This window comes from Flavobacterium aquidurense (assembly GCF_031458035.1).
Lineage (GTDB): Bacteria > Bacteroidota > Bacteroidia > Flavobacteriales > Flavobacteriaceae > Flavobacterium > Flavobacterium aquidurense_C.
On record NZ_JAVDXR010000005.1, the window covers coordinates 230,685 to 288,355 of the forward strand.

General features: G+C 34.3%; 41 protein-coding genes (2 of these 41 cut by a window edge). 20 read left to right on the top strand and 21 right to left on the bottom strand.

The genetic code is table 11. The features are described 5' to 3' along the window. From J2X17_RS10290 to J2X17_RS10300, 3 genes are all read left to right on the top strand, one after another. On the top strand, positions 1-983 hold the 3' portion of the coding sequence (locus J2X17_RS10290) for an efflux RND transporter periplasmic adaptor subunit (protein ID WP_310297285.1). Its footprint begins 100 nt before the window's first position; only the last 983 of its 1,083 coding nucleotides appear in the window; the start codon falls outside the window, past its left edge; it ends in the stop codon at positions 981-983. Positions 984-1,091: 108 nt separating this feature from the next. Then, positions 1,092-4,259, top strand: coding sequence for an efflux RND transporter permease subunit (locus J2X17_RS10295; protein ID WP_310297289.1), 3,168 nt, complete (start codon positions 1,092-1,094; stop codon positions 4,257-4,259). Continuing rightward, the gene (locus J2X17_RS10300; protein WP_310297292.1) at positions 4,252-5,691 is read left to right on the top strand and encodes a TolC family protein; all 1,440 of its coding nucleotides are present in this window, start codon (positions 4,252-4,254) and stop codon (positions 5,689-5,691) included. The genes J2X17_RS10295 and J2X17_RS10300 overlap by 8 nt, the downstream gene beginning before the upstream one ends. 430 nt (positions 5,692-6,121) lie before the next feature. Here the strand turns inward: J2X17_RS10300 and J2X17_RS10305 are convergent, their stop codons facing one another. The 18 genes from J2X17_RS10305 to J2X17_RS10390 form a co-directional block, all read right to left on the bottom strand. Continuing rightward, complete coding sequence (locus tag J2X17_RS10305) at positions 6,122-6,973, bottom strand: hypothetical protein (RefSeq protein WP_310297294.1); 852 nt, start codon at positions 6,971-6,973, stop codon at positions 6,122-6,124. Between the two features lie 9 nt (positions 6,974-6,982). Then, the gene (locus J2X17_RS10310; protein WP_310297296.1) at positions 6,983-8,233 is read right to left on the bottom strand and encodes a hypothetical protein; all 1,251 of its coding nucleotides are present in this window, start codon (positions 8,231-8,233) and stop codon (positions 6,983-6,985) included. A 109-nt stretch (positions 8,234-8,342) separates the two neighbouring features. After that, positions 8,343-9,134 (bottom strand): hypothetical protein, encoded by a 792-nt coding sequence (locus J2X17_RS10315; RefSeq protein ID WP_310297298.1) that lies wholly within the window; start codon positions 9,132-9,134, stop codon positions 8,343-8,345. Positions 9,135-9,298: 164 nt separating this feature from the next. Next, positions 9,299-10,168, bottom strand: coding sequence for a hypothetical protein (locus J2X17_RS10320; protein WP_310297301.1), 870 nt, complete (start codon positions 10,166-10,168; stop codon positions 9,299-9,301). Positions 10,169-10,172: 4 nt separating this feature from the next. Then, positions 10,173-12,233, bottom strand: coding sequence for a glycoside hydrolase family 24 protein (locus tag J2X17_RS10325; RefSeq protein WP_310297304.1), 2,061 nt, complete (start codon positions 12,231-12,233; stop codon positions 10,173-10,175). An 11-nt stretch (positions 12,234-12,244) separates the two neighbouring features. After that, a complete protein-coding gene (locus tag J2X17_RS10330) occupies positions 12,245-12,727 on the bottom strand; it encodes a DUF4280 domain-containing protein (protein WP_310297307.1) in 483 nt (160 codons plus the stop codon). A gap of 34 nt (positions 12,728-12,761) precedes the next feature. Next, positions 12,762-13,829: a LysM peptidoglycan-binding domain-containing protein gene (locus tag J2X17_RS10335; protein ID WP_310297310.1), complete on the bottom strand. Its 1,068-nt coding sequence runs from the start codon at positions 13,827-13,829 to the stop codon at positions 12,762-12,764. A 6-nt stretch (positions 13,830-13,835) separates the two neighbouring features. Continuing rightward, the gene (locus J2X17_RS10340) at positions 13,836-14,837 is read right to left on the bottom strand and encodes a TssN family type VI secretion system protein (protein ID WP_310297313.1); all 1,002 of its coding nucleotides are present in this window, start codon (positions 14,835-14,837) and stop codon (positions 13,836-13,838) included. Between the two features lie 194 nt (positions 14,838-15,031). Continuing rightward, a complete protein-coding gene (locus J2X17_RS10345) occupies positions 15,032-15,196 on the bottom strand; it encodes a hypothetical protein (RefSeq protein ID WP_310297315.1) in 165 nt (54 codons plus the stop codon). A 34-nt stretch (positions 15,197-15,230) separates the two neighbouring features. Next, entirely contained in the window at positions 15,231-16,583 is a 1,353-nt protein-coding gene (locus J2X17_RS10350; protein ID WP_310297318.1) for a GH1 family beta-glucosidase, read from the bottom strand. 202 nt (positions 16,584-16,785) lie between these two features. Further along, positions 16,786-16,995, bottom strand: coding sequence for a hypothetical protein (locus J2X17_RS10355; protein WP_310297321.1), 210 nt, complete (start codon positions 16,993-16,995; stop codon positions 16,786-16,788). Positions 16,996-17,023: 28 nt separating this feature from the next. Beyond that, positions 17,024-17,434: a hypothetical protein gene (locus tag J2X17_RS10360; RefSeq protein WP_310297324.1), complete on the bottom strand. Its 411-nt coding sequence runs from the start codon at positions 17,432-17,434 to the stop codon at positions 17,024-17,026. Between the two features lie 85 nt (positions 17,435-17,519). Next, positions 17,520-18,575, bottom strand: coding sequence for a type I restriction endonuclease (locus J2X17_RS10365; RefSeq protein ID WP_310297327.1), 1,056 nt, complete (start codon positions 18,573-18,575; stop codon positions 17,520-17,522). 187 nt (positions 18,576-18,762) lie between these two features. Next, a complete protein-coding gene (locus tag J2X17_RS10370; RefSeq protein ID WP_310297330.1) occupies positions 18,763-19,845 on the bottom strand; it encodes a hypothetical protein in 1,083 nt (360 codons plus the stop codon). A 2-nt stretch (positions 19,846-19,847) separates the two neighbouring features. Continuing rightward, entirely contained in the window at positions 19,848-21,071 is a 1,224-nt protein-coding gene (locus J2X17_RS10375) for a hypothetical protein (RefSeq protein ID WP_310297333.1), read from the bottom strand. Positions 21,072-21,213: 142 nt separating this feature from the next. Then, the gene (locus J2X17_RS10380; protein ID WP_310297336.1) at positions 21,214-21,882 is read right to left on the bottom strand and encodes a response regulator; all 669 of its coding nucleotides are present in this window, start codon (positions 21,880-21,882) and stop codon (positions 21,214-21,216) included. A 7-nt stretch (positions 21,883-21,889) separates the two neighbouring features. Next, on the bottom strand, positions 21,890-23,593 hold the full coding sequence (locus tag J2X17_RS10385) for a tetratricopeptide repeat-containing sensor histidine kinase (RefSeq protein ID WP_310297339.1): 1,704 nt from the start codon (positions 23,591-23,593) through the stop codon (positions 21,890-21,892). Between the two features lie 55 nt (positions 23,594-23,648). After that, positions 23,649-23,843, bottom strand: coding sequence for a hypothetical protein (locus J2X17_RS10390; protein WP_310297341.1), 195 nt, complete (start codon positions 23,841-23,843; stop codon positions 23,649-23,651). Positions 23,844-24,144: 301 nt separating this feature from the next. Between J2X17_RS10390 and J2X17_RS10395 the strand changes: the two genes are divergently transcribed. Further along, positions 24,145-25,065 (top strand): hypothetical protein, encoded by a 921-nt coding sequence (locus J2X17_RS10395; RefSeq protein WP_310297343.1) that lies wholly within the window; start codon positions 24,145-24,147, stop codon positions 25,063-25,065. 80 nt (positions 25,066-25,145) lie between these two features. Here the strand turns inward: J2X17_RS10395 and J2X17_RS10400 are convergent, their stop codons facing one another. After that, positions 25,146-26,771, bottom strand: coding sequence for a L,D-transpeptidase family protein (locus J2X17_RS10400; protein ID WP_310297348.1), 1,626 nt, complete (start codon positions 26,769-26,771; stop codon positions 25,146-25,148). 278 nt (positions 26,772-27,049) lie between these two features. Between J2X17_RS10400 and J2X17_RS10405 the strand changes: the two genes are divergently transcribed. Next, entirely contained in the window at positions 27,050-27,835 is a 786-nt protein-coding gene (locus J2X17_RS10405) for a bestrophin-like domain (protein ID WP_310297350.1), read from the top strand. A 9-nt stretch (positions 27,836-27,844) separates the two neighbouring features. On the opposite strand, the gene J2X17_RS10410 is transcribed toward J2X17_RS10405, so the two are convergent. Then, complete coding sequence (locus J2X17_RS10410) at positions 27,845-30,469, bottom strand: glycoside hydrolase family 3 C-terminal domain-containing protein (RefSeq protein ID WP_310297352.1); 2,625 nt, start codon at positions 30,467-30,469, stop codon at positions 27,845-27,847. A 257-nt stretch (positions 30,470-30,726) separates the two neighbouring features. Here J2X17_RS10410 and J2X17_RS10415 point away from each other — a divergent pair, with 257 nt between their 5' ends. From J2X17_RS10415 to J2X17_RS10485, 15 genes are all read left to right on the top strand, one after another. After that, a complete protein-coding gene (locus J2X17_RS10415) occupies positions 30,727-31,776 on the top strand; it encodes a LacI family DNA-binding transcriptional regulator (RefSeq protein WP_310297355.1) in 1,050 nt (349 codons plus the stop codon). A 312-nt stretch (positions 31,777-32,088) separates the two neighbouring features. Further along, positions 32,089-34,251 (top strand): alpha-glucuronidase family glycosyl hydrolase, encoded by a 2,163-nt coding sequence (locus tag J2X17_RS10420; RefSeq protein ID WP_310297357.1) that lies wholly within the window; start codon positions 32,089-32,091, stop codon positions 34,249-34,251. A gap of 18 nt (positions 34,252-34,269) precedes the next feature. Continuing rightward, on the top strand, positions 34,270-35,007 hold the full coding sequence (locus J2X17_RS10425; protein ID WP_310297360.1) for an SDR family NAD(P)-dependent oxidoreductase: 738 nt from the start codon (positions 34,270-34,272) through the stop codon (positions 35,005-35,007). Between the two features lie 406 nt (positions 35,008-35,413). Beyond that, a complete protein-coding gene (gene uxuA, locus J2X17_RS10430) occupies positions 35,414-36,577 on the top strand; it encodes a mannonate dehydratase (protein ID WP_310297602.1) in 1,164 nt (387 codons plus the stop codon). Positions 36,578-36,734: 157 nt separating this feature from the next. After that, positions 36,735-39,608 carry a glycosyl hydrolase 115 family protein gene (locus J2X17_RS10435; RefSeq protein ID WP_310297363.1) on the top strand — a complete coding sequence of 958 codons (2,874 nt, stop codon included), beginning with the start codon at positions 36,735-36,737 and terminating at the stop codon, positions 39,606-39,608. 85 nt (positions 39,609-39,693) lie between these two features. Next, positions 39,694-40,803 carry an endo-1,4-beta-xylanase gene (locus J2X17_RS10440; RefSeq protein WP_310297366.1) on the top strand — a complete coding sequence of 370 codons (1,110 nt, stop codon included), beginning with the start codon at positions 39,694-39,696 and terminating at the stop codon, positions 40,801-40,803. 220 nt (positions 40,804-41,023) lie between these two features. Further along, the gene (locus J2X17_RS10445; protein WP_310297369.1) at positions 41,024-42,457 is read left to right on the top strand and encodes an MFS transporter; all 1,434 of its coding nucleotides are present in this window, start codon (positions 41,024-41,026) and stop codon (positions 42,455-42,457) included. A 32-nt stretch (positions 42,458-42,489) separates the two neighbouring features. After that, positions 42,490-43,518 carry a glycoside hydrolase family 43 protein gene (locus J2X17_RS10450; protein WP_310297372.1) on the top strand — a complete coding sequence of 343 codons (1,029 nt, stop codon included), beginning with the start codon at positions 42,490-42,492 and terminating at the stop codon, positions 43,516-43,518. A gap of 574 nt (positions 43,519-44,092) precedes the next feature. Further along, positions 44,093-45,103: a GntR family transcriptional regulator gene (locus J2X17_RS10455; protein ID WP_310297375.1), complete on the top strand. Its 1,011-nt coding sequence runs from the start codon at positions 44,093-44,095 to the stop codon at positions 45,101-45,103. A 3-nt stretch (positions 45,104-45,106) separates the two neighbouring features. Continuing rightward, the gene (locus J2X17_RS10460; RefSeq protein ID WP_310297378.1) at positions 45,107-46,591 is read left to right on the top strand and encodes a xylulokinase; all 1,485 of its coding nucleotides are present in this window, start codon (positions 45,107-45,109) and stop codon (positions 46,589-46,591) included. 8 nt (positions 46,592-46,599) lie between these two features. Beyond that, the gene (xylA, locus tag J2X17_RS10465; protein ID WP_310297381.1) at positions 46,600-47,925 is read left to right on the top strand and encodes a xylose isomerase; all 1,326 of its coding nucleotides are present in this window, start codon (positions 46,600-46,602) and stop codon (positions 47,923-47,925) included. A gap of 338 nt (positions 47,926-48,263) precedes the next feature. Next, on the top strand, positions 48,264-48,920 hold the full coding sequence (gene fsa, locus J2X17_RS10470; RefSeq protein WP_310297386.1) for a fructose-6-phosphate aldolase: 657 nt from the start codon (positions 48,264-48,266) through the stop codon (positions 48,918-48,920). Positions 48,921-49,600: 680 nt separating this feature from the next. Next, on the top strand, positions 49,601-52,627 hold the full coding sequence (locus J2X17_RS10475; RefSeq protein ID WP_310297388.1) for a SusC/RagA family TonB-linked outer membrane protein: 3,027 nt from the start codon (positions 49,601-49,603) through the stop codon (positions 52,625-52,627). 12 nt (positions 52,628-52,639) lie between these two features. Next, positions 52,640-54,559, top strand: coding sequence for a RagB/SusD family nutrient uptake outer membrane protein (locus J2X17_RS10480; RefSeq protein ID WP_310297391.1), 1,920 nt, complete (start codon positions 52,640-52,642; stop codon positions 54,557-54,559). A 380-nt stretch (positions 54,560-54,939) separates the two neighbouring features. Beyond that, the gene (locus tag J2X17_RS10485) at positions 54,940-56,862 is read left to right on the top strand and encodes a sialate O-acetylesterase (protein ID WP_310297394.1); all 1,923 of its coding nucleotides are present in this window, start codon (positions 54,940-54,942) and stop codon (positions 56,860-56,862) included. A 105-nt stretch (positions 56,863-56,967) separates the two neighbouring features. On the opposite strand, the gene J2X17_RS10490 is transcribed toward J2X17_RS10485, so the two are convergent. Continuing rightward, on the bottom strand, positions 56,968-57,671 hold the end of the coding sequence (locus J2X17_RS10490) for a PAS domain S-box protein (protein WP_310297397.1). Its footprint extends 2,920 nt past the window's final position; the window shows 704 of its 3,624 coding nt (coding positions 2,921-3,624); the start codon falls outside the window, past its right edge; the stop codon is at positions 56,968-56,970.

Sequence of the window (57,671 nt, forward strand, 5' to 3'; positions counted from 1 at the left end):
TGACAAACCCTGTAAAAATTGACACTTCATTTACCAAAGAGTATGTTTCGCAGATTAAGTCTGTGCGAAATATCGAAATCCGTGCCCAGGAAAAAGGGTTTTTACAAAATATTTATGTTGATGAAGGCCAGTTTGTAAAAAAAGGCCAGTTGTTGTTTAGAATTATGCCAAACATGTATCAGGCAGAATTATTAAAAGCTCAGGCAGAACAAAAATCGGCTGAAATTGAATTGCAAAATGCTAAAATGCTGGCAGATAAAAACATCGTTTCTAAAAACGAACAATTTGTCGCGCAATCAAAACTACAATCAGCAAAAGCTGAGGTTGCATTGGCAAAACTTCACTTGTCATTTACTGAAATCAGAGCTCCGTTTGACGGAACAATCGACCGTATTCCATTAAAATTAGGAAGTCTTATTGATGAAGGAGAATTGTTGACAAGCCTTTCAGACAATAGCCAGATGTTTGCTTATTTTAATGTTTCTGAGCCAGAATATCTTCAGTATCAGACTGATGTAAAGGATCGTGCAGAGAATAAAGTTAATTTGCTTTTAGCTAACGGAGAATCTTTTAAATACAAAGGAAATGTTGAAGTTATCGAAAGTGAATTTGACAATGAAACAGGAAATATCGCTTTTAGAGCAAGGTTCCCTAACTCAGAAAAATTGCTTAGAAATGGAGAAACCGGAAAAATTCAAATGCTTGTTCCGTTGAAGAATGCTATTGTGATTCCGCAAAAAGCAACGTATGAAATTCAGGATAAAAAATATGTTTTTGTTGTAGATAAAAACAATAAAGTGAGTTCTAAAGAAATCACTATTACAGGTGAAATTCCAGATTTATACGTGATAAAAACAGGACTTACTGAAAACGATAAAATCTTACTTGAAGGAGTTCAGAAAGTAAAAGAGAATGACAAAATTAAATATGAATTCCAAGCTCCTCAAACAGTAATTAATCATTTGAGAGTAAAAGCGGAATAAAAGTTTTGTTTCAGGTTTCAGGTTTCAAGTTTCAGGTTCAATGCGAAACTTGAAACCTGAAACTAGGAAAACTTTTTGCATGGTTTAATCATTAAAAAAAATAAATAAATGTTTAATAAATTTATACAAAGACCTGTATTGTCGATAGTGATATCGCTTATAATTGTCTTTTTAGGAGTATTGTCGGTACTGAATTTACCAATTACGCAGTTTCCTTCGATTTCTCCTCCTATGGTAAACGTTACGGCGGATTACCCTGGATCAAATGGTGAATTGATGATCAAATCAGTTGTTATTCCGTTAGAGAGAGCCTTAAATGGGGTTCCTGGAATGAAATATATGACTTCTGATGCGGGAAATGATGGTGAAGCAAGTATTCAGGTTGTATTTAACTTAGGCACAGATCCGAATCAGGCTGCAATTAATGTTCAGAATCGTGTTGCTTCGGTGACAAATAAATTACCTCCATTAGTGGTAAGAGAGGGAGTGAAGATTACGCGTGAAGTTCCGAGTATGTTGATGTATGTGAATCTTTACAGCACGGATAAAAATACCGATATGAAGTTCTTATACAATTATGCAGATATCAATGTACTGTCAGAATTGAAAAGGGTAAATGGTGTTGGATCCGGAGATATTTTAGGAACACGTGAATATGCAATGCGTATTTGGTTAAAACCAGATCGTATGCTGGCTTATAAAATATCTGCTGATGAAGTAATGGAAGCATTATCCAGCCAGAGTTTAGAGGCTTCACCTGGTAAAACAGGAGAAAGTTCTGGTAAACGTTCTCAGGCATTTGAGTATGTATTAAAATATTCAGGGCGTTTTACAACCAAAGAACAATACGAGAATATTGTTGTAAGATCAAGCAGTAACGGAGAGCTTTTACGTTTGAAAGATATTGCCAAAGTGGAGTTTGGAAGTTCGATGTATGATATTTATTCAAACTTGAATGGGCGACCATCTGCAGCTATTGTATTAAAACAATCTTTTGGTAGTAATGCCAATCAGGTTATTGAAGACGTAAAAGCGAAACTAGAAAAAATCAAGCAAAAATTCCCAAAAGGAATGGATTATGAAATCTCTTATGACGTTTCTAAGTTCCTTGATGCTTCTATTGAGAAAGTAATTCACACTTTGATTGAAGCGTTTATTTTGGTTGGTTTGGTTGTATTCCTTTTCTTAGGAGACTGGCGTTCTACGGTTATTCCGGCGATTGCGGTACCGGTTTCGTTGGTTGGAACTTTTGTCTTCATGACATTCTTTGATATTTCATTGAACTTAATTACGTTGTTTGCCTTAGTATTGGCAATTGGGGTCGTCGTCGATGATGCGATTGTGGTTATTGAAGCCGTCCACGCCAAGATGGAAGAAGAACATCTTTCTCCATTAAAAGCAACTAAAAAAGCGATGCACGAAATTGCAGGAGCTATTGTGGCGATTACGTTCCTGATGGCTGCGGTATTTATTCCGGTTGCGTTTATGTCTGGTCCGGTTGGGGTTTTCTACAGACAGTTCTCGATTACAATGGCAACAGCGATTATACTTTCAGGTATTGTTGCATTGACTTTGACGCCTGCACTTTGTGCGATGATGTTAAAAAACAACCACAGTACACCTAAAAAGAAAACTCCTGTAAATAGATTTATAGATGGTTTTAATAACAAGTTTAACCTGGCTCAGGGTAAATATCAAAATGTATTAGCGACAATTGTAAACAGAAGAGCAGTTACAATTATCGCACTTCTTGGTTTTTGTGCCGGAACATGGTTGATTAGTAGTACAGTTCCTTCCGGATTTATTCCGAATGAGGATCAGGGTATGTTTTATGCGATTATTCAAACGCCTCCGGGTTCATCATTAGAAAGAACAAATAATATTGCCGAGCAATTGCAAAAAATTGCCGAAACTGTAGATGGAGTAAAATCGGTTTCTTCATTGGCAGGTTATGAAATTTTGACTGAGGGTACAGGATCGAATGCAGGTACATGTTTGATCAACTTAAAGGACTGGAACGATCGTAAACAATCGGTGCAGGAGATTATGACGGAACTGGAAGAAAAGTCGAAAGATATTCCCGGTGCAAATATCGAATTTTTCCAACCACCAGCCGTACCAGGATATGGAGCTGCGGGAGGATTTGAACTTCGTTTACTGGATAAAACAGGTTCTAGTGATTTCAAAAAATTAGAAGCTGTCAATAAAGATTTTGTTGAAGAATTAAATAAGCGTCCGGAATTGTCGAATGTCTTTAGTTTTTTTAGTGCGAGTTTCCCTCAGTACATGATGAAAGTCGATAATGATTTGGCACAACAAAAAGGGGTTTCTATCGAAAATGCGATGAACACTTTGTCAACGCTTGTGGGTAGTAACTACGAAATCAGTTTTATCAAATACGGAATTAACTATAAAGTAATCGTTCAGGCAGCTCCGGAATACCGCGCGCAGCCCGATGATATTTTGAAGCTGTATGTGAAAAATGATCGTGATGAAATGGTACCGTTTTCTGCTTTTATGAAACTGGAAAAAGTGTACGGTCTTTCAGAAATTACAAGACACAATATGTATACTTCTACTGAAATTAGTGGTGGTCCGGCACCGGGTTATAGTTCAGGTACGGCTATTAAAGTAATTCAGGAAGTTGCCGAGAAAAAATTACCTCGTGGATATGATATTGACTGGGCAGGTATTTCTGCAGATGAGGTGGCACAAGGGAATCAGGCGATTTGGGTATTCTTAATTTGTTTAGGATTTGTGTATTTGGTATTAGCAGCTCAATATGAGAGCTTTATTCTGCCATTATCAGTAATTCTTTCTTTACCTGCGGGTATTTTTGGAGCATTCCTTTTATTAAAAATAACAGGATTAGAGAACAACATTTATGCTCAGGTGGCGATGGTAATGCTTATTGGTTTACTGGGTAAAAATGCCGTATTGATTGTGGAGTTTGCGATTCAAAGGCATGCTGCAGGAAAATCTGTTCTTGAAGCTGCTATGGAAGGTGCAAAAGCAAGGTTCCGTCCTATTTTGATGACTTCATTTGCTTTTATTGCGGGATTATTGCCTTTGGCTTTTGCTACCGGACCTGGTCGAATTGGTAACAGAACAATTGGTACTGCAGCCGCTGGAGGTATGCTTATCGGAACCATTTGTGGTGTATTTGTAATTCCTGGATTGTATTACATTTTTGGAAGAATTGCAGAGAAACACAAACTGATCAAAAATGAAGAAGAAAATCCATTAACTGAAGAAATTGATAACAATCATGTCTAAATTCAAATTATATCAATATAGTGCTGCATTAGGTTTATGTCTTGCTGTAGTGGGCTGTAAAGCTCCGGCTGCAGAAACCGCAACAACCAGTGCACCAGTTCCTGAATCATTTGGTGCTGCAAAAGCTCAGGATACAACGAATACATCAACGGTAAAATGGAATGATTTCTTTAAGGATCAAAACCTTGTCGATTTGATTGATGTGGCCCTGAAAAATAATCAGGAGTTAAACATGACGCTGCAGGAAATCGAAATCGCAAAGAATGATGTGAGAGTTCGTAAAGGACTTTTACTGCCATCTGTTGGGATTCGTGCCGGAGCGGGAGTAGAAAAAGTAGGAAGGTACACCAGTCAAGGGGCTGGTGATGCCACTACTGAGATTAAACCGGGCGTTGAAACACCTGATCCGCTTGGTGATTTTACCATTGCGGCTTATGCAAACTGGGAAGTAGATATCTGGAAAAAACTGCGTAACTCTAAAAAAGCGGCCGTAAACAGATATTTGGCTACAGTGGAAGGAAAAAACTTTGTGGTTACAAATCTTATTGCTGAAATAGCCGATTCTTATTATGAATTACTGGCTTTAGACAGTCAGTTGGATATTGTAAAACAGACCATTACTTTGCAGTCAAACGCTTTGGAAATTGTAAAAATTCAAAAGCAAGCGGCGAGAGCAACTGAACTTGGAGTGAAGAAATTTGAAGCTGAGGTTTTAACTTCAAAAAGTCTGGAGTTCGATATTTTACAGCAAATCAAAGAAAATGAGAATAAAATTAATTTCCTTTTAGGCCGTTATCCGCAGGAAATTAAAAGAACAAACAGCAATTTCCTAGCATTATTGCCAGCTTCTGTAAGTTCTGGAATTCCATCTCAATTGTTGATGAATCGCCCGGATGTGAAACAGGCAGAATTAGAATTGGTAGCTGCTAAATTAGATGTAAAAGTAGCTCGTGCGGAGTTTTATCCGTCACTTGATATTTCTGCAGCTTTTGGAGTTCAGGCGTTTAAACCTTCTTATTTGTTTACATTCCCTGAATCGATTTTGTATTCATTAGCCGGAGATTTGGCCGCGCCATTAATCAACAGAAATGCTATTAAAGCGGAGTTTTCGAGCGCAAATGCAAGACAGCTTCAGGCTTTATATAATTATGATAAAACTGTTTTAAACGCTTATTTAGAAGTATCTAATCAGCTTTCTAAAATTGATAACCTGCAAAAAAGTTATGATTTAAAATCACAACAAGTTGGTGCATTAAATACTTCAATTGATATCTCTAATGATTTATTTAAATCGGCCAGAGTTGATTATTTTGAAGTTTTGATGACGCAGCGTGACGCATTAGAATCGAAATTAGAATTGATCGATACTAAAAAAGAACAACTCAATGCCGCAGTTCATGTTTACAGGGACTTAGGCGGGGGTTGGAAGTAGAATACAATTTTAATTAGTTATTAGTAGAGGCCTCCCGGAAGTGAAATTCCGGGAGGTTTTTTTGTGTTTTGTAAGATTTAAGAAGAAAGAGGAAAGATGAAAGAATTTAGAAAATAGAGTGAATAAAAAGTTCAGAAGATTGTTTGTCTCTCTGGAATAAGTCCTAAAATATGGGATCATCAATAAAGTTGGCTTATAAACCAGATAGCACTGATTTGCAATCCGTGCCCATTCCAATTGTCAATTTACATTTCCTTCAAAACAATTGAATGAACAACTATCTCCAAAATTTATCTGTCCCCTCCCTTTGCAGGCACGGATTGCAAATCCGCGGTATCGATGCGCTGACATATCCGCGCGAGCGGGTTGCAAATACGTGATATCTTGGCTCTTCTTCTTCTTCTTCTTCTTCTTCTTCAATTCTAATTTTTTATTTTACTTTTTTTATTTCATAGGGAGTACTACTAAAACCCGCCCCCTGTGTTATTAAAGGGCATGTAACATAATAATTATCGCCATCTTTTATTAATGATAAAAAAGGAGAAATACTTGTTATAGCACTCTTTTCATTTTTATCATTTTTTGAAATATCACCTTGAATTGTCTTTTCATCGAAAAACTCTCCTGAAATAATGTATTTATGATTATTTGAACTAAATTCTATGTTTTTTAAATCTTTAAATACAATTCTATATTTGTCAATTGTTTCTTTATTATCACCATGAGTTGATGAAAGTTCAAGATAATATTCTCCTATCCAATTTGATATTTCATTATTCTCATCACAATTTTCTTTTTCTAGATTTGCTGTTTTCAGTTTTACTTCTTCTATCGTGTAAAAAGAAAAGTTGCTATCAATTTTTTTATCTTTTTTTAATAAATTTTTCCAATAATAAATCCCTAAATTCCTATCAATTAAAATTACATCGTAATAAAATAGTTGACCTTTTAAATAAATTTTAAAGCGGTCGTTAGACTCTTCTATTTTTTCAACATCATATTTAGTAGGTTCAACAATTTCAATAAATAAAGAGTTAGATTTTAAATTTACCTTGTTAGATTTTTCTGAACAACTTAATTTAAATTCATTGCCTATTTTTACTATTTCTAATAAGTTTTTATTCAAAAAAGGAATACTTAATGAATTGTTAATATTTTGTGATTCCTTTTCTGAATTCTGTTCTTTTATAATTGATACTCCATTTTTTTTAATTTCATTTTTGCATGAAATAGTTAATAATAAGAAAAGAAAAATTTTTACTATTTTGAATGTTTCTTTCATTGGTTTTTACTAATTATTTCTTCTAACTTGAGCTACTTGATATAATTTTGATGAACTATATGCAGTTTTACCTTCAATTCTATTATTTAAAATATATAATTTATTATCATCACTAGCCCCTGATTTTTTATATTGCGTTCCAACTTCATAAAAGATATAAAAGGCACCAGTATCATCACAATCTCTTCCAACAATTACTACGAAATGATCAGTAGTATTATCATTATTTTTTTCACCATGATAATTTAAATCATGATTTACACCAACCAAAATAGGGTTGCTTTTTTCTAATTGTTCATCTATGTAATTGATACCTTCTTTTAAACCGACAGATAAATATTCAATCTTAGTGTGATTGTCTACTTCCTTTGCCATTTGAATTGCTCCAACTGAATATCCAGCTGTTGAACCTAATCCAGAATTAGTAAGTATTTGTTGTGAAGCTTTCCAACAAGCTATGTTTTGAGCCTTTTTATCACCCCATTGCGAATCGAACTGAGAATGCCATTTAACAGTAGGTCTTAAATCGATATGTGTTTTAGTACATTTGCATTTTGAAGGGGTTTTATTCTCAGCACTAAATTCGCATGTAAAAGTTTTTATTTTGTTAGGCAATCCTTGTGTAAATACGGATTGTATCGCTAAGTCCACTTCCCAAACAAAAGTGTGACCATTGACCTTTGGATGTCTACTAATGATTTTTCCTTTCTTATTTCTAGTTACTTCATCTTCTTCTTGAAAAAACAAAGGATTATTTCTATATGCTTTATCTTTTAATACTATATAATCTTTTTCTCCTCCATGACCACAAGCATCAGGATATAGTACTGCTAGATATAGATCAACTAAAGTTTTATATTTATCTTTTTTACCAATTAAAAAATTTTGTACATAATCCATTTGCTCAATAAATGTCATTTTCACTAGTTTTTCTTGAGTAGTTTTAATATCGTGTGCAGCACTTTTACCAAATTGAACTAATCCAACATATCCAATTCCATTATCTATTGATGGACTAAAAGTTTTGGCTGTTTCTAAAGCTATAACAGTCATTAACCAATTTGGATTAACTCCCAAAGCTTTTGAAACTTCAATTACTTTTTTTCTTTCATTACATCCAATTTTATTTCCCCAAACCAAATTATGATCTTTACAAACGCAAGTTTCTTTTTTCTCCCACCATTTATCGCCTCCAACATTAACTGTCATCAAACTATTAATCTTTTCCCAAACGGGATTTGTAGAAATCTCATTTTTCACAGCAACTTTCTGTTCATGGTAATCATGAACTTTTTGGTCTGATTTTGCTATTCCTTTTTCTTGTTTTTTAGAAGGCGTTTCTTGTTCTGCAGGAATTAAACCATTTCAGTTAATCAGCATAATAAACAATACTTCTTAGAACATTATTCGCTTTTTTTTCAATAATTATCTCAGTAACTCCTCCATCATAATTAAATGATATTTCAATTTTGTCATTTATAATCTTATAATCAATATTCATTAATCCATTTTTATTGATCTCAATAATTTTATTGTTTTTGGGTATTGAATTTAGAAGATACTTACTACAATCGACCTCTTCATTTTCAATAATATGCATATAAACATTTTCAATCGTAGTGTTTTTTAAAATACACTCTTCACCTTTTCCCATCTCAACGATAATGGTTTTGCAATTTATTTTTTCTTCTTTATCATTTTCATCGAAATAATAACTACGATCATTATCAAATGAACATTCAATTATTTTATTCCAAAGTTTATGATCAAAAGTTAACTTTAGAGGTCTTTCAATATCATCTGTTATGTCTAAAAGTCTCATGTTTTCAGCATCAAAAATTATCCATCCAATAGTATTTTGTGATTTATCATTAGCATCAAATAGGCGTAATTTCATATTAACACTATTTTTATCTTCAATTTCTATTTTTAGATTATCTCTAAACGGATTTTTAATATTCGAACTTTTGATTAAATTAATAATGATTTGAGAGCAATTTAATTCAGTATTTTTAGTTTTTTTGACATTTGATCTACTTGAACCAACATTCTCTTTAGAAATAATTCCCTCTCTTATTATTTTTTTAAAATCAGGATCATCTGCTTTTTTACAGGATAAATTGACAAGAAGTAGTACTAATAACATTCCTTTTTTTATCATATTTATTTTTATTTAAATGTTCTTATTATTCGAGGTATTATACCTTTTAATGATTCTCTGTATTTTTCTTGTGCAATCTCATCTGTTTTAAAAGCATTTGCTCTTCTTTATGTTCACGAGCGAGACGCTCGCGCCAGCAGGGGAAAGTAAATCTTTAAACCATTTTAATTATTGCATTTTATCAATGTTATTGATTCTGTTTCAACTCTATTTGTAAATGGATTTTCTAAATGCACTCTCTTTTTTGTTTTAGTATTATAAAACCCATACCAAATAAGTTTTAGTTTGCTATTTAAATGATTTGCTTTTGCAATTGGGATAATTTCTGAAAGATACTCAGCATCATTAAAACCTTTATTGATAGGATTCATTAAAGGTTTAGAAAAATAAATGTTAAACTCGGTATCATTTATTTTTTCTAATTTAGTATTCATGGATAATTTGGAAGTAACAAATTGTCCACCAACAAAAAAATAAACATAATTTTTAGAATTACAATCAAGCGAAAATTGTAAACCTTTTACATGATTAATTGTATTAAAAATTATATCTTTTTTTTCTGAAATGCTGTCACTAATTTCTTGGTTATCTTGGCAGTCTTTAATTCGGCGTATTTTTTTACTGTATATACTGTCTATGAATATTTCGTTGTTAATTTTCAAATAAGAATTATCATCTTTTATCTTTTGTATTTGAATTTCATCGTTTTTATTTATGTTTAAATTGAATCCATACAGAGTATAAATGTTTGCATTTTGTTTAATAAATATTTTTTTTAGAATATCAAATTCTTGCCCCCAATTGTGATATAAGGAATCCTTGTAAAATTTGTAATTTTCAATTGATGCATCACATGGTTGTAATAATACTTTTCCTGAATCTGTTTCTGTAACTTTAAAAAAAGTATGCCCTTCTAAATTTAGTTCATTCTTAGGTATTTTTTTATTTTCTAGATTCTTTTGTTTTTTTTCATTCTGGCAAGAAGCCATATTGATAATTAGTAGAATTATTGAAAGTAATTTAAATTGTTTCATGGGGTTAATTATTTCTTCTTATTTCAGTTATTGTATAATTATGAGTTCCTCCGTTGCTTTTTCCTTGAATTAATAAATTATCTTTTATCATTAATTTATTAGATGAATCGGTGCCTTTTTCCCTAGTCTTAGATCCAACATCAAAAAAGTTATAAAATCTTGTGTCATCCTCACAGCCAGAACCCACAATGACGAAAAAGTGGTCAGTTGCTTTATTAACATTATAAGTTGTTTCTCTTAGATTATCATCAAGTCCAACCACAACAGGATTACCTATTTTTAATTGAGAATCGATATAATCGATTCCAATTTGAGCATCTATGGGGGTTAAGACTTTGTCTTTTTGATTTGCAATTACTATGCAATTAGCTCTTTTGCCACCTTCAATACCGTAGTTTTTAAGTATTTTTACACTTGCGGCCCAGCATTCGCCAGGCTCTTGATGTACCCAATTTTCTGGTTTTGCATTATTGTAATGTGTTTTCCCGCATGAGCAAGCATTATTATCTTTTTCATTATCGCAGCAATTATAACCAAACTCTTTTAAGAATCCGTTTTTGATGTGTAAATTCCAAGTTTGTTTATTTGAAAGTTCTTCCTTTAAAAATGTTTCATAATTTTTTAAGCAATCTGCCATTGGAGTGGCGGGTTGTTGTTTTCCTTTATATTTGTATTTACTATTATTTTCTATATGTGGCAAACTTGCCCATTCTAAACTTGCAATATTTCTAATTGCTTTTTCAATTTGATTAGATATTATTAAATCAAGTAAGCCTTTCCTCTTATGCTTCATAATGATGAGGCAAACTTTATCTTGAGATTCTTGAGTGTAATCTGGAATTTTATATTTTTTAATATAATCATGCTTTTCAATATAAATACCTGTTTTTAGATTGTTTTCATCTAATTCTTCGCCATTTAACCACCACCAGGTATATCTCATTATTTGATAAGCTCCAGCAGCTGTTGAGCCTCCGTAATTTTTTTGAGGATGGGAACTTAAATCAGTAATCTTATTGTTGTCAAATGCAGTTGTGTAACCGAATTCTCCATCTGTTCCTTCACCAACACGTAACATTCTCATAAATGCTTTAACTCTGGCTTCATATTCACAGATTTTAGGTTTCTTTTCTTCTTTCTTCTCCCACCATTTATCACCGCCAACATTAACCGTCATCAAACTATTAATCTTTTCCCAAACAGGATTTGTAGAAATCTCATTTTTCACAGCAACTTTCTGTTCATGGTAATCATGTACTTTTTGGTCTGATTTTGCTATTCCTTTTTCTTGTTTTTTAGAAAGACCTTTTTGTTCTGCGGGAGTTGGCTGTTTCGGTTTCTCTAGTTTATAATCAGGATTAGGCACATTGGCATTTTTGCTGGGTACTCGTTTTGATACTTTTTCGAATATTTCAGCCGTTACATAATATTCATGAAACTCGCCTTCGTTTTTGTCTCCTTTTGCCAGTCTGGCATTTGCCAGCCATTTATGCGCAGGGTCTAGTCTAAATTTTACATCAGCTATACCGCCAATTACCGCTCCTTTCTTAGCATCTATTTTTATGTTCGCTGTATTTTGCTGGTTTTTTTCTCCATCATCTTCCCATAAAGTTACCATTAAAGGAAATCTTTCCATATCTACACAATATACACGGGCAACGATCCAGTCGTTATAAGCAAAAGGTCTTGTAGGTTTCTTCAAATTGTCATCGAGCAAATCGACATGCAAAATTTTACCCTGCGAAGCTTTTTCTGGTTTAATCGCAATCATGGCTTTTTCTCCATAAGCATGAACAATCATTCGCATTTCTTTCCACCTAAGGCTATTTTGGGTAAAGTTATAATCTACAGTTGTACCTCTTTTTTCATTTCCTTTAGAAAGACGCCAATTTCCGTTGTCCAAAACATATATGAACCATTTTATTTCCTGGTCAAAAGGTGTTGGTTCTGTATGATGTCCTGCACCAGAATGTGGCAGGGGCATATCATGAACCTGTTCTACAGTATATGTTTCAATAACTCCGACTTCTGGAGTGAGGTTTCCTTTTATTTTTATCTCAGGCATAATTATTATATTTATAGATAATCAGAGTCTTCTTCTCTTAAGCTTTTAAGGTTTAGCAATGGATTTATTTGCTTCAATACATCACGATCAGCTTTTTGCATCTGCTGTTTTCCTACTTCAGCTTTCTGTCCGTGTTTGGTAATCTCAATACAGTCTGGTCCTCCAATGGGGCATTCTGCCTTGCTGTCTTCAATCAATATTTTGCCCTGATTACTCAGTGTTACTTTTTCATAAAATCCGCTCCATTTTGTTATTACGGCCTGGCAAGGTTTATAACTGCTTCCTGTAGGCTGTAATTTGCAGTTGCCAAAAGTGTTTTTCTTTAAAGTCTGCCCTGTTTCTTTGCTTGTAGCAATGAGTTTTTTATCGGCTTCTTTATCATTTGCAAAATGCTTTTTTTGCGATTTTACCTCTAAAACATCAGTTGCTTTAGTGTCTTCACTAAACTTACATTTACAGGTCGCTCCGTGTACTACAACATGTTTCTCGCTCATACGGTTTTGTTTTAAATTCTTAAAAAGTTTCTCTTTATGCCAAAAGTGATATTGAATGAAACTGAACTTTATTTTGATCTAAATTTTTTACTTCTACTTTAATTTTTTGATTCAGCTCTATAAGGCTGCATTCCAATTCTAAACTTTCAATGTTATAATGGTTCGGATTCAGTAAATATTTTGCATTATAATATTCCTCTAAACATTCATTTTCTGATACTCCTTTTTGTGTGACTTCAATCAGGTTTGAATCATTTAAATAAGGATTGACTTTTTGTGTTATCAAAAATTCTATCTCTTCCTCTTCTGCAAGCACTGGAAAATATAGTTCTTTTTGAATTTCAAAATTTCGGGTATATGCCATATGTATTCCGTTAAAAAAGGCCTTTAAAAACCAATTGCCAGTTATGTGATTTATTAAGGAATTATCATCTGTTATTACACCCTCAATATTTTCAGCTATTTTTTGATAGACTTCTCCATCATAAGCATCCCTGATTTCTTCTTTTTGTTTTTCCCAGCGTTCTTTGAGTTTGTCATAACTGTTCAGGTCATACCATTTGCCGTATTTGTCTACAACAATGCGCAGTGGAAATAATAGCTGTGCAGTTTTTTCGGCCACACTATAGGCTTTTATCTCAATAGGTTTTCCATCAATTAATAATTCTGAGATTTTGTCGATCTGTATAAAATGATAATCATTTTGGTCTGAGTCTGGCTGTAACCGCCTTAACTTATAATTTTGCTGTAAAGTCTGAATTGTATCTCCTTTTTCGATAGTATACAAAACCGAATATTGATGGTGAAGATTAAAAGGCATGAATGGCAATATAAAATCGTAGCTGATAAATCGTACCGCAACTGGTTTATTTTGCCCGCTTATTTCTTGTTGTTCTTCTTTTTTGTTGCTGATTTTTATATGTTTCAAATGGCGAGGCAGCCAGCCTGCAAGACAGTCTTCGAGTTTGCTCCATTTGTTGTGAAATTGGCGCAGCTCATCAAAATCGATCCCTAATTTTATGGCAATGCTTTCGAGAGTATCGCCTTTATTTATTTCATAAAGGGAATATTCGTTTTCATGATTATATGTTGAATCACTCATTTTAAACTATTTTACTTTTTTTTCAACTGTAATTTTTTCTACAGAATCTATTTGTTTTTTCTCAGCTCCTTTGTTTAATTCATCAATGCTTATGACTTTTTGATCTGGCTTTTTCTTTTTCACTGGGGCAGTGTTTTTTTCCGTCTCTCTTTGGCATATCACTACAGAGTTCTCGGTAATTCCGTTTAGTCCTACGTAATAACCGGCGTCAACATACTTGGTTTTTTCATTCCACTTAGGCTGCAAATAAAAAAACCAATTGTAAAATTGTCCGTTTGGCTGAGTCAGCTCTATTTGATCATTTTGGTTAAATCGGTTGTAACCATCAAGGGTGAGATAAAACAGCCGTCCAAAATCGACTTTTAAAGGTGCCTGGGTTCTAATGGATGCATATTCTTCATCACTTTCCTCTTTTCTTATCAAGAGTGTTATAAGCAAAATATCCTCCATTTCTTTTCCTTCTATTTCCGCGTAAGGGAGCTTTGGTTCCCAAGTAATAAATTTGCGTGGCGGTATAGCTACCATAAATTCGAACACGGAATAAATTGCAGTTGGTACAAGGAACATTAAAAAATGTCCGCACATTAAAAATGTATAATTGATTCCGCTAAATGCGGTATAGATTACACTAAACAAAATGCTTGAATAAAGCATTACCAATACGACGAAAAGTATTTCCAAACTAAGATTTTTGGCACCAAACTCCTTAAAATAGTTACGGTATAGCCAGACGTGCAGTATACCAAATGTCAGGGAAGCTAGTTGATAAAATAACAATTCAGCTGATAGTTCGCTGAAAAGCTTATTGTAACCCAAAAAAGCGATTACGGCATAAATAAGTACGAAAGAAAAAATATAGATATAAAATTCCTTTTTATAGATTTTTGAAAAATCTTTTACTTTATCGCATAATAATAATAATGTAAGTATCCCGCAAAGGGCGATAATAATTACTAAAAATACGATGAGTTTAATATCAATTAGGTCTGCTAAATGTGTTTTTATCATTTTTTTTAAATTAGAAACTGTCAAATCTTACATTAAGATTTTATTGAAGCTAATATAAAACTATTCTTTCAAAAAATAAATATAATTGTAGGTTTTTTCCGTTAATTGTTTTTCAGACAAAAAATAACCGTTTAGAAGAACTCCAAACGGTTATTTATAATTTTAATAAAATAAAGAGGAACTTCTCTTAAATATTACAAATTAAGGTCGTTATTAATTTCTACTTCTTCTGATTCTTCAGAGTAGTTCAATTCTTCTTCGATTTTTTTGCGGTCTATTTTGTTTTGCCTGATTAGAAAATAAACTAGTAAGGCAACGCCAACAACTATTGCGGATAGTATAAGCCAATTGATTTCCATAATAATCTTATTTAAGTTCTAAATCTTATTTGATTTAGGATAAAAAATCTCTAAACCACAAACCCGAATTTTTGATGGTTCTTTTTTGAGTGTCAAAATCAACATGAATAAGTCCGAATCTGGCGTTGTAACCTTCGGCCCATTCAAAGTTATCGGTCAAACTCCAGACAAAGTAACCATCGACATTCAGACCTTCTTCCTTGGCTCTCAGAATTTGCTCTAAGTGATCCTGAATAAAATGGGTACGCTTGATGTCGTACACTTTTCCGTTCGAAACCGTATCAGGAAAAGCCGCTCCGTTTTCGGTGATAATAATTTTTCGTATTGTTTTGTAATCATTAAATCTTTTCAGAACGTGATAGAGGGCAGGGGGGTAAACTTCCCAACCCATTTCGGTCGAAATCACATTTCTTTTTTCGGCGCTAATCAGTTCGGCACCAATGTATGGAGTTAATAATGACGCTTTTACAACCTCTCTGGTGTAACATTGAAGGCCGATAAAATCAAAATCGAAAGCTAGATTATTTAAATCGTCTTCTAAAATATAGTTATTGAGTTTTTTAAGTACTGCTAAATCTTCCTGTGGGTAACCGAGTCCTAAAATAGGTTCTATAAAAGTTCTGTTGAGCAGGGTGTCAACACGTTTTGCGGCTTCAACATCTTTTATATTCTGAGAAAAAGGTTCAATATGCGTACACGAGAAGGTTGTTCCGATATTAGCATCAGCGACTTTTTCGCGAAGTATTTTTGCTCCGGCAACAGTAGCTAACGTTACATGGTGCATGGCTTTCAGGTAATTTGTAATGCCTTTTTTTCCTGGCGCATGAATGCCTAAAAAATAACCTGCTCCGGTAAATACAGAAGGTTCATTGATGACCATCCAGTTTTTGACGCGATCGCCAAAATGCTGGGCACAAACTGCTACATATTCTGAAAACCACTTAACGGATTCGCGATTGGTCCATCCTCCGTTTACTTCAAGTGCATGAGGCAGATCCCAATGATATAGTGTAACCCACGGTTCTATGCCGCGCTCTAGTAAAGAATCGATGATTTTATTATAGTAATCGATACCTGCCTGATTGATGGGGTGAATTCCCGTTGGCATAATACGCGTCCAGCTAATTGAAAACCTGAAATTAGGAATATTTAACTCGCTTATTAAACTGATATCATTTTGGTACGAATTGTAAAAATCGCAGGCAGTTACGGCATGATGACCGTTTTTTATTTTCCCTTTTTGAGATGTAAAAACATCCCAAATCGAAGAACCTTTTCCGTCGGCATCATGTGCTCCTTCAATTTGGAAAGCGGCGGTAGAAACACCCCACAAGAAATCTTCTCCAAATTGGTTTTTGTGTAAAAATGAGTTCTCAACTTTATTCATTCAATTGACTTTCCTGTTTTTAACTAATAACTTACTAGTGAAGAAAAGTAGAATGCATTGCTCTTAAAAAAAGCCATTCTTTGAACGAAACCCAAAAATTTAGACTGAATAATTTCATAATATTTAGTTTTACTCAAATTACGAAAATTAATATGAATTGATTGTAATGCTAAGATTATGAAAATGTTAAGAGTTTTTAGAATCAGTCTTCCCAGCCGCAAAGTGTTAGCCCGTATCCTTGCGCCTGCGAAAGTGTAACTTTTGTCAATACATGTTTGCAAGCAGTAAGTCCGCGGCAGTTTTCAGTATAATGATATTTTTTTGCTCCGGTTGTTCCGCATATATACACTTTCTTTTCTGGAGGATGAAAGAAAGTAAGAAAAATGAATAGTGGTATTATTAGGTGTTTCATTTTGATTCTATTTTACGACTTGGTTCAATTAATCAACGATTAAAAAATACTCATTTCCATTTTTATCTGTAGCTTTTAGTTTTCCATATTCGATCCATTCGGTTTTAATTTCGAGATCATTGATGGTGTCGAACAAAAGGATTCCGGCACCATATTTCCCTTCAATATTAATATTTCCAAAAACGGAATCTCCTTTGGCATTAACACCTTTTACATCATAATTATATTCAAAATGACCCGATTTCCCGGTTCTGTATTCGTATTTGTTTTTCGTGTCAACATGATAGGTTTTGGCTTCTTCTGGCGTAATAGTTTTGCGGTCATCAGCTGTAATCACCTCCTTATAAAATGTGTTTATTTTTTGAGGAGGTGGAGCGTCTGCCTTTTTGCAGGAAACTATAGTTAATAGGAAAAATGAAATGAGATAGTTTTTTAGCATTGGCGGTCTATAATGAGTTGCATCCCCGATAAAAGTAGTTGGAAAGGTTTTGTTTGAAAAGAGTATTTATACGGGATTAATTAATTTATTCAGTTTCGTATAATGTGACAGTTTCTAATAATTCTTTTTCAAATTGATAAATGTCGTCAATACCTGAAATTGCTAATTTTGTTTCATTCTTGTTATCGTTAAAAAGACTTATGTATTTTTTACTGCCATTTAAATGAAGTCTACATAAAGGTTTACGATTGTTGTCGTCTAATAAGACTCCAAAATAAGATTGTGTATCACGATGAACAATTCTATTTGTTGGCAATTTTCTTCGTAAAATGGCAACTACAATACGATAGGCATCTAATTCTTCTTCGGTAGTATTAACTTTATTATCTTCTGCTACGATTGTAATATCTTCATCCTGTTGTTTAATGGTTTCTTTGGTGAGCGCAGCATTTAATCGGTCATTTATTTTGTCGTTTATATACTGACTAACTGACTTTTGAACTAAATCCTTAAATTCATCTACTACTTTTTCAGTAAGTCTTCCGCTATAAACCTTATTCGCAAAAAGTTTGGTGAAATCATTGGATGGATTTTCCAGTTCGGCATTGATTTGTTTTTTAATTTCCTTAATATATTTAAGAGAACTGGCATTGTTTACAATATTATCAACATTGAAATTTGTTTTATGAAACTTCGCAATTTCATTGATAGTGTTTTCTTTGAGATTAGTAATATCAAATTCCAAAAATGGCTTTTCATCCATTTTATTCTGAGCATCTAAATCAGTAAAAAACTGATATGTAATTCCATTTGTTAATAATGCAAACCGGGTTTTAGTAACATGGAAATATCGAAAAAGTTGTGAATTATGGATCGTTAATTTTTCTTTCCAACTTTTACATTCAACTATAATAATTGGCTCTCCGTTTTGAAAAATTGCATAATCGACTTTTTCGCCTTTTTTAAGGCCCAAATCAGCTGTAAATTCAGGAACAACTTCTAAAGGATTAAAAGCATCGTATCCTAAAATATGTATAAATGGCAAGACAAAAGCATGTTTGGTAGACTCTTCGGTCTCAATCTTACTTTTTAATTGATTGATTTTATCTGCCAGTGATTTAAGTTGAATATTGATTTCCATGGGTTTTTAGTTTAGATTATTACCCAAACTTAAACCTATTTAAAACCAGTATTTTACGGAAATCCGTAATGTGTAAAAGTTTAATTTATTTTCTTATTTACCATAAGAGTATTTGAAAAAAAGAGAGCCTATTCCAAAAAATAGACTCTGAAAATTTAAAGAAATTTATAATTATTGATTTTTTACTTTATTGTAAAATGAATTTTTTTATACGATCCGCTGTTAATTCATTTGCTTGCTCTCTTTGAATAAAGTTTATTTTTTTTACGTTCATTCTTTTAAACCAGTCTTCCCAATAAGTTTGTAATACATCAAAGTCGTAACCTTTTCCAGATTTTCGTTCGTTTACTTCACAAATTAATATTTCTGCATTGGATAAATTAATATTAACTTTTGGAATATTTAGTCCATTTGATGTTATAAAATTTAATATACTCCCACTTAAGACTGCTTTATGAAGAGGAACTTCATAGCCGCTAATTTTTGTATCTGCTGGAGCATTTTCCGGTTCTAAGTAGCCATCAGTTATAATGACTATTTTATTTATATAATTATCGAACAGTGTAGATTTTTTTAAATGATTTTTTAAATATCGACGTAAATAAAATCTATAATCAGCACCTAGCGGTTTTTGTTTTGCCAACTTATACATTTCGACAATACTTTTATTAAATTGGGTAGTTTTTTCATCAGTAAAAAATAGAAGATTACTTTTTCCTGTGTGGTTTGAAAGATCAAACTGTAAATCATTAGCGACGTTATCAAATTGCCCTCTGGCTTGATCAATGTCCGTAACATCGATAATTAATCTATCTTTTGTATTTTGTTTTAATTTAGAATAATTTACAAAAGATTTCCAGATTGTTTGTAAGACATACAGATCATTCTTAGTTTGATTGGGGTTATTTATTGTGTCTATAATTCTCCTTGATAGATCTGGAATAACAATCAAATTGATGCTTTTTGGCGCAACTGGAAGCCAAGATATGCATTGCTCTTCTTCTTTCTCAGTTAAGTTAAAACTTGCTAATTTAGTTCTGATCGCAAATAAAAAATCTTCATCCTGATATAAATCACTTTTATATTTATACCAGACCATTTCCACATCTTTTCTATTAAAACTTATATCAAGATCTTTTAGAGCCTTACTCTGATTCGAAGGTCTTGTAATTAAATAAATAAAAACTCCAAAAAAGATAACAACGCCTGCCAAAATAAATAACGGTTTTTTATCTTTTTTTTTCTTTTGTCGCGGATAAATTGATTCCATATTTAATTTTCTGAATTAAATTGTTTTAGTTTATTGTTTAGCCATAAACTTTGAACTTTAATAGCTTCGTTATTTAGTCTTAAAGCATCATCATTATAAAAATTACCATGTGTATAATTTTGCCAACCTCCCATAAATTCTCCAATTGAACCTTTTAAAGATGAAATATTAATTGGGATTACGCCGTTTTCATAACCGATTATATCTTTTTCTTTATCTTGTATTTTACTTTCTGATGTTATTATGTCGCTTTCAAATTTGTGAATTTTAGAAATTATATCCGATAATTCTTTTCGTTTTTCTATAATCTTATTATTAATATTTTCAATCATTAATTTTATTTTTTCACTTTCAGTCTTTAAATAAGGATGGCTTAAAATATAATTTAATAAGAATCCCCAAATAATATAAACCACGAAGCCAAGAATTAGTACCAGATAAAAAGTGATATCTGAATAAATCATATTAAATTTCCAGATCTTATTTGTTAATCCAGCATTGAATTCATTTGTGTGAACTCCCTCTGATATTTTGTAACCAATAAAAGCATCAGCTATTAAGGTGCTAATAAGTAAGAAGAGTATGATTCCATACTTTGATGGTTTGTTTTCTAAATTTAATTTTTTATTATTTTCAATAGCAATGTGGATGTAAAAACCCATTGCTAGGAATATGAAAGGGAATAGTATAATTAATGCAATAACGCCACCTCCTTTATTAATGGCATCAGAAAAAATATTTGGATTAATAAAGCCAATGCTCCCATTTTTTATTCCGTAAAATGCAGAATAACCAGATGAAGAATAAAACACGAACAAATACATAGTTAAAAGTAAAGCAATAAAAGATCCAATTATAAATGAGGAATTGTCTCCAATTTCACCTTCTCCATTTCGAATGTCAATTTTTTCTAATTCTAATTCCTCAATTTGTTTTTCTTTATTTTCTTTATGAATTTTATTCGAAGCTATATCAGCAGTTAGATCATTTTTTTTAGATCTTTCTTGTTGAAGTTCGGCTTTAAGTTTTGAAATTCTGTCCTTAAGACCTTGTTCGTCTAGTTTTTGCTCCTCTAGAAATTTATCATAAACATTATCTAGATATCCGTCAATTCCTTCAGGAATTGATTGAGATTTTTGTGCAGATCTAAACCCATACTGAGTATAAGTAATTTTGCTTTTATCATCCTTTATTTTGCTGTGCGTATTTAAAATATTCTCTGACATATTATTTTCGGTTTAAGATGTTATGCCAAATTTAGAGTTAAAGAGAACCAGTATTTTACGGAAATCCATAATCTTTAAATTATTAATTTCAAGAAATAAAAAAGCCCCCGAAGGAGCTTTGAAAATTATATTGTAGTTGAGGTTAAATAATCCCCATATCTTTTGCAATAAAAACCAGTTGCACAGTATTATTTGCCTTGAAAAAATCCTTTAGTTTAGAAATCCTTTTTTCCATAGCGCTTTTGCTGTTGGGTTTTAAACCTGAGCTCTTAAAGATTTCTACAATTTTGTCTTGTGGAGTTCCGGATGATAAATGTTTTAAAATTTGAACATCTAAATCATCTATTTCAAAATTGTTCTTTTCCTGGAGCGCAGAAGCAACTTCGGGCGAAATAAATTTTTGATCTGAAGTTGAGGTAATATGAATTGCTTTTTTTAATTCCTCAATGCTATTCAGACCTTTTAATACAAAAGCATCAATTTCGGCATTATCAAAAAGTGATTTAATTCTGTAATTTTTATCTTCAACAGAGTAGGTGATGATTTTGATGTCAGGTTGTAACTCCCGAACTTTCTGAACCAGTTCGTCACCATTAGCAATTGTTACTTCAAGATGATTTGTCTTGAAGGAAAGATCGCTGATTAATAAATCATACGGTTCATTTTTCTGAATAGCCGCGCGTATTTTCAGAAAAGCATCATCGCAATATTTTGAATGTTGAAAATCTGTAATATCTAAATCTTTTAAGACTTGCTCGATTCCTAAACTGATAGCATCCAGATCTTCGGCTATAATTACTTTTTTAAACATAAGGCATTTATTTAGGCATGGATATTTTTACTTTGAATCCTTTTTCTGGTTCAGAATCAAAAGTAATAGTTCCTTTTATCGCCTGAATACGGTTTTCCATATTTTGTAAGCCATTTTTGATAATTTTATCTTTTGGGCAGCCTTTTCCGTTATCTGTATAATTGATTTCGATTGTATTTGCAGTACTTTCAAACTTTAAAACTACTAACGAAGCGTCGCTGTGTTTTTTCATATTTACCATTAATTCCTGTAGTACTCTATGAATGGTAATTTTTTTAATATCATCAATTATCTCCCAATTTACTTTTTCAATGCTATTTATAATAATATTTGTGCTGTCACTATTATAAGTCGAAAGCATTTCTTTTAAATGAATGGAATAATTTGTTCCGGTTTCAATAGTATTGTTTTCTCTGGAGATACCACGAACACGAGTATAAATGTGATTGAGTTTTTGTAGTAAGGTTTCTTTTATATCTTCTTTTGTCAAAGATTGTGTTTGTGCAAAAGTGATTGCGTAGAAAACATCATTGGCCAGTTCATCGTGAATATTCTTTGCAATTCGGGTTTCAGTATCGTAGGATGTTTTTATTTTTTCAATTCTGCTTTGGTTTCTATAATATCTTATCAGAATGACGATTACAATAATCAAAAAGATAATCCCAATTCCAGCTACTATCTTTTGATATTTTGCTTTTTGTAAGGATAGCAAATTTTCGGCTTTTTCTAAGCGAAGTTGCTGGTTTTCGTCTTTTTCTTTTTTGGAGTCGTACTTAATTTTGGCAAATTTATTTTTGAAGTTGTTTCTGATTTTAATAATACTGTCGTTTAAGTGAACATATTTTTGAGCATATATTGTATTATTAATAGAATTGTTTGTCATTAAAAATGATAAGGCTTCTAATCGTTCATCAATACTATTTAGATTTGTGGCATTTTGATAAGCCAATTGTGCATATTGATTCGATTTTGTGGCATCGTTTTCTGCATAATATTCAGCAAAATGCAAGTAGCTTTCAATACTTCCGTAAGAATCCTCAAGTTTATTTCTCAATTCAAGACCTTGATTCATCAGTAAAAGGCCTTTTTCATATAAACCTTTTTTGTAATAAGTGAAGCCTAGATTATCAAGAACCCGGGCTTTACTTTTCTGGGATCTGTTTTCGGATGTTTTTTTATCTAAGATAGATTTAAAGAGAACAATGGCTTGGTCATATTTTTTTTGTTGCCTGTAAATAACAGCCATATTATTTATAGGAGCCTGCTTTGCCACCGGATTCTTAGAACTTTTGATAGCCTCATTATAATATGAAATAGCATCATCATATAGGGAAAGCTCTTTATCAGCAATGCCAAAAAAATTATATGCAGCTACAAGATAAATATCATCATGGTTGATATACGGTAAAGATTCTGTAAGCGTTTCCTTACTTCCGTAATAATCCCCATTTATTTGTTGAATATTACACATTTGAAGTAAAGAGAAAGCAACATTACTGCTGTCTTTTAATTTTTCGAATGCTATTTTTGATTTATTAAAATAATAAAAAGAACTATCGTAACTGTTTTTTTGAAAACAGGAAATTGCTTTTGCTTGTAAAAAAGAAGCTTCTTTTTTGTTTGGATTTGGTTGAATTGAATTAGTCTTTTTTTCTTTACAAGAAAATAAAAGAAGAAGAATAATTAAAACAAATATAGGGGATCGTAGCATAAAAGTTACTTTCCCCGAAATTACTAATTAATTATAGATTATGATTTTTAATTAATCATTTTTTAGGCGGATCGATAATGACAGGATCATCTCCAGGGCCTTCTTCACTAGCATATGATGGAGATGTAGGTGTAATTTCCTTTTTTACCTCCGTTGCAGACTTGTTATCTGATGTTTCATCATCATTTGTACAAGAAAAAATTGTAAGACTCAATAGCGCGCACGCTCCCAATGTAAATAATGTTTTCATTTTTTTATGATTTAAAATTTAGATAAAGGGCATTGCCGTTCAGAATGGTTCTGAATTTTGTTATGGCAACACCAAATTGTTTGGGAAGTGAAGTATGTAGAACAGTAAGATTTTATCTATACTTCCCGGATAAACTCCGTCTTACGGTTTTCCATACTTTTTAAGTGAACTAGTTTTGTACATTTGTTCTTATCGCGAATAGAACAGCAACTAATTTCTGATACAAAGGAAGTACGTTTATAGGCCTGCATTGCTAAGTAATTCCGGTATTTCCGATATTTCCAATAATTCCGTATTGCATATGAATAACTTTACTATTGAAGATTATAAAATAGCCATTAGAGCTAAGTATAAAATAGCGATTGAAGAAGATGTGTCTGGTATTTTATCTGACCCAACACCCGCGCAATTAAGAGATTTTTATCTTAGACTTTTGGAAAAAGGTTTAAGTAAAATTGATGAAGAGATTATCAAAATGTTTTTAATGGCTAATGAGAGTTCTTCATTAAAAAAAACAATTGAAAATTGTAATATTGATAGATTCAAACCTATAATTTCTTTTTTGCAAGGTGGCAATACAGAAAATAGACAGAGAATTGAAATGGCAGCCATTTTAGTTAATTTTCCATTTCGACCTTTTAGGAAATTTCAAGAAGAGGAAGATAATTTTGAAGATGATAACTCAATTAAAGATTCGAATAAATCAGAATCAATTATTATTGAAAATGAGAGTGGAATGGAAGAAAATGAAAACAAAAACGAAGCTAATTTTGAAAATATTCAAACAGCTAAAAAAATTTCTGTTTATAAATTTCCAAATCGATTTAATAAAAAATTAAAGTTGACTGCAGCTGGTATTTTAATTGTCTTTTGTTTAGGATTTGGAATCAGTTATTATATTTTTCCAAAAAAACAATGTATGCAATGGTCCAATGACCATTTCGAAAAAGTAGATTGTGATCTAAAAGCAGCTGGTTTTATACCGTTGAGAAAAGTAGAACCATATGATGAAAATAAGTTTGGACTTAAAAAAATAAAAGTTTGCGATACGACAACCTGCTTCATAAACGGTGAAGCAATTGTTTGGTATGCGAAAGTCAGCAGTGATAAAGTAGATTTCTTTAATACGCACGGTAGGCACCCCGAAAATGATAAGCCATTAAGACCAGTAACTAATTATATTATAAAAAAATACGGAGAAAATAGCGTTTCCAAAAAATAAAAAAACCTCCAGAAATACAATTCCAGGAGGTCTATTCTCTATATTCTTTCTTCTTTCTTCTTTCTTCTTGACTCTCTTCTCTAATTATTCGCCGTCTTATACCCCGTATCCAGCGGAAAAAGCAAGCTGTTAAGCTTAACATCACGCTCATAAACATCAGGAAAGAAACCAATGTCACCTTCTTTACTAACCCAGGCAGTGAAATAGCCGATATAGATTGGGATTTTTTTAGTTAGTTTGAATGGTGTTTCTTTTTCACCACTCATAGCTGTATTAATCTTATCAATTGTCCACTCCGGATAATCTTTCATCATGGCAACGGCAAGCTCTTTTGCTTTTTCGACATTGATACAGCCGTGACTGAAAATGCGTTTTTCAAAACCAAATAAGGTTTTAGAAGGTGAGTCGTGCATATAAATATCGTTTGGATTCGGGAACATAAATTTCACAAGTCCCAAAGCATTTTCCGGACCGGGCTTTTGTCTTACGTTTCCGCCATTCCATTCCATATTATGCTCAGCAAGATAATTTTTATCTTCTGCTATTTTAAGTTTTAATTCGTTTTGTATAATACTGCTAGGCACATACCAATAAGGGCTAAAAACTATCCGGTCAATTTGACCACTAAAGATGACTGTTTTCGTTAATGGAGTACCGATAAAAACTTTAGACACAACATCGTAATTTCCATTTCGGACAAAATACAGCCTAAACGACGGAATGTTAACCATTACATATTCTTCCTGGTTTTCTAATGTAGGCGGAATCCATCTACAGCGCTCCATGTTTAGCATCAAAGTTTTGATACGATCACTTAGCGGCTCATTCATCTGATTGATATGCTCTTTGTTAATAATATAATTTGGAGTCAGCACGTGGCGTAGTTTATATTTCATTACACCATCCATTAATTCCTGATCATAAAAATTACTTTTAGAATCCTGTGCCAAATCACCAATCACAAAAAGTCGTGTTCTGATGTCCTGAATCGTAACTCCCGTATCATCAGGTCTTAAGTCTTTGTATGGATTGGGCATTGTTATGGTTTTCCAGGTGTTGTTTTTTTCAATTTCCCTGTATTTTTTTAAAACATTCTGAAGTTTGTAATACTGACTAAAAAGAACATGATTATTTTCATCCAATAAATTGGGATTGGTAACAATAGAATCTAATAAAGTCTCATAAGAAAGTTTTTTCTTGGGTAAATACCATTCAATTTTATTTTGTGCAGCTGCATCCATTCCCTGAAAAACATGTTTTGCATAAAGGATATACATGGAGCTCAATAAAAGTTCAGTATCGGAGTCTGGAATCTTTTTAGTTGATTCTTCATTAAAAACTTCGTCTATTTTATCTTTATACGGAATTCTGACCTGAATACCTTCTTCGTAAGTAGAGTTCAGTTTTTCATACATCAAATGTCCAAATTCGTTGATGTCATTCCCCTCGTACCAGATTGATTTATATGATCTGTCTTTGTAAAGTGTTGAAACATCATTTTGATATTCTTTTAATTGCGAATACTTTTTAAAAAAGGCCAGCAACGTTGCATCGTCAATAATGGGTGCCGCATAAGTATAAAGAGAAGGGTCAGGAATAAAAAAAGCAGCTATATTATTTTCAGAAAGAGTTTTATTCTTTGAAAATCCAAAGGACGAAACAGTAAAGCAGGAAATTAAAAAGATTGTCAGAGTAAAATTTTTCATTTTTTTTCATTTTACGTTACTACTATTTACCAAAAGGTTAATGCAGGTCGAGGCGATAAAAAAATGATTTGGGGAAATCGTATTACATGTAAATCTACAATCAAATTTAGAAAAAAAATCTTATTATTTTTCCTTTTTCTTTGAGAATAATGTTTTATTTAATTTTAAATAGAAAGGAAAAAAACTAATTATAATATTTTGAAAGTCAATTGGTTTATGATTGTTGAATAAAGATTATATTTGGTTAGTCAGATTTATTATCTAAATACGAAAGAACAATGATAAATGTAAGTCTTTTTGAGATTTTAGGAATGTTTATGATTCCTTTCCTGAGTATTTTAATTCCTATTATTGCAGGTCAGTATTATGGTTTGTTTGTAAAGAATAAATCCGGAAAAATAAACGATTCTCCTGTAGGTTCAGTGGTTGGAGCGGCACTTGGGCTTTTGGCTTTTATGCTGGCGTTTACTTTTCAGATTGTAGACAATCGTTACAATAATAGAAAGGAACTTTTACTTGAAGAAGTGACTACTATCAGAACTGCCTACTTACAATCCGGATTGATACCGGAACCGTATCGTGCTTCTTCCCGAAACCTTTTAAAAGAATATACAGATTTACGTGTTAGCCTGTTTAAAGATCTGTCCGTCAAAAAAATAGAAAATCTAAAGGAAAAATCACAAAGTATTCTTGATTCACTTTGGAATTATTCTGAAGCTTTAGCAGCGCAAGATCGCAGTTCTGAGGCTTATTCACTTTACACAGGCTCAATAAACGAACTCGTTAGCACTTATAACAAACGCGTAACTTTCACATTTGAATACCGTATACCTGTCACAATTTTATGGGTACTTTTTATAATAACTTTATTTACAATGCTAATTCTTGGATACCAATTCGGAATTTCAGGTAAGAAGAATCATGTTTTGGCCGTTTTTATTTCCATTATTTTTTCGTCGGTAATGTTTCTGATTTTAGCTTTAGATCGTCCTGAAACAGGCATAATGCAATTAAATCAGGCTCCCATGGAAACGCTTTATAAGCAGCTGCATAGTAGAAAATAGCTTTGTTTTTTATTGAATTAAAAGACTTTTTGTCAAAATGTTACCACTTGATTTATTTGGTTCGTCAGGCTGATGACCGCCAATTGCGATTTTTACTTCGCCATTATATTGTAGAGAAACACCTTCATCGCTTACATGAGACAAATCTTCAGGAGAAAGGGTGAAAGTAATTATTTTGCTTTCGCCCGATTTAAGGCTGATTCTTTCAAATCCTTTCAAGGTTTTCAAAGGTGCTTTTATAGCCGTATTTTGATTGATGACATATAGTTGTGCTACTTCTTCACCAGCCAATTTTCCCGTATTTGTAATTCGGACAGAGATGGAAACATTTTTTCCTTTCGTAATGTTCGCTGGCATTTTTAACTGATCGTATTTGAAAGAAGTATAACTCAAACCATATCCAAAACCATACTGCGGCGTTCCTTTAAAATAACGGTACGTTCTGTTGTCCATTTTATAATTAACAAATTCCGGTAAATCTGAATCGCCTTTGTAAAAAGTAATCGGCAATCTTCCCCCCGGATTATAATCTCCAAAAAGAATATCCGCCACAGCAGTTCCCGCTGCTTGTCCGCCATACCATGCATTTACGATAGCCGGAACATTTTCAGCTTCCCACGGAATCGCAATTGCACTTCCGGTCATCATTACAAAAACAACTGGTTTTCCACTCGTTTTAAGTGCTTTCATCAAATCAGTCTGAATAGTCGGTAATAAAATAGAAGTACGATCTCCGCCTTTAAAACCCGGAAAATTAACCTTCATTTCTTCACCTTCCAATTGTGGAGAAATTCCACCCACAAAAACAAACGCATCAGCATCTTTTAAACGATTCACAAGCGCATTAAAATCAGTTCTTTTATAATTTCCGGTATTTAAGGCAACATTTCCTTTTCCTTCTCCCTGCCAATATTCAACAACCAGATTATAATCCGTATTTTTTGTGGTTTTTAATTGAAAAGTTTGTCCGCCCCAACGATTTTTCGTCCAGGCATTTAAAACTTCTTTTCCGTTTACAATGAAGCGATATCCATCATCAGCCGTAAGTTCAAAAGTCATCGTTCCATCTTCAGTAGCTGTAAAATTCGTGGTATATCGCGCAGAAAAATTATTGCCTTTGATGTTTTTAACCACCGCTTCGCCTTCCTGCCAAAAATGATTTAAATCTGTTTCGGTTTGAATGGCTTCCGGTGTCCCCGAAAGATTTTTGTTGTTATAATACTCCGCTTTGAAACCTTGTTTTCCGTCAAAATTATATTGTTTTTTGACATCAGAATAAACTAATAAAGTATCATTTGTAAAGTTGATGGCTTTCTCATAAACAACTTCGGTATTTGAACCTAATTTGTCTTTAATACCTTGAAGAACAGTTGTTAATTTGGATGGAGTTCCGTTGTAATTCCCTAAAATGGAAATCGAATTATCCGCGTTCGGACCCAAAACCGCTATCTTTTTAATTTTTTTGTTCAGAGGTAAAGTATTGTTTTGATTTTTAAGCAAAACGATAGATTGTCTTGCCATTTTCAAAGCATGTTCCTGATGCTCCGGACTTTCTAAAACAGAAGCCGGAGTTTGCGCATATTTTACCATTTCGACAGGATCAAACATTCCCAATCTAAAACGGATCATATAAAGACGTTTTACAGAAATATCAATTTGCTTTTCGGTGATTTTCCCATCTTTAACTGCTTGAACCAAAGCTTTGTAAGCGTCAGTGCCACAGTCAATATCTGTTCCGTGAAATACCGCATCCGCGGAAGCAGATTCAGCGTCCGGATGTGTTTTATGATTTTTGAAGAAATCGTCAATCGCCCAGCAATCTGAAGTTACATAACCCTCAAATTTCCATTGATTGCGCAAAATATCAGTCATTAAAAGATCGCTGGCACAACAAGGCTGCGTTCTAAAAGCATTGTACGCACACATTACGCCCGCAACTTTAGACTCGGTAACTAATTTTCTAAAAGCAGGTAAATACGTATCCCAAAGTTCATAAGGGGTTACATCAACATCAAAAGTGTGTCGCAAAGGTTCAGGACCGCTGTGAACCGCATAATGTTTTGCACAGGCCGCCGCTTTTAGATATTTTGGATCATCGCCCTGAAGTCCTTTAACAAAAAAATCTCCTAAAGTGGCAGTCAAAAATGGGTCTTCACCGTAGGTTTCCTGTCCGCGTCCCCAACGTGGATCTCGAAAAATATTGATGTTGGGTGTCCAGTATGTCAGACCAAGATAACGTTCGTTAGTTCGACCTGATTCCACCGCTTTATTGTAAATCGCCCGACCTTCCAAAGCCGAATAATCAGCCATTTTATAAAGGGAATTTTTATCGAAAGTGGCCGCCATTGCTATCGCCTGCGGATAAACAGTTGTTTTAAAAGGAGTTCTGGCAACGCCATGTAAAGTTTCATTCCACCAATCGTAAGCAGGAATTCCTAATCTCGGAATGGCGGGGGAAGAATTCAGCATCTGCGAAACTTTTTCTTCCAAAGTCAAATGACTTACCAAATCATTAACTCTTTCTTCAAAACTTAAATTAGAATTCTGAAAAACATATTTTTCTTTCGTCTGTGCGTTGCAATGAATCGAAAGAAATGAAATTATAATAGTTAGGGAAACAGTTATTTTTTTCATGAGATATGTTTTAAAAGATTAATACTATTTATTGCTAATTCAATTGATTGAAAAAATAATCGAAATTTATTTTGCAACCGATTGTGTAAAGAAAGAAAAATAATTTAATTTTATCGCAAAATTAGTGCATAAATTTACGGGGAAATTTTTGAAATAAAACCGTTAGAAAAACTTAAGTTCTAAATTTAAAATCATTTTTATGACTTCTGACAAAGTACGAAAAGATGTATTTACCAATTATCTAGTTTAAAATTTTTATGGAAGAGAGTAGAGACGTTACCATTTATGATATTGCAAAGCAAATGAATCTTGCGACGTCAACGATTTCCAGGGCTTTGAAAGATCATCCTACCATAAGCGATAAAACCATAAAAAAAGTAAAAAAAGTAGCAGAAGAAATGGGCTTTCGTCCTAATATTTTAGCTGCTGGCTTACGCGGAAATTCAACCAAAATTATCGGCGTCTTAGTTTCCCGAATAAACAGACCTTTCATTTCATCACTAATTAGCGGAATTGAAGAAGTGGCTCAAAAAGCAGGTTACAGCGTTATGATTACCCAAAGCCATGATTCTTATGAAGATGAGGTTGATTTATCAAAAGCACTTTATGATAGCCGTGTTTGTGGAATCATCTGTTCACTGGCGATGGATACACGTGATACATCTCATTTTCAGAAATTTATCGATAAAAATATCCCTTTGGTTTTTGTAGACAGGGTTCCGAAAGATTTTAACACTTATCGTGTGATGATCGATAATTATTCTGCTGGTTATAAAGCTACTAAACATTTAATTGAACAAGGTTGTACCCGAATTGCACATATTACAGGTTCGCAATACAGAAATACCTACAGCGAACGAAAAAGAGGTTATGTTGATGCTTTGTTAGAAGCGAATCTAACTGTTGATGAGCAGCTTATCGTCGAAACCTCTTTAAGTTATGAAGATGGCGAAGCAGCCAGCACAACCTTATTTGATTTGCCAAATCCGCCAGATGGAATTTTTGTTGTGAATGATACGGCTGCTGTTGGCGCTATTCAGGTAGCAAAAAAACGAGGATTGAAAATCCCTGAAGATGTTGCTATTATTGGCTTTAATGACGATCCAATTGCTTCTATTATTGATCCGGGATTAACTACTATTTCGCATCCGGCGGTGAAGATGGGGCAGACTTCTGCAAAGAAAATATTGAACCATTTAAAGTCTGTTAAAAAGAGTCCGGACAATCCAAAAAAAGACAATATCACGGAGGTTACTTTCTTAAATACAGAAGTTTTAGTTCGTGCATCTTCCAATAGAATTAAGTGATTCTACCGCTACTTTATTTTATTTCGCTTTAGCTTCTGAGAGAATATTAACCACAAATTACACAAATTTTAACAAATTAGAGGAGAGTGATTTACTGCGTCAACTCTCTATCGCTCGTTGGTAATTTTTGTGCAAATTTGTGCAATTTGTGGTTAATTAATACTATAGACTAAAAGTCCCTTGCTGTTATTTTTAACAAAACAATTTGTGTAGTGTGAAAAATTTTGCAGTAAAATTTTTTTCTTAAAACACAATACTATATTTTTACACAACCGATTGCAATTTTTAATCTAAACTTAAATAAAAAGCCTGATGCATTATCAAAAGAAACATTTATTTATAATTTCAATTATGCTGTTTTTGTTTTCATTTAAAACGATGGCGCAAAAAGATTATAAATTATGGCTTCAATACGATAAGAAAACAAATGCTGAATTGGTTTCAAAATACTTTAAGGATGTTCAGGGAATTGTTTCTTTAGGGAATACAGAAACTTCAAAAATTGCTTCAAATGAATTGCAGCTTGGATTGCAAAACATGTTAGGAAAGGATATTCAGGTTAATTCAAAAATTGAAGGAGATAAAAATATCATCATTGGTTCTAAAGCATTCTTAAGCCTAGAAATTCAAAAGGAAATTGGGAATTTTGAGGTAATAAATGACGAAGGTTTTATCATCAAATCGATTTCAATTAAAAATAAAAATTACATCGTCATTACAGCAAAAAAAGATGTCGGCGTTTTATACGGCGTTTATAATTTTCTGAGATTGATTCAAACTGACAAATCCATCAAAAACTTAAATATTGCTGATGCTCCAAAAACGAATATCAGAATATTAAATCACTGGGATAATTTAGACAGAACTGTCGAACGTGGTTACGCTGGTTTTTCGTTGTGGAACTGGCAAAAACTGCCTGGCTTTATCGATCAGCGCTATATCGATTATGCAAGAGCAAATGCTTCTGTCGGAATCAACGGAACGGTTTTGACGAATGTAAACGCAAATGCTTTAATCTTAACGCCACAATATTTAGAGAAAGTTGAAGCTCTGGCAAATGTATTTCGACCGTACGGAATCAAAGTGTATTTAACCGCAAGATTTTCGGCACCAATCGAAATTGGAGGTTTAAAAACTGCCGATCCAAAAGATGCTGACGTAGCCAATTGGTGGAAAAATAAAGCCGCAGAAATTTATAAAAGAATCCCGGATTTTGGTGGATTTTTAGTGAAAGCAAATTCAGAAGGACAACCTGGCCCTCAAAATTATGGACGAGATCACGTTGACGGAGCGAATATGCTTGCCGATGCCGTTGCGCCTTTTGGAGGTGTCATTATGTGGCGTGCTTTCGTGTATTCAGAACATGATGCCAACGATCGTGCGAAACAGGCTTACGCCGAATTTGTTCCGTATGACGGAAAATTTAAAGATAATGTAATCGTTCAGGTAAAAAATGGAGCGATCGATTTTCAGCCGCGTGAACCTTTTCATCCAATGTTCGGGGCGATGCCAAAAACACCTTTGATGATGGAGTTTCAAATTACTCAGGAATATTTAGGTTTTAGTACGCATTTGGTTTTTCTGCCGAAATTATTTCAGGAAGTTTTAGCATCAGATACTTATCAAAAAGGAAAAGGTACAACGGTTGCTAAAGTGATTGATGGTTCATTAACAAAAACAAAACTGACCGGAATTGCTGGGGTTTCAAACATCGGGAACGACTTAAACTGGACGGGTCATCCTTTTGCGCAGGCGAATTGGTACGGCTTTGGAAGACTGGCATGGAACCCCGAATTAGATTCGGAAGTCATTGCTGATGAATGGTTGAGATGTACTTTTTCAAACGAGGAAAATTTCATTAAACCAGTTAAAGACATGATGATTGAATCGCGTGAAGCCGTTGTAAATTATATGACACCGCTTGGTTTGCATCATATTATGGACACAGGACATCACTACGGTCCGGGTCCGTGGGTTTCAAACTTATCACGCCCGGAATGGAATCCTACCTATTATCATAAAGCAGATAAAAACGGAATCGGTTTCGACCGTTCTAAAACCGGAACAAACGCGACAAGTCAATATGCGCCGGAAGTCGAAAAGATTTTTGACAATTTAGAAACCTGTCCAGAGCAGGATTTATTGTGGTTTCATCATGTTTCCTGGGATTATAAATTAAAAAACGGACAAACACTTTGGAATGGCCTTGCGCTGAAATATCAGGAAGGTGTAAATCAGGTAAAAGACATGCAAAACACTTGGAATAAAACGGAAAAATATGTTGATGCTGACCGTTTTAAAGAAGTACAAATGTTATTAGAAATTCAGTATAAAGAAGCGAAATGGTGGCGGGATGCGTGTTTGTTATATTTTCAGCAATACTCAGGTAAAGATTTGCCGGCAGGCGTTGAAAAACCAACACAATCTCTGGAGTATTTTAAGTCATTGAAATTTCCTTTCGCACCAGGTAATTAATATTCAAATTAAAAAGAAATGAGCACTAAAACGGCAATTGTGACCGGAGGAAATTCTGGTTTGGGTTTTGCAACAGCAAAGAAATTATGTGATAACGGAATCAAAACCTATATAATTGGAAGAACAAAAGACAAAACGGAGGATGCCTGCAAGGAAATTGGTCCAAATGCAATTCCGGTTTTATATGATTTAAATGATGTGGACGGAATTTCGGCAATGATCGAAAATCTGACCAAAGAAAATCCGATTGACATTTTGGTAAACAACGCCGGAATCAATCTGAAAAAAGAGTTTTTAGACGTAACCAATGAAGATTTTTTATCGATCATTCATACCAATCTTTTAAGTGTTTTCGCAATAAGCAAAGCCGTTGTAAAAAACATGAAAGAGAATAATGGCGGAAGTATTATCAATATTAGTTCGATGGCGTCGCAATATGGTATTCCGAAAGTGATTGCTTATTCAGCCAGTAAAGGCGCGATTGAATCGATGACGAGAGCAATGGCGGTAGAATTGGCGCCGTTTGGAGTTCGTGTGAATTGCGTCGCTCCGGGATTTATCAAAACTAAAATGTCGGCGAAAGCTTTAGACAGTGACCCGGAAAGAAAAAATAAAGTATTGGGCAGAACGCCAATGGGAATTTTAGGAGAACCATCGGACATTGCTGATGCGGTATATTATTTTGCAACCAGCGAATCGAAATTTACAACCGGAACTATTTTGCCTGTTGATGGCGGGAATAGTATTGGTTTTTAAAAATATATTTAACACATAGAAACATAGATATTGTAAGCTTAAAAAAGGCGTTTCACTTGTTTAAAAAAACATAGCTATGTGTGAAAATCTAGATTTTTTAAAAATATCTTTTCTGAAAATTTAAAACCTATGTTTCTATGTGTTAAAAAAAATTATCGTCAAAGAAAATTAAACACATAGAAACATAGATATTTTAAGCGTAAAAAGGCGTTTCACTTATTTGAAAAAAACATAGGCTATGTGTAAAACTAGTCCGGCAAAGAAGTAACATATAGATTTATTTCATGATAGCTGGCTATGAGTTTTTTATTAAAATGAAATGCCTTTTTTCAACATACAGTTAAGCTATGTCTCTATGTGTTTAAAAATTAAATGTGCTTATAAATAAGTTATTATTATGATAAAAATGCAGCAAACCATGCGTTGGTTTGGCCCTCAGGATAACGTTACTTTAAGAGATATAAAACAAGCTGGAGCAACCGGAATTGTTACTGCTTTGCACCAAATTCCGGTTGGCGAAATCTGGACTGTCGAAGACATAAAAGAAAGACAGCAAATTATTGCAGAAGCTGGCTTAGAATGGTCAGTGGTAGAAAGTTTACCGGTTCACGAAGAAATAAAACGTGCGACCGGAAATTATTTGCAATACATTGAAAATTACAAAATCAGCTTAAAAAATTTGGCGGAATGTGGGATAAAAATCATCACGTATAATTTCATGCCGATTCTGGATTGGGTTCGTACAAATCATAATTTTATCAATGAAGATGGAAGTAAAGCGTTGCTATACAATCAACTGGCATTTACATATTTTGATGTGTTTTTATTGAAAAGGCCCAATTCTGAAAACGATTATTCGGAAGAAGAAAAAGCAAATGCATTGGAATTCGGAAACAAACTTTCGGAAGATGAGAAAGCACTGCTTTTTAAAAATGTATTGTTAGGATTGCCCGGAAGTAAAATCAATTTTACGGCAGAACAAATTCTGTCACTTTTAGATAATTACGCCGATATTGATAATAATAAACTAAGAGAAAACCTGATTTTCTTTTTGTCAGAAGTGGCTCCGGTTGCGGAAGAATTAGGTTCGAAATTGGCTATTCATCCAGATGATCCGCCGTTTTCGGTTATGGGTTTACCCCGAATTGTTTCGACCGAAAAAGATATCAAAGCGATTTTTGAAGCAGTTCCTTTAAATGCAAACGGACTTTGTTATTGCACGGGTTCGCTGGGAGCTGATCCCAAAAATAATCTGGCGAAAATCATTGACGATTACGGAGACAGAATTCACTTTTTACACCTGAGAAATACTTTCCGCGAAAGCGAAAACATTTTTAGGGAATCGGCGCATTTAGAAGGAGATACTAAAATGGAAGTTATTGTAGAAAAAATTCTTTTGTTGATGAATAAAAGAAAAGTGAGTTTGCCAATGCGTCCGGATCATGGTTTTTTACACGATGTTGATGAAAATACAGAAACCTATCCGGGTTATTCTTTAGTGGGAAGATTGAAAGGTCTTGCCGAATTAAGAGGTTTGGAAATTGGAATTGCTTATAAATTGAATTTGTAATCTAAGTATCCTAACAGGTTTCCAAAACCTGTTAGGTATTCTAAGTCTTTGTTGAGATGAAGAAAGCGTGCTAATCAAACCTAACAGGTTTTGGAAACCTGTTAGGATGCCAAAAGTTATTAAACAAGAGAAACGCATTATGAAATAATAAACCGCTATGAATCTGTATATTAAGTTTAAAACAGCATGTGTAATTGTATTCTTTTTTCTTTCCGGAATAAGCACAAAATCATTTGCAATAAATGGAGAGAAATATGTAGTTAATAAAGCTTCTGCTGAAAATTTCCCATTATCATCAAAGGGAAAAACAGCTTCAATTTTAGTCGATGCAACTGATTTTTCAGGAGTTTTGCGTGTTGCAGGACATTTAGAAAATGATCTTTTTAAAGTAACGAATGTTCATCCAAAACAAATTAAAACCATTTCTGAAGCGACTGATTATGTTGTGATTATTGGAACAATCGGAAAAAGCAAAATCATTGATAAATTAGTTCAGGAAGGAAAAATTGATACCAAAGAACTGCGGGGGAAATGGGAGAAATTCACTACTCAAATTGTTGATAATCCATCAAAAGGAATCAAAAAAGCGTTGGTCATTGCGGGTTCAGATAAAAGAGGAACGATTTACGGAATGTACGATTTGTCGAACCAAATTGGCGTTTCTCCGTGGTATTTTTGGGCAGATGTTCCGGTGAAAAAACAATCGGAATTACATGTTTTGTCCGGAATTCATTCGAATGGCGAACCAAAAGTAAAATACCGCGGAATTTTTATTAACGATGAAGCTCCGGCATTATCCGGCTGGGCATTTGATAATTATGGCGGATTTAATGCTAAATTCTATGACAAGGTTTTTGAATTGATTCTAAGAATGAAAGGCAATTATTTGTGGCCTTCGATGTGGGGAAGAATGTTTTATGTGGATGATCCTCAAAACGCTGTTTTAGCCGATGAATACGGAATTGTAATGGGAACTTCGCATCACGAACCGCTAACAAGAGCGCATGCTGAATGGGCTAAATTCGGAAAAGGAAAATGGGATTTCAGCACGAATTCGGAGAATCTGATTTCGTTTTGGAAAGAAGGAATGAAAAGAATGGGCAATACAGAAACCATTGTAACGGTTGGAATGCGTGGCGATGGTGACGAACCTATGACGCAGGGAACTGCAATTGATCTTCTGGAAAACATCGTAAAAACACAGAGAGAAATTATTAAAGAAGCCACTAAAAAGCCCATTGAAGAAACGCCTCAAATGTGGGCACTTTACAAAGAAGTTCAGGATTATTACGACAAAGGAATGCGTGTTCCCGACGATATTACGCTTTTATTGTGCGATGATAATTGGGGAAATATCAGGAAATTACCGGAGTTAAATGCAAAACCAAGAAAAGGCGGTTACGGGATTTATTATCATTTTGATTACGTGGGCGGACCCCGAAATTACAAATGGATTAATACCAACCAAATCGAACGAACCTGGGAACAAATGGATTTAGCATACCAGCATGGAGTCGATAAAATTTGGATTGTTAACGTGGGCGATATCAAACCAATGGAATTTCCAACGGAGTTTTTTCTGGACTTGGCATGGAATCCTGAGAAATGGAACGCCGGAAATTTAAATGGATATTATGTGCAATGGGCAAAGGAGAATTTTGGAGAACAAAATACCGAAGAGATTGCGCAAATCATAAAATTATACACCAAATATAATTCGAGACGAAAACCGGAATTGCTAAATGAAAAAACATATAGCATTACGAATTATGACGATGCTGAAAGTGTTATTTCGGATTATAAAAAACTGGTCGAAAAAGCGAATTCGATTAATGAAAAACTAAAACCGGAATACAAAGATGCTTTTTATCAGTTGGTTTTATTTCCGGTTTTGGCAAGTGCCAATTTGAATGAATTGTATGTTGCAACGGCTAAAAATCAGTTGTACGCAAGTCAGGGAAGAGCGTCTGCAAATAGGTACGCTGATGAGGTAAAAAAGTTATTTGAGAAAGATAGTTTACTGACGAATTATTATCATACCAAAATGGCAAATGGTAAGTGGAATCACATGATGTCGCAAACACATATTGGTTATAAATCGTGGCAGGAGCCGAAAAACAATATAATTCCGCAGACAAAAAAAATTGTAGTGCCAAATCAATCGGAAGCTGGAATTGCAATTGAAGGTTCAGAAAATTGGTGGCCAAATAGTAAAACAGAAATCGTTTTGCCGACTTTTATTTCCACTGAAAATAAGTCCTATTTTGTAGATATTTTCAACAGGGGAAATCTGCCTTTTGATTTCAAAATAACTTCTAAAGAAAATTGGATTACCTTTTCAAAATCAAAAGGAAAAATCAATCCCGAAGAAAGGATTTTAGTCAATATTGATTGGAAAAAAGCGCCGAAAGGTGATGCAAAAGGACAATTTACAATTACAGCAAATAATCAAAATTTTAATGTAATTGTAAATACTAAAAGCATTGATTTAAGCAACGTAAAAGGTTTTGTAGAGCACAATGGTTTTGTGTCAATTGAAGCTCAAAATTATTCCAGAACAATTAATTCAGATGTTAAATGGACAACGATTCCGAATATAGGTAAAACAGAATCTGGAGTCACTTTAAAACCCTCGAATATTCAGCCAATTACAATTTCTGAGAAATCACCAAGATTGGAATATGACGTTCATTTCTTCAGCAAAGGCAATGTAAAAGTCCGTGCTTATTTTTCACCAACAATCAATTTTAAAATGGGCGATGGATTACAATATGGAATTGCTTTTGACAATGAAAAACCTCAAATCATCAATTTTAATGGAAATGATTCGGACAAAACATGGAATAAGGCTGTGGCCGATAATATTAAAATAATAACCTCTTCGCATACTATTGAAAAAGCGGGGAATCATACTTTAAAGTTTTACGGAATTGATCCTGCATTAGTGCTTCAAAAAATTGTGATAGAAACGGAGTCAGGAAAAATTTTGGAGTCTTATTTAGGACCGCCGGAAAGTTTTAAAAAGAAGTAATTACAGAAGAAACCTAACAGGTTTTTAAAACCTGTTAGGTTTTCAATATGTTCAAAATAAACTATCAACCAAAAAAGCAATAAAAATGAAATTAATTAAACCCTGTTTACTCGCAATAACCACATTGCTGTTTGTAAATTGTACGGCACAAAAAAAAGAGAGTTCCTTGAAGGACGCTTTTAAGAAAGATTTTTTAATCGGGACAGCTTTAAGTGCGAATCAAATTGAAGTGAAAGATGCAAAAGAAGATGCGCTGATTCGCAAGGAATTCAATGCCATTACCGCAGAGAATATTATGAAATCGATGTTTATCCATCCGCAAAAAGACAAATATGATTTTACAATGTCTGATAAATTTGTAGCATACGGAGAGAACAATAAAATGTTCGTTCACGGTCATACTTTAATCTGGCACAGCCAATTAGCTCCCTGGATGTCTGAAATCAAGGACAGCACGGAAATGAAAGCTTTTATGAAAGATCATATCACGACGATTGTTTCAAAATACAAGGGAAGAATTGGTTCATGGGATGTTGTAAATGAAGCTTTAAACGAAGACGGAACGTTGAGAAAGTCGGTTTTTTTGAATACGCTTGGCGCGCAATACCTTACCGATGCTTTCAAATTAGCGGCAGCTGCAGATCCAAAAGTTGATTTATATTACAACGATTATAACAATGAAGAACCTGCGAAAAGGCAGGGAACAATCAACTTGATCAAAAATGTGAGAGCAGGAGGAGGAAAGGTTGACGGTGTTGGTATTCAGGCACATTGGCGATTGGAAAGTCCGTCGATTAAAGAAATTGAAGAAAGTATTTTGGCGTATTCGGCTTTAGGTTTGAAAGTCGCATTTACAGAATTGGACATCACAGTTTTGCCAAATCCGTGGGATTTAAAAGGGGCAGATGTCAATCAGAATTTTGAAGGAAGTGCCAAAATGAATCCATATCCGGAAAAACTTCCAGACGCTATCCAGGCTAAATTAGCACAGCGTTATGCCGATATTTTTGCGTTATTTTTGAAACACAAAGATAAAATCAGTCGCGTGACTTTCTGGGGTGTTCATGACGGGCAATCGTGGTTAAATGACTGGCCGATAAAAGGGCGTACCAATTATCCGTTATTATTTGATAAGGAACTTCAGCCTAAAGAAGCTTTCGAAAGTGTGATGCAATTAAAAAATCCAAAGAAATAAAAGCCTTCAAAAAATAATTTTAAGGATTAGTGCAACAGGTTGTTTGTGAAAAAATACTGTAATTAAGTAAAGTAAATTTGCATGGTATGTTTTTTTTGCTAATTTTACACAACCGATTGCTTAAGTAAAAGCCTTTTGAAAACGGTACACGAGCTAACTAAATAATCAAATTTAAATCAACTTTGATTATAAAATTAACCAAAATAACCACAAACAAATAATGAATTTTAATTCTCAAAAACTATCCATAAAAGAAAAAATTGGATACAGCTTAGGCGACCTGGCGGCAAATTTGGTCTTTCAGACACTGATTACGTACCTCGCTTATTTCTATACAGATATTTACGGATTATCGCCTCAGGATTCTTCAATAATTATGTTGGTTGTTGGTTTGATTGCAGCTTTTGTTTTTAATCCGATCATTGGCGTTTTGGCAGACAGGACAAGTACCAAATGGGGAAAATTCAGACCTTGGATTTTATGGACAGCAGTACCATTGGGCGTTATTGCTTTGTTAGCTTTTACAACACCTAATTTCTCCTACCACGGAAAAGTCATCTACGCAGTCGTAACCTATACTTTTTTGCTATTGTTTTATGCGAGTAATAATTTGCCGTATTCTGCTTTAAGCGGCGTAATTACGGGTGATATGGGCGAACGCAACAGTTTGTCATCGTACCGGTTTGTTGCCGTAATGTTTGCACAGTTTTTTGTTCAGGTTTTTATGCTTGGTATCATCAAAAGTGCCGGAAATGGCGATAAAGCAATTGGTATTGAAAAAGTAATGACAGCTTTGGCCATCTTCGGAACCATTATGTTGTTGATTACATTTTTTACAACCAAAGAACGTATTGTTCCAAAACCGGAGCAAAAATCGAGTGTTAAGGAAGATTTAACCGATTTGTTTAAAAACAAACCGTGGTTAATCATGCTAACATTGACAACTTTAGTATTTGTTACTTTGGCAATGAAAGGAAGCGCTTATGTGTATTATTTTGAAAATTATGTAGACAAGCAGCAACTGGCAATTTTTATTCAGCCAATATTAGACGGTTTAGCGAGTATCGGACTGAATCAGTTTGGAGATGATCCTATTGCGGCCGGATTTGGTTTGTTTAATGCTGGCGGCATTATTTTCATGATTGTTGGGATCACTTTATCAAAAAGATTGGCAGATAAATATGGAAAAAGAAATGTTTTTGGATTCTTTTTGTTTCTGTCAACATTATTCATTTTGGCCTTTTATCTGTTTCCTGCCAAATCAATTAACCTGATTTTTTTCTCCCAAATTTTACATGGATTTTTCTACGGAATTACCATTCCAATCCTTTGGGCGATGATTGCCGATGTGGCTGATTATTCAGAATGGCTGAATAACCGTCGTGCGACTGCGATTATATTTTCGGCTATGATGGTTGGTTTAAAAGCAGGTTTGAGTATTGGTGGAGCTTTAACAACTTCATTATTAGGGCACTTTGATTACGTTGCCAATTCACCTGTACAATCGGATGTCGCGATTAACGGAATCAAATTATTGGTGAGCATTTTTCCTGCGATACCTTTTCTTCTCGGTGTTGGATTACTGTTTTTCTATAAAATCAATAAGAAAATGGAAGTTCAGATTGAAGCCGATTTGAAAGAAAGAAGAGTTTAATTATTTTAAAAAAATAAAAAATAGAGAGCAATATGCCTGAAGATAGTATTGAAAATATCGACTTTGTCGAATTAGATAAACGAGCAATATCGAATCCGTTAGTAAATCATATTTATACTGCAGATCCGTCTGCGCACGTTTTTAATGGAAAAATTTATATTTATCCGTCTCACGATATAGATGCCGGAATTCCTTTTAATGACAATGGAGATCATTTTGGTATGGAAGATTATCATGTGATTTCGATGGAAAATGTAAATGCTGATGCTGTAGACAATGGAGTTGCATTACATGTAAATGATGTGCCATGGGCGGAGCGTCAAATGTGGGCACCCGATGCTGCCTGCAAAAACGGAAAGTATTATTTGTATTTCCCCGCCAAACGTGCCAACGGAATTTTCCAGATTGGAGTAGCGATAAGCGATTCTCCTGTCGGACCTTTTACAGCTGAACCAGACGCTATTAAAGGAAGTTACACAATTGATCCGGCAGTTTTTGAAGATAATGACGGAAAATATTATATGTATTTTGGTGGAATTTGGGGTGGTCAGCTTCAAAAATACCGTGATAATAAATATGATGAACAAAACGAAGAACCTTCCTCAAATGAGCCTGCATTAGGTCCAATTGTAGCTTTACTTTCTGACGACATGAAAGAGTTTGCAGAAGAACCAAAGGAAATCAAAATTCTGGATGAAAATGGAGCTGTTTTATTAGCAGGTGACAATGATCGTCGTTTTTTCGAAGCTTCATGGGTGCACAAATACAATGGGAAATATTATTTCTCTTATTCAACTGGTGATACCCATTTTATATGTTATGCGATTGGAGATAATCCATACGGACCTTTTACTTATAAAGGAAGAATTTTAAATCCGGTAATTGGATGGACTTCACACCATTCTATTTGTGAGATTGAAAACGAATGGTATTTGTTTTACCATGATTCAAGTTTGTCAAAAGGAGTAACACATTTAAGATCCATAAAAGTTACTAAAATCGATTATAACGAAGACGGTTCGATTGCGACTATTGACCCTTATCATAAAAGATCGAAATAAACATTAAAAAAATTTCAAGAAAACCACAACCGGTTGTTCATTCTCATGCGAGTTAAAATAGGAAGTAACAATTTTGAAAGTGATTCTCTCAAAGTGTAATCGTTTAATGAATAAAGTCCCATCGGGACGTTATATTTATAGAATTCATGTGAGCCCCATCGGGGTGAAATCGTAGAAAATAATATCGCTCCGCTGGAGCTTTTTGAACTACGTATTATTTTTTTTGCTATAAATATTGCGCTCCGCTGGAGCTTTTGAATTTCTTATTATTTTTTGTTATAAATATTTAGCTTCGCTGGAGCTTTTGAACTACGGATTATTTTTGCTATAAATATTGCGCTTCATTGGAGCTTTTAAAAATTAGTGTTCTCTCTCATCTTTTGTAACGATTTGCGTGAGGGATAGCAGTGGAAAGCCCGCAGCCTGACGGAGCAAGTGCGAGGACTTGAAACGAATAGCCCGACCCGGAGGGTCACGCCCCAATTATTTTAAAACGTAACATTTTTTATGTAAAAAGTATTTTTTTATAAAATAGAATTACCTACTTTAGCATACCAGAACAGAACGGAACAGTATGCTAAACATTGAACAGGAAAAATTTGTATTTGTAATCAATCACGACAGTGATATCCCGAAATACCAGCAGTTGGTGAACGGGATAAATAATGCGATTGCAGAGAATATTTTGCAAAAAGGAGATTTGCTTCCGTCGGTAAATGCAATCTGTAAAGAAAATCAGTTGTCTAGAGATACGGTTTTTAAAGCGTACACGATTTTGAAAGACCAGAATGTAATTGATTCTGTTCCGAATAAAGGATATTATGTATCAGGTGAAACACGAAAAGTGCTTTTGGTTTTGGATACTTTCAAGGCATACAAAGAGGTTTTGTATCACTCGTTTGTGAATAATTTGCCGGACAATGTAATTACAGATGTGCAATTTCATCATTATAATATTGATGTTTTTAAAACAATCATTAATAATAGCGTCGGGAAGTATTATAAATATGTAGTGATGAATTTTGATCACAAAGAAGTGGCACCAACCTTATCGGCAATTTCGAATGACAAATTGCTTTTGATTGACTGGAATATCCATTCGAAAAAGGAAAATAATTATGTTTTTCAGGATTTTGGGAAAGCATTTTATAATTCGTTGAAAGAGGCTTCGGAATTGTTTAAAAAGTATAAAAACATACAATTTATTTATCCGGATTATACGAACCATCCGAAGGAAACTTTAGAGTCGTTTAAGAAGTTTTGTGCCGATTTTCATTTTAAATATGACATTATCACAGATGCAAAAAAGTTCAATATCGAAAAAGGAATTGCCTATATAAGTGTAAGTGACAGGATTTTAGGACACTTTTTGGAACAGTGCAAGGAGCAAAATTTAGAACCTGGAAAAGATGTTGGTTTTTTGTCTTACAATGAAACGCCAATGAAAAAATTTATTTACAAAGGAATTTCGGTTATATCGACTGATTTTAAGGAAATAGGAACAAAAGCCGCAGCGTTTATTACGACAGACGAATCGGTTCAGAAATATGTGTCAACAAGTTTAATCGTTAGAGAATCATTATAAGTTATGTATTATATAGGATATGATATTGGAAGTTCTTCGGTCAAGGTTGCCTTGGTAGAAGCAGCTACAGGAAAAAAAATTATCGTTTTGCATGAACCGCAAAACGAAATGGAAATCGTTTCACTCCACGCCGATTGGGCGGAGCAGAATCCGGAAATGTGGTGGGAGCATATTTGCACAGCGACGAAAAGAGCGATTCGTGAAGCAAATATTGAAGCGTCTAAAATTCAGGGTGTTGGAATATCGTATCAAATGCACGGATTGGTTATTGTGGATAATGAAAACAACCCATTGCGTAATGCGATAATTTGGTGCGACAGTAGAGCTGTTGCCATTGGTGACAAAGCTTTTGAAGAAATTGGAGCAGAAAAATGCTTCAGTCATTTATTGAATTCTCCCGGGAATTTCACTGCTTCAAAACTAAAATGGGTGAAAGAAAACGAACCTGAAATATATAATAAGGTTTACAAATATATGTTGCCGGGAGATTATATCGCCTACAAACTTACAGGCGATGTTACGACGACTAAAAACGGCCTTTCAGAAGGAATGCTTTGGGATTACAAAGAAAACAAAGTAGCAAATTGGCTGTTGGATTACTACGGAATCGACCAATCTTTAACGCCAACAATTGTGGAGAATTTCACAAATCAAGGGGTTTTGAATGAAAAAGGAGCAAAAGAATCGGGACTTCCTGCTGGAATTCCAGTGGTTTACAGAGCCGGAGATCAGCCAAATAATGCGTTGGCTTTAAATGTGTTAAATCCGGGTGAAGTGGCTGCAACAGGTGGTACTTCGGGAGTTTTTTATGCCGTTAGCGAAATGTCTGCCGGAAACAAAAGTACAAGAGTGAACAACTTCGTTCATGTTAATTATGAAGTTGAGAAACCAAGAATCGGGAAATTACTGAATATTAACGGAGCCGGAATTCAGTACCGATGGCTGCGCAATAATATGGGTGATGAAACCTATGAATCGATGAACCGAAAAGCATCAAAAATTGATATTGGGTCTGATGGTGTTGTGGTCATTCCGTTTGGAAATGGCGCAGAACGTATGTTCAACAATAAAAACATCGGAACACACTTTTTCAATCTTAATTTGAATATTCACAGCAGTTCGCATTTGTTCCGAGCTTCTCTGGAAGGAATTGCTTTTTCGTTTGTGTACGGAATGGAATGTTTAAAAGATGACAATGCAACAATTGGCGTGATCAGAGCTGGAAATGATAATTTATTCCGTTCAGAAATTTTCTCCAATACCGTAGCAACTTTAATTGGGCATGAAATAGAAATTTATAACACAACAGGAGCTGTTGGTGCTGCCAGAGCTGTTGGTTTGATTGACGGCGATTTTGAAAAATTTGGTTCAAGTATTACGACTAACGATCACGTAATGACCTTTTTACCACTTCAAAACAAGGAGCCATATGAAAAGGCTTATCAAAAATGGAAACAAGAATTAGAATTAATATTAACAAATAAATAAAAGAACAAATGATAGTTTTAGGAGATAAAGAATACTACAAAGGTATAGGTCAAATTAAATTCGAAGGAAAGGAATCAGATAATCCTTTGGCATTTAAATATTACAATCCAGAGCAGGTTGTGGCTGGAAAAACAATGCGTGAGCACTTTAAATTTGCTATTGCTTACTGGCATACTTTCTGCGGACAGGGTTCAGATCCATTCGGGCCAGGAACACAGCATTTTCCTTGGGATCAGCCTACAGATGCTATCGCTGCTGCAAAAGAAAAAGCAGATGCAGCATTCGAATTCATTACCAAAATGGGATTTGACTATTACTGTTTTCACGATTATGACTTGGTTAATGAAGGTGCTACTTTCGCGGAATCAGAAAGCAGATTGGCTACTATTACTGAATATTTGAAAGAAAAACAATCGGCTTCCGGAGTGAAATTACTTTGGGGAACTGCAAACTGTTTTTCTAATCCAAGATATATGAACGGTGCGGCTACTAATCCGGATTTTAATGTATTGGCAAGAGCCGGTGGTCAAATAAAATTGGCATTGGATGCTACCATTGCTTTAGGAGGAGAAAACTATGTTTTCTGGGGAGGTCGTGAAGGTTATATGACTTTGCTGAACACAGATATGGGAAGAGAATTGGATCACATGGGACAATTTTTAGCTCAGGCAAGAGATTATGCAAGAGCACAAGGATTTAAAGGAAATTTCTTCATTGAGCCAAAACCGATGGAGCCAATGAAACACCAATATGATTTTGACTCTGCTACAGCTATCGGATTTTTGCATAAATACGGCTTAGAGAAAGATTTCAAGATGAACATCGAGGTGAATCACGCTACATTAGCACAACACACTTTTCAACACGAAATGGAAGTCGCTGCCAAAGCTGGAATGTTAGGAAGTTTAGATGCCAACAGAGGTGATTACCAAAACGGATGGGATACGGATCAATTCCCAAATAACATCCAGGAAGTTACAGAAGCAATGTTAGTTTTCTTAAAAGCAGGCGGATTGCAAGGTGGAGGAGTTAATTTTGATGCTAAAATCAGAAGAAACTCAACTGATATGGAAGATGTTTTCTTAGCGCACATTGGCGGAGCCGATACTTTTGCAAGAGCTTTATTGACAGCTGACAAAATTATTACATCTTCTCCTTACGATAAATTAAGAACACAACGTTACAGTTCTTTCGATTCTGGAAACGGAAAAGCTTTTGAAGAAGGAAAATTAAGTTTGACTGATTTGTATAAAATTGCCCAGGAAAATGGTGAATTGAATTTACAAAGCGGTAAACAGGAATTGTTCGAAAATATCATCAATCAGTACATTTAATTGATTGACGAAAGGAAAATAATTCTCGGTTTCTAAAAATCGGAACCAAAATTGTTTTTTTGAAGTTTATTAGCTCTGGCAAATATTTAGGTTAGTTTTATTTGCCGGAGAAAATTCACTGAATTATTTAATAAATAGGACCGTTGGAAGTTGAAGAGCCAACGGTCTATTATTAATTTCTTCTTCAAAATAAATAGTTTTTCAAACTGTTTTCACGGTGATTTCTTTCGCCATTTTTTTATTTCAAATTTTACATAAAAGCATATTATTTACATCTAATTCATTTGTATTGAATTGGATACAGAACACTATTATTTAATCAAAAAAACCAAAAACCAATGAAATTTTTTATTGACACAGCAAATTTAGAAGATATTAAAGAAGCACAGGCATTAGGTGTTTTAGATGGCGTTACTACAAATCCGTCATTAATGGCCAAAGAAGGCATTACAGGGAAAGACAATATTTTGAAACATTATCTGGCAATCTGCAATATTGTTGACGGCGATGTTTCGGCTGAAGTTATTTCGACAGATTTTGACGGAATGATCAGAGAAGGTGAGGAGCTTGCGGCGTTACACGAGCAAATCGTTGTAAAATTACCTATGATTGCTGACGGAATTAAAGCCTGTAAATATTTTTCGGATAAAGGAATCAGAACCAATGTAACTTTAGTTTTTTCAGCGGGGCAAGCTTTATTGGCTGCAAAAGCCGGCGCAACTTATGTTTCTCCTTTTTTAGGAAGACTGGATGATATCTCCACTGATGGAATGCATTTGATTTCTGAAATCAGAGAGATTTACGATAACTATGCTTTTAATACTCAGATACTTTCGGCTTCAATCAGACATACGATGCATGTTGTAAATTGTGCCAAAGTGGGTTCAGATGTTATGACTGGACCATTGTCATCAATTAAAGGATTGTTGAAACATCCGTTGACTGACATCGGATTGAATCAATTTATTGAAGATGCTAAAAAGATGCAGCTTTAATTTGAAATCTGATAGTCGGACCGCGACCGTATTTCTGAATTTACTTTAGAATAAATTTTCCTTTTATATTTTAAAACTCCTTTACTTTTTAGTAGGAGTTTTTTGTTTTTAAAACAAGCGATTGTTTAAATTAAATTTTTAAAAATTGCGAAGAGATTGCATCGGGATATTTCTTCACTACTCATAGATTTTCAAGTTGTATAATGATGTTTCAGCTGTTGGAAAGTTTTCATTACGGAACTTAAATTTCTTTTTTTTGGACAAAAAGACTTGTAATAATGGTGGTTTATGGTTTTTTGCTTTTTTCTTAAAGTTTTTCTGAAATCATTTAATTTGCTTTAAAATTTAAAATTTCAGGCGATTGGCTATTGTTTTATCTGTAAAGTTTTATCTTTAAAATTATACTTACGATATTTTAATTCCTATTTTTTTTCGATATAGATAAAAAAATATTACGCAACCGATTGTGTGTTTTAGTTTTTTATTTATATTTGTTAAATGAATATTAAAAAAGTACCTCGAACCAACTTAAAAGGAGGTCAGATAAATTCAATATTTATGCTTTAAAAAAAAACTAACTCAACCATTCTATTAATTATCTAAATCAAATTTTTATGACTAACTTTTTTACAATTAAAAGCAAATCAAAGCTCCTAAAGTGCTTGGGGTTTTTATCCCTGATGTTCCTGTTTTCTTTGAGTGCCAGCGCTCAGACTACAGTTACGGGAGTTGTTTCTGATGCTCAGGGTCCGATTCCGGGAGCAAATGTGACTATTAAAGGTACCAAAACCAGTGTTGCTACGGGTTTTGATGGAAATTATACACTACCGAATGTTCCTTCTAATGGAGTTTTGGTATTTAGCTTTCTGGGTTTAACTACAAAAGAAGTACCCGTTGGAGGTAAAAATAAAATCAACGTAATATTAGAGGAAAATTCTAATGCACTGCAGGAAGTTGTCGTTATTGGTTATGGTACACAACGAAAAGAAGCTGTAACGGGTTCTGTGTCTTCAATCAAAGGAGATGTGGTTCGTGAAGTGCCATCGGCTAATATCACACAGGCATTGCAAGGACGTTTAGCAGGTGTGCAACTGACGCAGACATCATCAAAACCAGGTGCTGAAATGCAAATTCGTATTAGAGGTACGCGTTCCTTAACGGCTGATAATAATCCATTGGTTGTATTAGACGGAATTCCGTTTGCAGGATCAATTGGCGATATTAGTCCGGACAATATTAAAAGTATAGACATTTTGAAAGATGCTTCGGCAACTGCCATTTACGGATCTCGTGGTGCGAATGGAGTTATTTTGATCTCAACCAATAAAGGACAAAAAGGTCAAAAAGCTAAATTTACGTACAATACATACAGTGGTTTGAAAAATATTTTCGCCAAATTTCCAATGATGGACGGACCAGAATTTGCGGCTTTGCGTAAAATTGCTACACTGCCGGGAACTACAGCTCCACTTTATAAAAATGGTACAGATGAAGCTGATAATGTAAATACAGATTGGCAGAATTTGATGTTTAGATCTGGAATTGTAACAAATCACGACATTGGGGTAACAAATGGTACTGAAACCGGAAATTATAGTTTCGGTTCTAGTTATTATAAAGAAGAAGCGGTATTGCCTGGACAGGATTATAGCCGTTTAACTTTGAGAGGTGCTGTAGATCAGGCAATAGGAAAATATTTTAAATTTGGTTTTACTACAAATAACAATTATTCTATTTCAAATGGTGGAAATTTAAGCTTGTACAATACTTTAAGTACGACATCTATTTCAAATCCATATAATGCGGATGGTTCGTTGAAAAGAACGGTTAAAATGCCATTAGATGAAAACTGGGTTTATACAAGAGGAACCATTGAAAATTTGGGAGACAAATGGATCGACCAGACAAAAGCATACAGTTCGTATAACACTTTATATGCTGAGTTAAAAATACCTGGAGTAGAAGGTTTAAAATATCACATTGATTTAGGTGGTAATTACCGTTCTACCAGCGGTGGTCAATATACAGGAGAAGGAGTTTTCAGTGTTAACCCAACAACAGTTTCAACTGCGCAAATCGTTAACACACTTAGTACAAACTGGGCAATTCAAAACTTACTTACTTATGATCGCACTTTTGGTAAACATCAGGTGAATGCAGTAGCCATGTTCTCTTCGGAACAAACTACTTACAACAGATCACAGATTAATGCAAAAGATATTCCATCTGATTCCTTTCAATTTTACAACTTAGGAAGAGCGGCAGGAGAAATTTCAATTAACCCTGATAACCAGGATTATTATAAAAGCGGATTAATATCTTACATGGCACGTGCAATGTACTCTTATGACAATCGTTATATGCTTACCGCTACAATTCGTTCTGATGCTTCTTCAAGATTAGCCGAAGGACATAAATGGCATACTTATCCTGCAGTTTCAGCTGGATGGAATGTGAAAAATGAATCTTTTATGCAAAATGTAAGCTGGTTAGATCAATTGAAATTACGTGCGGGTTACGGAGAAACTTCTAATCAAGCGGTTGCCCCTTATTCTACACTTGGACTTTTAGCTTCAAGACCATACAATTTTGGAGATACAAATACAACAGGATATTATGTTTCTAAGTTACCGAATCCTGATTTAGGCTGGGAATATTCTACTACAATGAACTACGGGATAGATTTTGGCTTCTTTAAAAATCGTTTAACGGGTACAGCAGAGTATTATGTTACAGATACAAAAGATATTCTTTTAGATGTAAGCTTACCTCCAACAGCAGGTGTGGGTAGTTACACAGCAAATATCGGACAAACTCAAAATAAAGGTTATGAGTTTACCCTTAATGGTGTCATATTAGACAATGTAAACGGTTGGTCTTGGGATGCAGGTATTAACTACTATTCTAACAAAAATAAACTGGTTGCACTTTCTTCAGGACAACAAAGAGATGAAAATAACTGGTGGTTTGTCGGACACCCAATCGATGTAATCTATGATTATGAGAAAATTGGACTTTGGCAGGAAGGAGATGCAAATCTTACCAAATTTGAGCCGGGAGGAAATGTAGGTATGATTAAAGTAAAATATACCGGAGATTTCAACCCGGATGGTACACCAACAAGACAAATTGGACCTGCTGACAGACAAATAATTGATGTAAATCCTAATTTTCAGGGAGGTTTCAATACTCGCGTAGCATACAAAAATTTAGATCTTAGCGTGGTAGGTGCTTTTCAGGATGGTGGAGTTCTTATCAGTACACTTTACTCTTCATCAGGTTACCTGAATATGCTAAGCGGACGTAGAGGAAACGTAAAAGTGGATTACTGGACACCAGAAAACACAGATGCGAAATATCCAAGACCGGGTGGAGCTACAAGTAATGATAATCCAAAATACGGATCTACTTTAGGGTACTTTGATGCTTCTTATGTTAAAATTCGTACGATTACTCTTGGTTATAATGTTACAGAAAAATTCATTAAAGATTTAGGAGTGGATAGATTTCGTCTTTACTGTACCATACAAAACCCATTCGTAATTTATTCACCATACCACAAAGAAACAGGTATGGATCCTGAAACGAACTCGTATGGTAACGAAAATGCAGCAACAACAGATTTTTATAAAAGACGTTTGCTGACATTAGGAACAAACACACCTTCAACACGTACTGTCTTGCTTGGCCTTAATTTAACATTTTAAAAAAAGATAACGATGAAACCTATACAAATAAAAACTTTTATGGTAACAGCAATAATAACGCTGTTCCTGGGAGCATGTTCTAATGTTTTAGAAGAAGAGCCTCGCAGTATTTTCACTCCCGAATATTTTAAAACCGAAAAAGGGGTTGTGGGAGGACTAACGTCTATGTATGCTCACTTGCGCTATATTTACGGACAAGGTTATTACTACAATACGACAGAAACCGGAACTGATGAAGCAACTTATGCACAAAGTGCAGATGCCAACTTCAAGGATATGGATCTTTCAGGAGTAGGATCGATTACACCTTCTTCAAGCCGTAGTGATGCTATTTGGCAACCAGCTTTCTTTAATATCAATACTGCCAACGGTATTATTGAAAATGCTGCCGCGATTGGAACTATTTCGCCTGCGATGATTGCCGAAGCCAAATTCTTTCGTGCATTTGATTATTTCTTACTGGTTCAGACTTTCGGTGGAGTTCCGTTGGATTTAGGTGCAGGAGAATTGAAATTTAACACAAGCCCGGTAAGGTTTTCTGTTAGAAATAATGTGCCGCAAGTTTATACAAAAGCGATATTCCCTGACTTGTTAACAGCTGTAAATGACTTGCCGGATACAGGAAGGGTAAAAGGCGGAGTTACAAAAACAGCTGCCAGACTTTATTTGTCAAAAGCTTATTTAACGTATGCATGGTGGTTAAAAAATCCGAACAACATTCCAACTTTTCCAGAAACTCCGCGTGTTGACCCTGACGGACATGATGCTGCCTGGTATTTTCAAAAAGCCTATGATGTAGCGGCAACTGCAATTGATTCTCACGGTTCATTTGCATTGCAACCAACTTATTATGATGTAAACTTAGGAAGTAATGACCGCAACAGCGAAATCCTATTGTATGCTGACCACACTGAAAAAAGTGAATTTTATAATGCCAGCAGTTTAACATTTGCGAATGGTGGTGCACCAGATAATTTTGCTGTCTGGATGATGACTCCAAACTATACTGTAATCAGAAGTTCAGGAGTAAGTTCAGTACAACGTGAAGCAGAACAACATTTAGGACGTCCTTTCGTTCGTATGTGCCCTACTATTGGCGCAATCACCAATACATTTACAGACAAAACAAATGATTCTCGTTACGATGGTACTTTCACATCAGTATATCGTGGTAACTGGGACAAAGCAGGTATCACAACACCAACTTTAAACAATGCAAATGGATTACCAGTTGCTCCAAGAGGCGCAATACTTTCATTTTTGAATGATGATAATCCAGCAGTTGCTTACGCTGCAGCCAATGGAAGTGTTGGTGCAGGAGTATTGCCGGGAAGATCAGATTTTGTTATTAATCCAAGTGGTATAAGCCGAATTTTATTTCCTGGATTATGGAAACTTGGAGTTTACCGTACTGATGGTGGTACAGGATTAGGCCAGCCTAACGGTGGAAGTACCCGTCCTTATAATATTGCCAAATTATCAGAATTATATTTAATTGCTGCCGAAGCAGCCGTAATGGGGGCAACACCTCAAGGTGGAAAAAGCGCAAGAGAATTAGTAAATGTTTTGCGTGCTCGTGCCGGGAAATGGAGATTTGATAATAACGGAAATGTACCAAAAACAGCTGACAATAGTGCTGCATTGACTGCGGCTACACCAGCAACAATCGACATCAATTATATTCTGGCAGAACGCTCACGTGAATATTTTGGTGAAGGTTACCGTTGGTACGATTTGATTCGTACACAAAAATGGACAGAACTTTCAAGTTCATACAAAATTTGTGGTCCTACGTACGGAGATCACACAGCAGTGACCGTAAACAGAGATATTAAAGCATATCATTATTTACGCCCACTTCCTCAACAGCAGTTTGATGCAATGATCATGACTCCTGAAGAAAAAGCAGCATATCAGAATCCGGGTTATTAATATTTAATTGAAAGATTGAAACAACTTTTACTGGACTTTAAAATTTGGTTAGTTAATAGTTGCCTTAAAGTCGAAAGTCAAATGTCATAAAGTTTTTAAAGTCCTTAATGACTAACGCTCATTTTTATTTTCACCCGTAAGGTGTACTCAAAAAGTGTTCAAAGTCAATATGGACAACGTCTTTTTGACTTTTAAACTTTGGACTTGCGACTATTGGGAGTTATAAGTGTTATTTTTACAGAATTAGTTTATAACTTAGTATCAGTTTGTTTCCATATAAAAGCCGAGAGTTTTTCTTTCGGCTTTTTGTTGTAAAATTTAGAATTGCTTCATTACAAGTATTTCAGATTAAAATCAAAAGAAAAAAATAAATTTTAAAAATGAAAAGAATACTAATCGTTATCACATTGTTTATTTGCAGCGGTATTTTTGCTCAGATAAAATTGCCGAGATTAATTAGTGATGGAATGGTTTTGCAACGGGATATTCCGCTGAAAATTTGGGGTTGGGCAGCACCCGATGAAAAAATCGAAATTATTTTCAACCAAAAAAAATACAAAACCACCACTTCAAAAGATGGAAATTGGATTGTTATTCTCCCGTCTCAAAAAGCAGGAGGCCCATACGAAATGACTTTGTCTGCCAGTAATACGATTGTCCTGAAAAATATTCTGATAGGAGATGTCTGGCTGTGTTCCGGACAATCGAATATGGAACTTCCGATGGAGCGTGTTAAAGACAAATACAAAGACGTAATTGCTAAGATTAACAACACCAATATCAGGCAATTTCAAGTGCCTGATCAATATGAGTTTGCAAAAGAAAACGGAGACTTTTCGTCAGGCGAATGGCTTTCGGCAACTCCGGAAAATATTTTAAAATTCTCCGCTGTAGCCTATTTTTTTGCTTCCGAAATAAATGAAAAATATCAAATTCCGATAGGCTTAATTAATAGTGCGTTAGGAGGTTCTCCAGCCGAATCATGGTTGAGTGCCGAAGCAGTCAAAAAGTTTCCGGAATATGATGCAGAATATCAGAAATTTAAAGATGGAACTTTAGGCGCTCAAATTGAAGAAAGTGATAAAAAAATCAATTCAGATTGGTACTCAACGATCAATAGTCAGGATGAAGGTTTGAAAAATAAATGGTCAAATCCAGAGCTGGAAGATTCTGACTGGAAGACCATGAATATTCCTGGATATTGGGCCAATAATGAATTAGGAAATGTAAATGGAGTAGTTTGGTTCCGAAAAGAATTTACCGTTTCAAATTTAAAAGAAACCAATGCAAAGCTTCTTTTAGGAAGAATTGTCGATGCTGATTCAGTTTATGTAAACGGACATTTTGTGGGAACAACATCCTATATGTATCCGCCAAGAATTTATCCTTTTGATGCCAAGTTTTTAAAAGAAGGAAAAAATGAAATTGCGATTCGTGTAATTAATAACTCGGGAAGAGGCGGATTTGTTGAAGATAAACCATACGAATTAATTCTGGGCAATGAAGTTATTGATTTGAAAGGTTCGTGGAAATATAAATTGGGCGTAAAAATGCTCCCATTACCAGCGCCGACTTTTATAAGATGGAAACCCGTCGGATTGTACAATGCGATGATTGCTCCCCTGAAAAATTACGGAATAAAAGGCGTGCTTTGGTATCAGGGCGAATCAAGTACCAAAAAACCGGAAGAATATTCGGATCTAATGGAAACTTTAATTACGAGTTGGAGAACAGAATGGAAGCAAGGTGCTTTTCCGTTTTTATATGTACAGCTGACCAATTTTATGTCTCCTAAAACTGAACCGGCAGAGAGCAATTGGGCGGCATTAAGGCAACAGCAAAAAAATACATTGGCAGTCCCAAATACCGGAATGGCAGTAACAATCGATATTGGCGAATGGAATGATATTCACCCATTGAATAAATATGATGTCGGTAAACGACTTTCTTTATTAGCCAGAAAAATGGTTTACGGCGAGAAAACTCTTGTTGCTTCAGGACCGCTTTTTAAATCAATGGAACAAAAAGGAAATCAGCTTATACTAAGTTTTACAGATGTTGGAACTGGTTTTACATCAAAAGATAACAAACCGTTAAAAGCATTTGAAATAGCGGGTCAAGACGGCAAATTCGTTTGGGCCGATGCCGTTATTCAAGGCGATAAAATTATTGTGTCTAATAGTTCAATTTTAAACCCAACCAGAGTTCGTTACGCCTGGGCAGATAATCCAGATCAGGCAAATTTATACAATAAAGAAAACTTACCGGCTTCTCCTTTTGAGGGGAGTTTTGAGGGGAAATAAGAAGTAAGAAGTAATTAACGTAGCCCGACAGGTTTTTAAAACCTGTCGGGTTTATTTTTAAGTTAATTTACTCCAATAATCTTAAAATCTTTCAGTCTAAAAAAACTACCTCGCCGGTATATAAATATCAAAAGTAGCACCCTTGTTTTTTTCTCCGGTGGCAGTTATAAAACCGTTGTGGTTTTCGACGATTTTCTTTACGATTGCAAGACCAATTCCAGTTCCGTTGTATTCAATTTTGCCATGCAAGCGTTGAAAAACTTCAAAGATTTTAGCACTATATTGCTGCTCAAAACCAATTCCGTTATCTGAGATGGTGATGTGGCAATAATTAATATCTTTTTTAAGTTTGTCATTGTCTAAATCTTCTCCTTTTAAAATATCACTTTTGATTTCTATTCTTGGAGGAATATCAGGATATGAAAATTTAAGAGAATTACTAATCAGATTGTACAAAAGCTGTCTAAACTGAAACGGAATAATATTGACCTCACAGCTTTCAAGATTCACAACTGTGGCATGTTTTTGTTCCAGCTCTTCTTTTAAATCATCTTTTACTTCGTCGATAATTTTAGAAAGATCTGTTTTTTCGAATATGCGTTCCTGAACATTCGTTCTGGAATAAGAGAGCAAATCATTAATAAGTGTCTGCATTCGCTGCGCAGCATTTTGCATACGCTGAAATTTATCTTTCCCGCTATCTGATAAATTTTCAAATTCTTTGTCCATAATCAGCGAGGCAAACGTCTGAATTTTTCTAAGCGGTTCCTGTAAATCATGACTTGAAATATAGGCAAAAGACTGTAGCT

Bases quoted from the DNA above. Each gene is read 5' to 3' on its own strand.
- J2X17_RS10295 (WP_310297289.1), top strand. From the start codon at position 1,092: ATGTTTAATAAATTTATACAAAGACCTGTATTGTCGATAGTGATATCG.
- J2X17_RS10300 (WP_310297292.1), top strand. From the start codon at position 4,252: ATGTCTAAATTCAAATTATATCAATATAGTGCTGCATTAGGTTTATGT.
- J2X17_RS10305 (WP_310297294.1), bottom strand. From the start codon at position 6,973: ATGAAAGAAACATTCAAAATAGTAAAAATTTTTCTTTTCTTATTATTA.
- J2X17_RS10315 (WP_310297298.1), bottom strand. From the start codon at position 9,134: ATGATAAAAAAAGGAATGTTATTAGTACTACTTCTTGTCAATTTATCC.
- J2X17_RS10320 (WP_310297301.1), bottom strand. From the start codon at position 10,168: ATGAAACAATTTAAATTACTTTCAATAATTCTACTAATTATCAATATG.
- J2X17_RS10325 (WP_310297304.1), bottom strand. From the start codon at position 12,233: ATGCCTGAGATAAAAATAAAAGGAAACCTCACTCCAGAAGTCGGAGTT.
- J2X17_RS10330 (WP_310297307.1), bottom strand. From the start codon at position 12,727: ATGAGCGAGAAACATGTTGTAGTACACGGAGCGACCTGTAAATGTAAG.
- J2X17_RS10335 (WP_310297310.1), bottom strand. From the start codon at position 13,829: ATGAGTGATTCAACATATAATCATGAAAACGAATATTCCCTTTATGAA.
- J2X17_RS10340 (WP_310297313.1), bottom strand. From the start codon at position 14,837: ATGATAAAAACACATTTAGCAGACCTAATTGATATTAAACTCATCGTA.
- J2X17_RS10345 (WP_310297315.1), bottom strand. From the start codon at position 15,196: ATGGAAATCAATTGGCTTATACTATCCGCAATAGTTGTTGGCGTTGCC.
- J2X17_RS10350 (WP_310297318.1), bottom strand. From the start codon at position 16,583: ATGAATAAAGTTGAGAACTCATTTTTACACAAAAACCAATTTGGAGAA.
- J2X17_RS10355 (WP_310297321.1), bottom strand. From the start codon at position 16,995: ATGAAACACCTAATAATACCACTATTCATTTTTCTTACTTTCTTTCAT.
- J2X17_RS10360 (WP_310297324.1), bottom strand. From the start codon at position 17,434: ATGCTAAAAAACTATCTCATTTCATTTTTCCTATTAACTATAGTTTCC.
- J2X17_RS10365 (WP_310297327.1), bottom strand. From the start codon at position 18,575: ATGGAAATCAATATTCAACTTAAATCACTGGCAGATAAAATCAATCAA.
- J2X17_RS10370 (WP_310297330.1), bottom strand. From the start codon at position 19,845: ATGGAATCAATTTATCCGCGACAAAAGAAAAAAAAAGATAAAAAACCG.
- J2X17_RS10375 (WP_310297333.1), bottom strand. From the start codon at position 21,071: ATGTCAGAGAATATTTTAAATACGCACAGCAAAATAAAGGATGATAAA.
- J2X17_RS10380 (WP_310297336.1), bottom strand. From the start codon at position 21,882: ATGTTTAAAAAAGTAATTATAGCCGAAGATCTGGATGCTATCAGTTTA.
- J2X17_RS10385 (WP_310297339.1), bottom strand. From the start codon at position 23,593: ATGCTACGATCCCCTATATTTGTTTTAATTATTCTTCTTCTTTTATTT.
- J2X17_RS10390 (WP_310297341.1), bottom strand. From the start codon at position 23,843: ATGAAAACATTATTTACATTGGGAGCGTGCGCGCTATTGAGTCTTACA.
- J2X17_RS10395 (WP_310297343.1), top strand. From the start codon at position 24,145: ATGAATAACTTTACTATTGAAGATTATAAAATAGCCATTAGAGCTAAG.
- J2X17_RS10400 (WP_310297348.1), bottom strand. From the start codon at position 26,771: ATGAAAAATTTTACTCTGACAATCTTTTTAATTTCCTGCTTTACTGTT.
- J2X17_RS10405 (WP_310297350.1), top strand. From the start codon at position 27,050: ATGATAAATGTAAGTCTTTTTGAGATTTTAGGAATGTTTATGATTCCT.
- J2X17_RS10410 (WP_310297352.1), bottom strand. From the start codon at position 30,469: ATGAAAAAAATAACTGTTTCCCTAACTATTATAATTTCATTTCTTTCG.
- J2X17_RS10415 (WP_310297355.1), top strand. From the start codon at position 30,727: ATGGAAGAGAGTAGAGACGTTACCATTTATGATATTGCAAAGCAAATG.
- J2X17_RS10420 (WP_310297357.1), top strand. From the start codon at position 32,089: ATGCATTATCAAAAGAAACATTTATTTATAATTTCAATTATGCTGTTT.
- J2X17_RS10425 (WP_310297360.1), top strand. From the start codon at position 34,270: ATGAGCACTAAAACGGCAATTGTGACCGGAGGAAATTCTGGTTTGGGT.
- uxuA (WP_310297602.1), top strand. From the start codon at position 35,414: ATGCAGCAAACCATGCGTTGGTTTGGCCCTCAGGATAACGTTACTTTA.
- J2X17_RS10435 (WP_310297363.1), top strand. From the start codon at position 36,735: ATGAATCTGTATATTAAGTTTAAAACAGCATGTGTAATTGTATTCTTT.
- J2X17_RS10440 (WP_310297366.1), top strand. From the start codon at position 39,694: ATGAAATTAATTAAACCCTGTTTACTCGCAATAACCACATTGCTGTTT.
- J2X17_RS10445 (WP_310297369.1), top strand. From the start codon at position 41,024: ATGAATTTTAATTCTCAAAAACTATCCATAAAAGAAAAAATTGGATAC.
- J2X17_RS10450 (WP_310297372.1), top strand. From the start codon at position 42,490: ATGCCTGAAGATAGTATTGAAAATATCGACTTTGTCGAATTAGATAAA.
- J2X17_RS10455 (WP_310297375.1), top strand. From the start codon at position 44,093: ATGCTAAACATTGAACAGGAAAAATTTGTATTTGTAATCAATCACGAC.
- J2X17_RS10460 (WP_310297378.1), top strand. From the start codon at position 45,107: ATGTATTATATAGGATATGATATTGGAAGTTCTTCGGTCAAGGTTGCC.
- xylA (WP_310297381.1), top strand. From the start codon at position 46,600: ATGATAGTTTTAGGAGATAAAGAATACTACAAAGGTATAGGTCAAATT.
- fsa (WP_310297386.1), top strand. From the start codon at position 48,264: ATGAAATTTTTTATTGACACAGCAAATTTAGAAGATATTAAAGAAGCA.
- J2X17_RS10475 (WP_310297388.1), top strand. From the start codon at position 49,601: ATGTTCCTGTTTTCTTTGAGTGCCAGCGCTCAGACTACAGTTACGGGA.
- J2X17_RS10480 (WP_310297391.1), top strand. From the start codon at position 52,640: ATGAAACCTATACAAATAAAAACTTTTATGGTAACAGCAATAATAACG.
- J2X17_RS10485 (WP_310297394.1), top strand. From the start codon at position 54,940: ATGAAAAGAATACTAATCGTTATCACATTGTTTATTTGCAGCGGTATT.